Source organism: Geodermatophilus sp. SYSU D00879 (genome assembly GCF_054050375.1).
This window is the reverse complement of record NZ_JBJGZF010000001.1, coordinates 390,509-448,179: the sequence shown is the minus strand read 5'-3', so window position 1 is coordinate 448,179 and position 57,671 is coordinate 390,509. Positions and strand designations below refer to the sequence as shown.

Below are 57,671 nucleotides of genomic sequence, written 5' to 3'. Positions count from 1 at the left end.
TGTTCGAGACCGCGCCGCCCACCGACACGACCCCGCCGGCGGTGACCACCACCTCGCCCGGCGACGGCTGGTCCAGCGTCCCGGTGGACTCCCCGGTGCAGTTCACCTACGACGAGGGGATCCAAGCCGGCACGGCGGTCGTGCGGGTCACCACGGCCCAGGGCGCCGCGGTGCCGGGCACGGTCACCGGCTTCGGTGCGCGCACCGTCGTCTTCCGGCCCGACGCCCCATTCCCGCCGGGCGCGGTGGTCACCGCGACGATCGAGGGGACGCAGGACCTGGCCGGCAATCCGATGGCCGCGCCGGTGAGCGTCTCGTTCACCACCGCGGCCGGGCAGTCGGCCGGCTGCCCCTGCACGCTGTTCCCCGAGAGCACGGTGCCGGGCGTCGCGGCCGACGGCGACGCCGAGCCGATCGAGCTGGGCGTGCGGTTCACCACCGACACGCCGGGGTCGGTGACCGGGGTGCGGTTCTACAAGGGACCGGGCAACACCGGCACCCACACCGGCAGCCTGTGGGCGCCCGACGGGACCCGACTGGCCACGGCCACCTTCATGGGGGAGACCAGCGGCGGCTGGCAGCAGGTGCTGTTCGACGCGCCCGTGCCGGTGACCCCCGGGGTGACCTACACGGCGAGCTACCACACCGAGACCGGGCACTACAGCTACACGCGGGGGACCTTCGAGTTCACCGGCGTGGACCGCGGGCCGCTGCACGCCCCCCGGGCCACGGCGACCGAGCCCAACGGCGTCTACGTCTACGGCGCCTCGGCGATGCCCACCCGCGGGTCGAGCACCGACTACGGCGTCGACGTCGTGTTCGTGACCGACGGCAGCGGCACCCCGCCGCCACCGGCCGGCGCGGACACGACGCCGCCGCAGCCGGTGCGCACGGTGCCCGCCGACGGGACGCAGGACGTGAGCACGACGGCGCCGGTCGGCGCCACGTTCTCCGAGCCGCTGGCCGCCTCCTCGGTGCGCTTCACCCTCAGCGGGCCGGCCGGGACCGTGCCGGTCATCGCCGGGCTGGACGCCGCGGGGACGACGGTGAGCGCCACGCCCACGGCGGCACTGGCGGCCGGGACGACGTACACGGCGGCCCTCGTGGTCGCCGACGCGGCCGGGAACACGGTGCCCGCCCCGGTGACCTGGACGTTCACCACCGGCGCGGCCGGCTCGCCCACCGCGGGGAGCTGCCCGTGCACGCTGTTCCCCGACAGCGCGGTGCCCACGGCGGTCGCCGACGACGACTCCGCCGCGGTGGAGCTGGGCGTGCGGTTCACCACCGACACCGCCGGCGTGGTCACCGGGGTGCGGTTCTGGAAGAGCGCCGGCAACACCGGCACGCACACCGGCAGCCTGTGGGCGCCCGACGGGACCCGGCTGGCCACGGCCACCTTCGTCGAGGAGTCGGCGAGCGGCTGGCAGACGGTCCTCTTCGACACGCCCGTGGCCGTCTCGCCCGGGGTGACCTACACGGCGAGCTACCACACCGACACCGGTCGCTACGGCTACACGCGGGGTGCCTTCGAGTTCACCGGGGTGGACCGGGCGCCGCTGCACGCGCCGCAGGCCACGGCGACCGAGCCCAACGGCGTCTACGTCTACGGCGCCTCGGCGATGCCCACCCGCGGGTCGAGCACCGACTACGGCGTCGACGTGGTCTTCGTACCGCAGGAGGCGCCCACCGTGACGGCCACGGCGGCTCCGCGGAGCGCGCCGACCCCGGCGCCGACGACGGAGCCCGCGCCGACGACGGAACCCGCGCCGACGACGGAACCCGCGCCGACGACGGAGCCCGCGCCGACGACGGAGCCCGCGCCGACGACGCAGTCCGCGCCGACCACCACCTCGCCGGCGCCGTCCTCGACCGAGCCGGCACCGTCCTCGACCGAGCCCGCCCCGTCGACGGCGCCGGCGCCGACCCCGACTTCCTCGCTGTACGGGGCGGGGGACACGCCCCCGGCCGACGCGGTGACCGATCCGACGCCCGCCGAGCTCGGCGCCCGGTTCACCACTGCGGCCGACGTCTGGGTGACCGCGCTGCGCTTCGCCAAGGGCGCCGGGGCGACCGGGGCGCACGTGGGCAGCCTGTGGACCGCCGACGGGCAGCGGCTGGCCACGGTCCGCTTCGCGGACGAGACGGACACCGGCTGGCAGACCGCCGTCCTCCTCCAGCCGGTCGCCCTCCGGGCGGGCCAGGAGTACGTGGTCTCCTACAGCGCGCCGGAGGGCCGGTGGTCGCAGACCGATGGCGGGTCGGCCACCGACCGCACCAGCGGGCCGCTCACCGCACCGGCGGACCGCGCCGGCGCGCCCAACGGCGTCACCGGCCCGGCCGGGTCCTTCCCGACCGAGGCCGCCGACGGGGCGGCGTTCTGGGTCGACGTCGTGGTCGCCACCACCGCGCCGCCCGAGGCGGGCGAGGACACCGTGGCCCCGGCGGTCACCGCCACCGGGCCGGCGAGCCCGGCGACGACCGGGGCCACTCCGACCGCCGTGTTCAGCGAGGGGGTCCGGGACGTCCGGATGACCCTCGCCGGACCCGACGGCACGCCGGTCCCGGCGGTGCTCACCTGGGATCCCACCACCCTGGCCGCCCGGCTCGAGCCCGCGCAGCTGCTGGTGGCGGGGGCGACCTACACGGTGACCGTGGACGCCGCCCGGGACGCGGCCGGCAACGCCCTGGCGGGGCCGGTGACGTGGACGGTCGAGGTCCGGTGACCCGAACCGCAGGGATCCGGAACCGGCGCGACGCGAGGACCCCCACGACGGGCGAAGGCACTCCAGACTGGCGCGGCGCGCGACCGGTCGCGGACCACACGGGGAGAGAGCAGTGAGCACACCCATCGGTATCGCCGTGATCGGGGCCGGCTACTGGGGGCCGAACCTGGTGCGCAACGCCCAGGCCACCCCCGGGCTCCGCCTCGAGTACCTGTGCGACCTGGACGTGAACCGGGCGCGCGCGGTCCTCGGGGACTACAGCACCGTCCGGGTCACCGCCGACCTCGACGCGGTGCTGGCCGACCCGGCGGTCGGCGCGGTGGCGGTCGCCACCCCGGCGGCCACCCACGCCGGCATCGCGATGGCCGCGCTGGCGGCGGGCAAGCACGTGCTGGTCGAGAAGCCGCTGGCGGCCAGCCTGTCCGACGGCGCGAAGATCGTGCGGACCGCCGAGGAGGCCGGGCTGGTCCTCATGCTCGACCACACCTACTGCTACACGCCGGCCGTCTCCCACCTGCGCGAGCTGGTGCGCGGCGGGGAGCTCGGCACCCTGCAGTACCTGGACTCGGTGCGGATCAACCTGGGCCTGGTGCAGGCCGACGTCGACGTCGTCTGGGACCTCGCGCCGCACGACCTGTCGATCCTCGACTCGCTGCTGCCCGACGGCGTCACCCCGGTGAGCGTGGCCGCGCACGGCGCCGACCCGCTCGGCTGCGGGCAGGTCTGCGTCGCCCACCTGTCGATCGAGCTGAGCACCGGGGCGCTCGCGCACGTGCACGTCAACTGGCTGTCGCCGACGAAGGTCCGCACGACGATCGTCGGCGGCTCGCGGCGCACCGTCGTCTGGGACGACCTCAACCCGACCCAGCGGGTGGCGGTCTACGACCGCTCCATCGAGACCCGCGACCCCGCGGAGCTGGGCGTCGAGGCCCGCAACCAGACGCGGGTGTCCTACCGGATCGGGGACATGGTCGCCCCGGCCCTCCCCGAGAGAGAGGCACTGCGCACGATGATGAGCGAGTTCGCCGCGGCGATCACCGAGGGGCGGTCGCCGCTCACCGACGGCCGCTCCGGCCTGCGGGTCCTGGCGATGCTGGAGGCCGCGAGCGCGAGCCTCCGCAGCGGCGGCGTGGCGGTCCCGGTCGAGCAGGCGGCCGTGGAGGTGGCCGCGTGAGCGCCGCCGTGGAGCTCGCCGGCAGCCGGGTGCTGGTCACCGGCGGCGCGGGCACGATCGGGTCGCACGTGGTCGACCAGCTCGTCGACGCCGGTGCCGCGGAGGTCGTCGTCCTCGACAACCTGGTGCGGGGCCGGCTGGCCAACCTCGACCGGGCGCTGGAGCGCGGCGGCGACGTCGTCCGCGTGGTCGAAGGGGACATCCGCGACGTCGCGCTGGTGCACGAGCTGACCCGCGGGAAGGACCTGGTCTTCCACCTCGCCGCGCTGCGGATCACCCAGTGCGCCGAGCAGCCGCGGCTGGCGCTGGAGTCGCTGGTCGACGGCACGTTCACGGTGCTCGAGGCGGCCGCCGAGCACGGGGTCGCCAAGGTGGTCGCCTCCTCGTCGGCGTCGGTCTACGGCCTGGCGGAGGAGTTCCCGACCACCGAGCGGCACCACCCGTACAACAACGACACGTTCTACGGAGCGGCCAAGGCCTTCAACGAGGGCATGCTGCGCAGCTTCAAGGCCATGTGCGACCTGGACTCGGTCGCGCTGCGCTACTTCAACGTCTACGGCCCGCGGATGGACGTGTACGGCGTCTACACCGAGGTGCTGATCCGGTGGATGGAGCGCATCGCCGCCGGTGAGCCGCCGCTGATCCTCGGCGACGGCCTGCAGACCATGGACTTCGTCCACGTCGAGGACATCGCCCGCGCCAACCTGCTGGCCGCGCAGGCCGACGTCACCGACACCGTCTTCAACATCGCCTCGGGCGCCGAGACCAGCCTGCGCGAGCTCGCCGACCGGCTGCTGGCGGCGATGGGCTCGGACCTGACGCCGGTGCACGGGGAGGCGCGGAAGGTCAACGCGGTCACGCGGCGGCTGGCCGACGTCACCGCGGCCCGGGAGCAGCTCGGCTGGACCGCGCAGATCGGTCTCGACGAGGGCCTGCGCGGACTGGTCGAGTGGTGGCGGGCCGAGCGGGCGCCGGCGCAGGAGTCGCTGGCATGAGCGTCGTCGACACGTCGGTGCCGGCGCTGCCCACCATCCCGGTGATGAAGCCGTGGCTGGGCGAGGAGGAGGCCGCGGCCGCCGCCGAGGCGGTGGCGTCGGGGTGGGTGGCGCAGGGGCCGCGGGTCAAGGCGTTCGAGGAGGCGTTCGCCCGCCGGGTCGGGGTCCCCGAGGCGGTCGCCGTCTCCAACTGCACGACCGGGCTGCACCTGGCGCTGCACCTGCTCGGCGTGGGGCCCGGCGACGAGGTCGTCGTCCCGTCGTTCTCCTTCATCGCGACCGCCAACGCCGCCCGCTACGTGGGCGCCGAGCCGGTCTTCGCCGACGTCGACGTGGTCACCGGCAACCTGACCGCGGCCACGGTGGAGGCGGTGCTGACGCCGCGCACCCGCGCGGTCGTCGTCGTCCACCAGGCCGGGGTCCCCGCCGACGTCCCGGCGCTGCAGGCGCTGCTCGCGCCGCGCGGGATCGCGGTGGTGGAGGACGCCGCCTGCGCCATCGGCAGCACCCTGCAGGGCCGGCCGGTGGGCGCCGGCGCGCAGCTGGCCGCCTTCTCCTTCCACCCGCGCAAGCTGGTGACGACCGGCGAGGGCGGCATGCTGACCACCACCTCGCCCGAGGTCGCCGCCCGCGCCCGGCGGCTGCGCGAGCACGGGATGAGCGTCAGCGCGGCCGACCGGCACGCCACCGGCCGGGTCGCCCCCGAGGAGTACCTCGAGCCCGGCTTCAACTTCCGGATGACCGACGTGCAGGCCGCCATCGGGCAGGTGCAGCTGACCCGGCTGGACGCGATGGTCGCGCGGCGGCGCGAGCTGGCCGCCCGCTACCGCGAGCTGCTGGCAGGGCTGCCGGGCCTGCGCATGGTCGACGACCCGCCGTGGGGGACGACCAACTACCAGTCCTGCTGGGTGCTGCTGCCCGAGGACGCGCCCGTCGGCCGGGACGCCGTCCTCGAGCGGATGAGCGCGGCCGGGGTCTCCGGCCGCCGCGGCATCATGGCCGCCCACCTCGAGCCGGCCTACGCCGACCGGCCGCAGGTGACGCTGCCGGTCACCGAGCGACTCACGGCCGACACCCTCATCCTGCCGCTGTTCCACCAGATGACCGAGGCCGACCAGGACCGCGTGGTCGACGCCCTCACCGCGGCGCTGCGGTGAGCGCGACCGCGCGGCCCCTGCTGGTCCTCGGCTCGGGTGGTGCCGCCCGCGAGGCCGTCCAGCTGCTGCGCGCCTGCCCGGAGGCCGCCTCCGGCGGTCCCGTCGCGGTCGCCGGGTTCCTCGACGACGACCCGGCGCGCGCGGGCACCGCGGTCGACGGCGTCCCCGTGCTGGGGACCACCGCCGAGGCTCCCGACCGGGCCGCCCGCGGCGCGCTGCTGCTGGCCTGCGTCGGCAACCCGGTGGCGCCGGCCTCCCGGCAGCGGCTGGTCGACCGGCTCGGCCTGCCCGACGAGGTGTGGGGCACCGTGGTGCACCCGCTGGCCAGCGTCTCCCCGGACAGCACGGTGGGCGCGGGTTCCGTCCTGCACGCCGGCGTCGTCCTCACCGCCGCCGTCACCGTCGGCCGGCACGTCTACGTCATGCCGCACGTCGTCCTCACCCACGACGACGAGGTCGGCGATGCGGCCACCTTCGGTGCCGGCGTCCGCTTGGCCGGCGGCGTGTCGGTCGGTGCCGCCGCCTACCTCGGCTCGGGCGCCCTCGTCCGCGAGCACCGGCGGATCGGCGCCGGCGCCGTCGTCGGCATGGGCAGCGTCGTCGTCCGCGACGTCCCGCCCGGTCAGACCTGGGCCGGCAACCCGGCCCGCCCCCTCACCCCGTCCCCGGCGCAGCTCCTGGAGGCCTCCCTGTGACCACCGTCGACCGTCCCGTGACGACCGGCCCGGTGCCGCTGGTCGACCTCGGCCTCCAGCGCGACCGCATCGCGGACGAGGTCGCCGAGGGGTTCGCGCGCGTGCTGGCCACGACGGCGTTCATCGGCGGCCCCGACGTCGGCGCCTTCGAGGAGGAGTTCGCCGCGTTCACCGGCCGCGCGCACTGCGTCGGGGTCGGCAACGGCACCGATGCGCTGGAGTTCGCGCTGCGCGCCGCCGGCGTCGGCGCGGGCGACCCCGTGGCGCTGCCGGCCAACACCTTCGTGGCCAGCGCGGAGGCGGTGCTGCGTGCCGGCGGCCGCCCGGTACCGGTGGACGTCGACGACGAGCACCTGCTGCTCGACCCCGCCGCCCTCGAGGCGGTCGCGGGGGAGTGCCGCGCGGTGCTGCCGGTCCACCTGTTCGGCCAGATGGCGCCGATGGCGGACATCCGCGAGGTCGCCGACCGGCACGGGCTGGTCGTGGTCGAGGACGCCGCGCAGGCGCAGGGTGCCACGCACCGGGGGGTGCCGATGGGCGGCTGGGGCACCGCGACCGGGACGAGCTTCTACCCGGGCAAGAACCTCGGCGCCTACGGCGACGCGGGCGCGGTGACCACCGACGACCCCGGCGTCGCGCGCACCGTGCGGCTGCTGGCCAACCACGGCAGCGAGGTCAAGTACCAGCACCCGGTCCTGGGCTTCAACTCCCGGCTGGACACGCTGCAGGCGGTGGTGCTCCGGGCCAAGTTGCGCCGGCTGACCGAGTGGAACGCCGAGCGGGTGGCGGCCGCGGAGCGCTACGCGGACCTGCTCGCCGGCGTGCCGGGGGTGCGGCTGCCGGCGGTGGCTTCCGGCAACGAGCACGTGTGGCACCTGTACGTCGTGCGGGTGGCCGCCCGGGACGCCGTCCTGGCCGACCTCAACGCGGCCGGCGTCGGCGCCGGCATCCACTACCCGGTGCCGGTCCACCTCACCGGCGCACTCTCCCCGGTGGGGCACGGGCCCGGCGACTTCCCGGTCGCCGAGCGGGCGGCGGGCGAGATCCTGTCGCTCCCGCTGTTCCCCGGCATCACGCCCGCCCAGCAGGAGCGCGTCGCCGAGGTGCTGGCCGGGGCGGTGGCGCGGCATGGCTGAGCCGGCCGGCGTGCGGGTGCACCCGCTGGGGCTGTGCGAGAGCGACGACGTCGGCCCCGGCACGCGGATCTGGGCCTGGGCGCACGTGCTGCCCGGCGCCCGCGTCGGTGCCGACTGCAACGTGTGCGACCACTCCTTCGTCGAGGGCGGCGCGCGGCTCGGCGACCGGGTGACGGTGAAGAACGGCGTCCTGGTCTTCGACGGGGTCGACGTCGGCGACGACGTGTTCCTCGGTCCCGGCGTCGTGTTCACCAACGACCTGCGGCCTCGCGCGCACGTGAAGAAGGGTCCCGACGCGCTGCTGCCCACGGTGGTGGAGGACGGCGTGACCCTCGGCGCCGGCACCGTCGTCGTGTGCGGCACCCGGATCGGACGGCACGCCTTCGCCGCTGCCGGGGCCGTGGTCACCCGCGACGTCCCCGCGCACGCCTTCGTCGCCGGCAACCCCGCGCGGCAGCGCGGCTGGGTCTGCTCCTGCGGCGAGCGGCTCGACGAGGACCTCACCTGCGCCGCCTGCGGGCAGGCGTACGAGCGCTCCGGCACGGGCCTCGCGGCGATCCAGGTCCCGGCGGCGTCAGGCGCCTGACGATGGGGATGCGCGTCGGCGCGGACGGCTCGCTCTTCGGCCGGGCGGGCCGCGCCCTGGGCTGGAGCGTGGCCAGCACGGCGATCGGCAAGCTGAGCACGCTGGCCATCGGTGTCGCGCTCGCCCGCATCCTCGGCCCCGAGGAGTTCGGCACGTTCGCCGTCGCCCTGGTGGCGCTGCTGGCCGTGCTCAGCTTCAACGAACTGGGCGTCAGCCTGGCGATCGTCCGCTGGCCCGGCGAGCCGGAGGAGATCGCGCCCACCGTCGCGACGCTGTCGGTCGTCTCCAGCGCCGTAACCTACGCAGGCTGCTGGGTCGCGGCGCCGGCGTTCAGCGAGCTCATGGGCCAGCCCGGCGCCACCCCGACCGTCCGGCTGCTGTGCGTGTGCGTGCTGGTGAACGGGTTGGTGGCCGCGCCGGCCGCGGTGCTGCAGCGCCACTTCCGGCAGGACCGCAAGCTGGTCGCCGACCAGGTGACCACCTGGGTGGGCGCGCTCACCTCGATCGGCTGCGCGGTGGCCGGCGCCGGGGCGATCAGCCTGGCCATCGGGCAGCTGACCGGCGCTGTCGCCGGAGCCGTGCTGCTCGCCGCGTTCGCGCCCTCGGCGCTGCGGCTGGGGTTCGACGCCGGCCGGGCACGCGCGCTGCTGCGCTTCGGGCTGCCCCTTGCGGGCTCGAGCATCGTCGTGTTCGCCGTGGGCAACGCCGACCGGCTGATCGTGGGGGCGGTCCTCGGCCCGGTGCCCCTGGGGCTGTACGTCCTCGCGGTCAACCTGTCCAACTGGCCGGTCGCCGTCTTCTCCCAGCCCGTGCGGGCCGTCGCGCCGGCCACGCTGGCCCGCCTGCAGCACGACCCGCCCGCGATGCGCTCGACCTTCCTCACCACCGCCGGCCTGCTCGCCGCGGTGACCGCGCCGGTGTGCGCGCTGCTGGGCGGGGCCGCCGAGCCGCTGGTGCGGCTGGTCTACGGCGCGGTCTGGGCCCCGGCGGCCGACGTCCTGCCGTGGCTGGCCGCGCTGGCGGTGCTCCGGGTCCTGTTCGAGCTGCACTACGACCACCTGGTCGTGCTGGCCCGCACCCGGGTGGTCTTCCTCGCCCAGGCCCTGTGGCTGGCCGCACTGGTGCCGGCGACAGTCCTCGGGGCCCGGGTCGCCGGTGCCGCGGGCGCCGCGGCGGCCTCGCTGCTGGTCGCGGCGCTGGTGGTCGCGCCGGTGTACCTGGCCGCGGTGGGGCGTGAGGGGATCGCCCCCGCCGCGGTGGGCGCACGGGTGGCCCTGCCCGTCGGGGTGGCCGTCGCCGTGGGCGCCCTCGCGTGGCTCGCCGCGGGGACCGTCGGCCCGGATCTCGTCGCCCTCGCGACCGCCGCCGTGCCGGCCGTCGCGGCGATGGCCCTGCTGCTGTACCGGTCCCGGGACGACGTCCGGCGGCTGCGCGCCGCCCTCGGGCAGCCCGGGGCCGCCGCGCCGCAGGAGGAGGTCCCCGCGCCCGCGGAGACCGCAGGCACGACAGGGGGGATCGGCCGGTGAGGCCACTGCGCGTCGTCGTCTACCCGCACACGATGGAGATCGGGGGCAGCCAGCTCAACGCGCTGGAGATCGCCGCCGCCGTCCGCGACCGCGGTCACGAGGTGCTGCTCTACGCGCCCGACGGCGACCTGCTCGCGCACGCCGACCGGCTGGGCCTCGAGCACGTGCTCGCGGCCCGCGCGCCCTTCCACCCCTCGCCCACCGTCACCGCCGACCTGCTGCGCCTGGTGCGCGACCGCGGCGTCGACGTCCTGCACGGCTACGAGTGGCCGCCGGCGCTGGAGGCCGTCGCCGTCCGCGCGCTGCGCCCGCAGGTGGCGGCCGTCGCCACGGTCATGTCGATGGCGATCCCGCCGTTCCTGCCTTCCTCCATGCCGCTGGTCGTGGGCACCCAGCGTCTGGCCGACCAGGGCCGCCGCACCCGGCGCGGCCCGGTCCAGCTGATCGAGCCGCCGGTCGACACCGAGGCCAACCGGCCCGGGGTGGCGGCAGCCGCGTTCGCCGCTGCCCACCCGGCCGAGCCCGGCACCGCCCAGGTCGTCGTCGTCTCCCGGCTGGCGCACGAGCTCAAGCTGGAGGGCATCCTGACCGCCGTCCGCGCGGTCGCGGCGCTGGCCCGCAGCCGCCCGGTCCGGCTGGTCGTGGTGGGCGACGGGCCGGCGGCGCCGGAGGTCCGGGCGGCCGCCGTGCAGGCCAACCGGACGGCCGGCCGCGACGTCGTCCTGGTCACCGGCCAGCTCGACGATCCCCGCGGGGCCTACGACGCTGCCGACGTCTGCCTGGGCATGGGCGGGTCGGCGCTGCGCGCCCTCGCCTTCGCCAAGCCGCTGGTGGTGCAGGGGGAGCGGGGCTTCTTCGAGCTGCTCACCCCCGACAGCGTCGGTCCCTTCCTCGAGCGGGGCTGGTACGGCGTGGGGGACCGGACCCCCGAGCAGGCCGCCGCGCACCTGGCGGCGGTCCTCACCGCGCTGCTCGACGACCCCGGGCGCCAGGAGGAGCTCGGGCGCTACGGCCGCGAGCTGGTGAAGGGGCGCTTCGACCTCGGCCGGGCCGCCGAGGTGCAGATCGAGCTCTACCGCCGGGCCGTCGAGGCCCGCGCCGGTGTGGGGCGCACGCTGGCCGAGGGCGCGCGGAGCACCGCCGCGGTGCTCGGGCACAAGGCGCGGCGGCGGGTCCAGCGGCTGCGCGGGGACGTCGCCCGGGACGACTTCAATGCCAAGCCCGCCTGACCGGAGCGGGCTCGCCGGAGCCGTCGGCCGCGCCGAGCAGCGTGCCGGCGCGCGCGGCCCAGCTGTTCTCGCGGGCCCAGGCGAGGCTGCGCTCCGGCCACCCGGCGGGCGGACCGGAGATGGCCAGCGAGGCCGCCGCCCCGGCGAACTCCGCGGGCTCCCCGGCCGTGGCGACCAGCCCGGCGGGCAGCAGGTCCAGGGCCGGCAGCGGGGTGCTCACCACCGGCACGCCGGCGGCGAGGTACTCCAGCGTCTTGAGCGGGATGCTCGCCTGGTTGAACGCCGTCCGGCGGTAGGGGGTCAGCCCCACGTCCACGGCGGCCAGGAAGCCGGGCAGCTGCTCGACCGGCCGGCGGCCCACCCACTGCACCCGGTCCCGCGCCAGCAGGGCCACCACGCGCGCCGGCTCGAAGGCCGGGTCGATCGGCCCGACCAGCAGCAGCGACAGGCCCGCGTCGACGACCGCCTCCAGCAGGGCGAGGTCCAGCCGCGGCGACAGCTGGCCCACCACGCCGGCGACGGGCCCGGTCAGGTGGACCTCCGGGGACCGGGACGCCTCCGCCACGCGCCGGCGCAGGTCCGGGTCGCAGCCGTTGGCCAGCACCTGCCCGTCGTGGCCGGCCCCCGACCAGCGCCCGGCGAGCACCGGGGAGATGGCCAGCCGCACCCCAGCGTCGGCGAGCTGGCGGCGCTCCCACCGGTCGAGCACGTCCCGGTCGATGCCCATGAGCTCGGCGCCGGCGGCGAAGTCGTCGGTGGCGAAGTAGACACGCGTGCCGCCCAGACGGGGGCGGGGCTGCGGCGTGGCGACCACCTCGACGGCGGGCACAGTCCCCTCGCGCCGCACGGCGGCCCGCGCCGCGCGGCCGGCGCGCCAGGAGGACAGGCGCCAGGTCGCGCGCCGGTTGGGCCAGGGCGGGCCGGCGGTCCGGACGGTCACCAGCGACGGCGACCGGCGGGTGAGCCGGACGGGACGCAGCAGGCCGCGCAGGCCCTCGGCGCGCAGCCAGTGCTGCAGCGGCACGGGCGGGTCGACCCACACCACCGGACGGTGCAGGGAGACCTCCTGCGCCAGGAGGCGGTCGGTGCCGGTGACCTCGTCCCAGCCCACGCCCGGGAACCAGACGACGCTGCCCGACGAGGTCATGACCCGGCGGGGACGGCGACGAGCGACATGGCGCTGGACAGTAACCGCGCGCACCAGGGGGAGGGGACGTGAGCGCACCACGGACCGGACATCCAGGGACGGAGGTCGCCGAGCCGGCGCCGGCCGGGGACCCGCAGCCACCCGGAGGAGGGCGCCGCCGCCCGCGCCCGCGGACGGTGGCGGCGGGTACGGCCGCGCTGCTGGTCGTGGTCCTGGCCGTCGTCCTCATCGTCGTCCGCGACGGCAGCCCGCGGGCCGGTGCGGGCGGGGACGCGGCGGGCGACGCGACGGGCCCGGCCGGCGGCGTCATCCCGCCGCGCGGCGACGTCGCCGTCCTCGATCTGCCGCGGATCCCCTGGGAGGGCGGCCCGGAGTACTGGTCCCGGTTCCCCGCCGCGGTCGCCGCCGGCTGGACCGATCCGTCGTTCTTCCCCGTGGTCGCCTGGTACGACGGCATCTCCTCCGACGAGGAGGTGCAGTACGACAAGGGCGTCGGGATCAACACCTACATCGGGATGGACGCCGCGACGCCCTACAGCCTGTTCGCCGACAACGGCGTCTTCTGGATGGGCTCGCGGCTCAACGAGACGTTCCCCGAGGACGGCGCCAACTGGCCCGCGGCCTTCCTCGACGACGAGGTCGACGGCCGCTTTCCCCCGGAGGAGGGCCGGGCGCACCTCGCCCAGCTGCGTGAAGACCTGCCCGCCGGGCGGCCGGCGTACGCCAACTTCACCCAGAGCGTCGTCAGCTCCGACATGGACGACGCCGACGCCGAGGCCTACGTGAACGGCTACAGCGACATCGTCTCGGTGGACATGTACTGGTACTCGATCCCGTTCTGCGACCTGCAGCCCTTCCGCGGCTCGGTGTACCTGACGCCGGTCCGGCAGGAGACCTGCCGGACCGCGTCCAGCTACGGCGCGGTCGTCGACTCCCTGCGCCGGCGCGACGCTGCCGACGGCCGGCTGCAGGCGATCTGGCAGTTCGTGGAGCTGCTCAACGGCGGCCCGGGGGAGGGCCCGTTCACCGCGAACATCGAGCCGGGCCAGTTGCAGGGCGCGGTGATGAGCTCGCTGATCCACGAGGCCCGCGGCATCGTGTGGTTCAACCAGTCCCTGTCCGGCCCCTGCCAGGGGAGCAACCTCATCCGCCTGTCCCAGGTCCAGGACGGCTTCTGCGGCGCCGCGCAGGTCGCGGCCGCCACGCGCATCGACGGCGTCGTCCACCAGCTCGCCCCGGTCCTCAACACCCAGTCCTACGAGTGGGACGCGGGGCCGGCGACCGACACCATGCTCAAGGTCCACGACGGGTCGGCCTACCTGTTCGCGATGGTCGACGGCAGCCAGGGCCCGGGGGAGCGCACGCTGCGCCTCCCGCCCGGTGTCGACGGCACGCAGGCCGAGGTCCTGTTCGAGGACCGGTCCCTGCCAGTCACCGACGGCGTCCTCCAGGACACCTTCGACGAGGAGTACACGTGGCACGTCTACCGCATCCCGCTGGCGGAGGACCGGCCGTGACCCCACCCGGGACCCATGTACTGCTGACCCGCTTCAACCTCCCCTCGCGCGGTCACGAGAGTCTCGTCCGGGCACAGGACAACTGGCTGCGGGACCGGGTCGGGCTCTTCGAGCGGCACTGCCTGCCCTCGGTGCTCGCCCAGACCCGCCGCGACTTCTCCTGGCTGGTCTACTTCGACCCCGCGAGCCCCGACTGGCTGATCGAGTGGATCCGCGACCACGAGCGGCGTGGCTCCTTCACCCCGCTGTTCCGGGAGGAGGTGCCGCGCGCCGACCTGCTGGCCGACATCCGTGCGGTGGCCGGGGACCGGCCGGGGGACCTGCTCACGACCAACCTCGACAACGACGACGGCCTGGCCCGGGACTTCGTCGCCCGCCTGCAGGACGCCGCGGTGCCCGCGGAACGGGCGGCGCTGTACGTCGGCGACGGGCTGATCGTGCGCGGGGACCGCGTCTATCGGCGGCTGGACCGGTACAACGCCTTCTGCTCGGTGCGGGAGACGTGGGACGACCCGGTGACCTGCTGGTCGGACTGGCACATCGGGCTGGCCGACCACATGCCCGCCGTCATCCTCCGGGGCGACCCGGGCTGGCTGCAGGTGGTGCACGGCGGCAACGTCAGCAACCGGGTGCGAGGCCGGCGCACGCGGCCCTCCGCGCATGCCGGCGCCTTCCCCGGGCTGCCCGAGGGGCTGCCCGACCCCGGGCGGGCCGGGCTCCTGGCCGACGCGCTGGCCGGCGGGCCGGGCCGCGCGGTCCGGGAGGGCGGCCGGGCGGCGGTCAAGACGGTGGTGCGCGCCGTCCTCGGCCGGGAGGCACTCGACCGGGTCAAGTTCCTGGCCGCCTCGGCGCGGCACCGGGTCCACCGTTCGGGGACACCGCGCGCGAACCCGGTGACGAGCCCCTCTGACGGACGTATGTTGCCCGTCGACGGGGCCATCGGGCGCTCCGGCGCTGGTCACGGCGTCGTGGACCCGGTGTGAGCACGACGACAGGACGGCGGGGGCGCATGGGTCGGACCGCGCTGCCGACCACGGTGGCGCGTGGAGCGGGGGACGGCTCGACGGCCGAGCGCCCGCTCGACTGCGTCCTGGTCGTCGTCACCTACCGCAGCGCCCGGGACCTGCCGGGGCTGCTGGACTCGGTCCCGGCCGCGCTGAGCGGTCTGAGGGCGGAGGTCCTGGTCGTCGACAACGACTCCGACGACGACGTGGCCGGCGTCGTGGCCGGGAGGCCGGCGACCCGCCTGCTGCGCGCCGGCGGGAACCTCGGCTACGCCGGGGCCATCAACGTGGCGCTGGACCGGATGCCCCCCGCCCGCTGGGTGGCCGTCCTCAACCCCGACCTCAGCCTGGCGCCGGGTTCGCTCGCCGAGCTGGTCGCGTGCGGCGAACGCACCGGCGCAGCCGCGGTGGTGCCCCAGCTCCTCGACGACGACGGACGCCGGTCGCCGTCGCTGCGCCGGGAGCCGACGGTGCGGCGGGCGCTCGGCGAGGCCCTGCTCGGCGACCTCCTGCCCGGCCGGCCCGCCTGGTCCGCCGAGCTGGTCCGCGACCCGGACGCCTACGCGGCCGAGCACCCCGTCGAGTGGGCCACCGGCGCGGTCGTCCTGCTCCGCAGCACGGCGGTGACCCGGGTCGGGCACTGGGACCCCCGCTTCTTCCTCTACTCCGAGGAGACCGACTACCTGCGCCGGCTCCGGGAGGCGGGCTCGTCGGTCTGGTTCACGCCGGCGGCCGTCGCGCGGCACCGGGGTGGCGGCTCGGGGCAGTCGCCCGACCTCGCGGCGCTGCTCGTGGTCAACCGGGTCCGCTACGCCCGCAAGTGGCACGGCCGGCCGGGCGCGGCGGGCCTGTGGGCGGCGTCGCTGCTGCACTGCGTCCTGCGGGTGGGGGAGCCGGGGCACCGCCGGGCCCTCGCCGCCCTGCTGTCCCGGCGGGTCCGGGACCGGCTGCCCGGTGCCGGGAGCAGCGGGTGAGCAGCCCGGTGGCCCAGGCGCCGGCGGGCGCACCCTCGCGGCCGTCTCCCACGGGGGCACCTCCGCGTCCGGGCGTGCGGGCCGGGTTCCTGGGACGGCGTGCCCGCGCATCTGAGGCGCCGTGGTCGCCGGTCGAGGTGCGGGAGCGGCAGGCGACGCTGCTGATGGGTGCCTACGCCGTCACGCTCTTCGTCTTCCCGTCCGACCTCGTGCTGCGGATCGTGGGCGGCCAGGGCTACGTGGCGGGGCTGATCTCGCTCGTGCTCTTCCTGCTGTGGGTCGCCTCGACGCTGATGGGGGCGCACGACCCGCTGCGGGTCCGCCACCCGACGCGTGCGGCGGTCGCGTACTTCTCCTTCACCGGCCTGGTGTGCTGGGCCCTGACGCCCTTCCACGGCCTGAACGGCACGCAGCAGCTCGGCGCCGACCGCTGGATCATGATGATCGCCGGCACCGCGGGCGTCGTCCTCGTCGCCGCCGAGGGCCTCGGACGCCTGGCCAACCTGCTGACCGTGCTGCGGATGGCCGTCTACGGCGCCGCCTTCTGCGCCTTCGTCGCCGTCCTGCAGTGGGTGCTCACGTTCGACCTCAGCGGCCTGATCCGCAGCTCGCTGCCGGGCTTCACCGTCGACGGCACGCTGAGCGTCTGGCAGGCCCGCGGGTCCCTGCAGCGGGTCTTCGGCACCACGATGCACCCCATCGAGTTGGGCGTGGTCGCCGGCATGATGCTGCCGCTGGCCCTCGTGCTCGCCCTCCACGACCGGCGCCGCGGCGCGGTGGCGCGCTGGCTCCCCGTCCTGTTGATCGGCCTGGCGATCCCCGCCTCGGTGTCGCGGTCCGGGGTGCTGGCCGCCCTCCTGTCGTCGGTGGTGCTGGTGCTCGGCCTGCCGGCGCGGCAGCGCGTCACCGCGCTCGTCCTGCTCCCCGCCAGCGCCTTCGCGATCGGCATCGCCCGGCCGGGCTACCTGCGGACCCTCGCCGAGTTCGTCGGCGCCGGCAGCGCCGACACGTCGGTGTCCAGCCGCCTCGACGACTACCCGATGGTCGCGCGCCTGGTCGCCGAACACCCCTGGTTCGGCCTCGGGGGCGGCACCTACCTGCCGGCCGACCTCCTGGCGGTCCTGGACAACCAGTACCTCAAGAGCGCCATCGAGCTGGGCCTGGTCGGGATCACCGGGTTGTTCGTCTACCTCGTGGTCCCGGTGCTGACCGCCCTCGGCGCGCGGCTGCGCTCGCGGGACCCCCTGCTGCGCGCCATCGCCGGCGCGCTGGCCGGTGCCGCGCTGGCCGGGGCGGTCTGCGCGGCGACCTTCGATGCCTTCTCTTTCAACATGTTCGTCGGTGTGCAGGCGCTGGTGACCGGGTGCGCAGGTGCGTGCTGGGTGCTGTCCCGCCGGGAGCCGCACGGAGCCGCGTCCGCCGTCCACGAAGCGAACGGAGACTGACCCCTTGGACCTCTTCGCCATCCTGCGCTCCATCCGGAGCCACTGGCTCACCACCACCCTGGTGGTGGTGCTGACCGGTGTCGCCGGCGCGTGGGTGTTGCTGGTCATGCCGCGCGACTACGAGGCGAACGCCTCCTACGTGCTGGTCAACCCCGCGCCGCCGCCGACGGACGCCCAGATCGAGCGCGACCCGTCCCTGGCCGAGGTCAACCGCAACAACCCCTACCTGCGGTTCGCCAACGAGGGGACCGTCGGGCAGGTGCTGTCGGCCCGGATGAGCGGCGGCACGGTCCGCGACGCCCTGGTCGCCCAGGGCGCCGACGCCGACTACACCATCGGTCCCTCGCCGACGTCGGCGCAGATCGTCGACATCGTGGGCACCGGCACGAGCGCCGCCGAGGCGGAGCGGACGCTGGCCCTGGTCAGCGAGCGCATGGAGGCCGAGCTGGTCGCGCTGCAGCAGGTCTACGGCGCGGACGAGGCTGCCCTCATCACGCCGCTGCCGGTGGCGGAGCCGGGGCCCGGGCACGTCGTCGTGTCGGGGACCATCCGGTCGCTGGTGGGCGTCGTGGGCGCCGGCGTCATCGTCCTGTTCGCCGCCATCTCGATCGCGGAGGGCCGCGCGGCGCTGCGCCGCGAGGGGCCTCGCGAGAGCCGCCGCGGCAAGGCGGGGCGGCACCAGGCGCCGGAGGAGGACGGCGAGCCGGAGGCCGCCGCCGCGCCGCCCGCCGAGCTGCAGGAGCCCCTGTCGTCGCCGCTGCCGGCCGCCGTCCGGGAGGCCGGCAGCGCCAGTCACGGCGATCCCCGCACCCCGGACGACGACGTCGTCGTGCCCGGGCGTGCGCCCCTGCCGGCGGGGGCGCGCGCCGGCGACTGAGACGGCGCCGCCCGTGCCGGCCGGCCGAGGGGCCGGCACGGGCGGCAGGGCCCGCGGCCGTCAGGCCCGGAGAAGGACCTCGGCGCGCTCGATCAGCGTCGAGGCGCGGGAGTCCCAGGAGCAGTCGAGGACCGACTGCCGCAGGGCGTCCGGGGTGGACGGTCCGCCGTCGGCCAGCGTCCGGCGGACCGCCGCGACGAACTCGTCGGGCGTGCGGGCGACCCGCACCCGGTCCCGGTAATCGGCCAGCTCGGCGAAGTCCGTGCTCACCACGGGCAGGCCGAGCGCCAGGTACTCCTTGAGCTTGATCGGGTTGGCGTGCGCGATCCAGCTGTTGTCCTGCCACGGCATGACCGCGACGTCGAACGCCGAGCCGTAGGCGGGGATCGACTCGTAGGGCCGGTGGCCGAGCCAGTGCACGTTCGGGTACCGGTCGAAGCGGCCCATCGGGTGGTTGGCGTCACCGATGAGCACCAGCGAGACCTCGGGCAGCTCAGCGGCCAGCCGCTCCAGCAGGTCGAAGTCGACGACGAAGTCGTCCAGGGCGCCGTAGAAGCCGATGCGCGGCCCGGGGATGGCCGCGATGTCGGCCGGCCACTCCTCGGGCGGCCGGCGCCGAAAGTGCCCGACGTCGACGCCGTGGTCGAGGAAGTGGCCGCGCGGGCCGGTGTGCGGCGCCTCCTCCGCCATCAGTGCGCGGCTGACGTAGAGGACGTGGTCGGCGTTCTCCAGCAGATCGGTCTCCATGGCCTCGATCGACCGGGTGTCGGCCTCCGGGAACGCCGAGTGCCGGTCCGACCGGTTGAAGACCAGCGAGCGGCGGCGCAGGGGGCGGACGACGTCCCAGGCGGTCGGCACCGTCACCACGACCACGGGCTCGCGGATGCCGAGCCACCACATGGTCGCCCGCACCTGGGCCCGGACCACCCGGGCTCCCCACCGCCGGGCCCGGGCGGACCCGTAGAAGGGCAGCGGCAGGGGCGAGACGACGTGGAAGCCGGGCAGGTCGGGCAGCGGACGCCGCACCAGCCGGGCGACGCTGCGCAGCTTGCGGGCCAGCCGCCGGGTGACGTTCGTGCTCACCCCGCGCCGCGGCATCCGCATGCCGATGCTGTTGACGACGAGGACCCGCCGGTCGCGGGCCACCGAGCGCATGAGCTGGAAGTCCGAGTGCGCCTGGTTGTGGTACCACCAGTCCTGCGCCGCGAAGCAGACGTAGTCCGCACCGCCCGCGGCCGGCGACGTGCCCGTGGTCCGGGTCACGCCCACGCGCCACGGGGGTCGTCGGCGGCGCCCCTGCCGGGGGTCGGCCGGGTGGCGAAGCCGAGCGCCGCCGCGCGGCTGAGCAGGTCCAGCGCGAAGGGCAGGTCCTCGACGAGGTAGCGCCGGGCCAGCCGCCGGGGCTCGAGGGCCAGGCGGTGCACCCACTCGGCACCGATCCGCTGCAGGACGCCGGGAGCCCGCCGGTACTGGCCGGCGGCGAACGGGATGCCGGCGCCGCAGCCGAGCAGCCAGGCCGCCGGCAGCAGCGGCCGGAGCCGGGCGATCAGCCGCTCCTGCTTCGGGAAGCCGAGGCCCACGAGCACCAGGTCCGGCTGCGCCGCCACGACCCGGTCGACCACCGCGGCGACCTGCTCCTCGGACCGGTCGAAGCCATAGGGCGGGGAGTCGGTACCGACCACCTCCGTGCCGGGGTGGCGCTCGGCCAGCGCGGCCGCGGCGGCCTCGGGCACCCCCGGGTCACCGCCCAGGAGGTAGACCGAGCGGCCGGCCCGGGCCGCGGCCTCCGCGAGGGTGTCGACGAGCGAGGCACCGGTGACCCGTGCCGGCAGCGGGTCCCCGGCCAGCCGGGACGCCCAGACCAGCGGCATCCCGTCGGCGACCGCGAGCGTGGCACCGGACACCAGCCGGGCCATCTCGGCGTCCCGGGCGGCCAGGCGCAGGATGTCGACGTTGACCGTCACGATCCAGCCGCCCTCCCCGTCCGCCCAGCCGTCGAGCACCCGGCGCACCACGGCGTCCTCGGTCAGTGCGGCGATGTCGGTCCCCCCGACCGTGCACAGCCGCACGGAGAACGGGTCGGCCGGGGGAGACGTGACCGCCGGGGTGCCGGGGTCCTCCAGGACAGGCGGAGCGGTGACGCTCGTCATGGCGCCGGATCGTGTCGACCGGCGAACCGCCGTAGCCGGTCCGGACGCCTGGTCACGCGGCGGCTCCGCGTCGTCCGTGCGTGTCCTCACCGACCGTGACTGCGGAGTATCGAGACACAGGGGTCAGGCGGCTGATCAGTGCCGATGCTCTCCAGGCGGTGACGAACCGTGACCGGCTCCGCCGGCCCGGGGCCACCGGCGGGGGTCCCGTCCACGGGCTAGCCTGGGAGGGGGCCCGGCGCCGCACTCGGCGGCACCTCTGCGGGCCGACCGATCCCGGAGGAAGTCCCTCGTGAGTCTGCGCGGCGTGCTCGACGTCGTCCTCACCGATCCCGGCGTCGCGCGCGTGGTGGCCGCGGCCGGGTCCGCCGAGCTCGCCGTCACCGCGCCGCCGCCGGTGCAGCCGCTGGTGGCCGCCGCGCTGGCCGCGCGGGAGCCGGGCGCCGGCGTCCCGGTGCTGCTGGTCACCGCCGGCGAGCGGGACGCCGACGCGGCCGCGGACCTGCTGCGCTGCTTCCTGCCCGACCGCCGCGTCGAGACCTTCCCCTCCTGGGAGACGCTGCCGCACGAGCGGCTGTCCCCGCGCGCGGACACCGTCGGCCGCCGGCTGGCCGTGCTACGCGAGCTGACCCACCCCGGCGACACCGGCATCGACGTGCTGGTCGCCCCGGTCCGCAGCGTGCTGCAGCCGCTGGCCCCCGGCCTCGGCGACCTGGTGCCGGTCGAGCTCAAGGCGGGGGACACCGCCGAGCTCGACGACGTCGCCCGCGCGCTGTCCGACGCCGCCTACACCCGCGTGGAGCTGGTCGAGAAGCGCGGCGAGTTCGCCGTCCGCGGCGGCCTGCTCGACGTCTTCCCGCCCACCGAGCCGCACCCGGTCCGCGTGGAGTTCTGGGGCGACGAGGTCGACGAGCTGCGGTACTTCTCCGCCGCCGACCAGCGTTCCCTCGACGAGCGGCCCGAGCGGCTGTGGGCCCCGCCGTGCCGCGAGCTGCTGCTCACCGACGCCGTCCGCGCCCGCGCCGCCGAGCTCGCCGCGGAGCACCCGGGCCTGGCCGAGCTGCTCGGCAAGCTCGCCGAGGGCATCGCCGTGGAGGGCATGGAGTCGCTGACCCCCGCGCTGGTCGAGGGGCAGCTGCAGCTGCTCACCGACCTGCTGCCCGCCGGGACCCACGTGCTGGTCGCCGACCCGGAGCGGGTCCGCAGCCGGGCCGCCGACCTGGTGCGCACCGCCGAGGAGTTCCTCGCCGCGTCCTGGGCCACCGCCGCCGAGGCCGGCGAGGCGCCGCTGGACCTGGGCGCCTCGTCGTTCCGCGAGCTGGCCGACGTCGAGGCCGCCGCCCGCGGCCGCGGCCTGCCGTGGTGGACCACCGGCGCGTTCACGCTCGACGTCGACGACGAGTCCTCGGTGACCCTGCAGGCGGGCACCGTCGAGCGCTTCTCCGGCGACCTCGACCGCGCCGTCGAGACGCTGCGCGGCTGGACCCGTGACGGCTGGCGGGTCGTCGTCACCTTCGCCGGGCCCGGCCCGGCCCAGCGCGCGGCCGAGCAGCTGGGGGCCGCCGACCTCGGCGTCCGGCTGGTGCCCGGCATCGAGTCCGCGCCCGAGGCCAGCCTGACCTCGATCACCCAGGGCAACCTGGAGTCCGGCTTCGCGCTGCCCGGCGTGGGGCTGGCGCTGGTCACCGAGCACGACCTCACCGGCCAGCGCGGCACCACCATGCGCGACGCGGTGAAGATGCCCGCGCGCCGCCGCAACGCCGTCGACCTGGTGCAGCTGCAGCCCGGCGACCTCGTCGTCCACGAGCAGCACGGCATCGGCCGCTACGTCGAGATGGTCAGCCGTACCGTGCACGGCGGCCAGCGCGACTACCTGATCGTCGAGTACGCGCCGGGCAAGCGGAACCAGCCGCCGGACCGGCTGTTCGTGCCCACCGACTCCCTCGACCAGCTCACCCGCTACGTCGGCGGGGAGCAGCCGGCGCTGTCCAAGCTCGGCGGCGCCGACTGGCAGAAGACCAAGGGCCAGGCGCGGCGGGCGGTCAAGCAGATCGCCGCGGAGCTCATCCGCCTGTACTCGGCGCGCATGGCGACCACGGGGCACGCCTTCGGCCCGGACACCGTCTGGCAGCGCGAGCTCGAGGACGCCTTCCCGTTCCAGGAGACCCCCGACCAGCTCGCCGCGATCGACGAGGTCAAGGCGGACATGCAGAACCCGGTCCCGATGGACCGGATCATCTGCGGCGACGTCGGCTACGGGAAGACCGAGATCGCCGTGCGCGCCGCGTTCAAGGCGGTGCAGGACGGCAAGCAGGTCGCCGTCCTGGTGCCGACGACGCTGCTGGCCAACCAGCACTTCAAGACCTTCTCCGAGCGCATGGCCCAGTTCCCGGTGACGGTGAGGGTGCTGTCCCGGTTCCAGTCCGACGCCGAGAGCGCCGAGACGCTGCGCCGGCTCGCGGCCGGCGAGGTCGACGTGCTCGTCGGAACGCACCGGCTGCTGCAGCCGACCACCCGGTTCAAGGACCTCGGGCTGGTCATCGTCGACGAGGAGCAGCGCTTCGGCGTCGAGCACAAGGAGTACCTGAAGACCATACGGACGGCGGTCGACGTCCTGTCGATGTCGGCCACCCCGATCCCGCGCACGCTGGAGATGAGCCTGACCGGCATCCGCGAGATGTCGACGATCCTCACGCCGCCGGAGGAGCGGCACCCGGTGCTCACCTACGTGGGCGCCTGGGACGACAAGCAGATGGCGGCCGCGATCCGCCGCGAGCTGCTGCGCGACGGCCAGGTCTTCGTCATCCACAACCGGGTGCAGTCGATCGACAAGGCCGCGGCGAAGATCCGCCGGCTGGTGCCCGAGGCCCGCGTGGCCGTCGGCCACGGCCAGATGAAGGAGCACGAGCTCGAGCGGATCATGGTCGGCTTCTGGGAGAAGGAGTACGACGTCCTGATCGCGACGACGATCGTCGAGTCCGGCCTGGACATCCCCAACGCCAACACCCTGATCGTCGACCGCGCCGACACCTTCGGCCTGTCCCAGCTGCACCAGATCCGCGGCCGCGTCGGCCGGGGCCGCGAGCGCGCCTACGCCTACTTCACCTACGACCCCTCGCGGCCGCTGACCGAGACCTCGGTCGACCGGCTGACGACCATCGCGCACAACACCGACCTCGGCGCCGGCATGGCCGTGGCGATGAAGGACCTCGAGATCCGCGGCTCGGGCAACCTGCTCGGCGGCGAGCAGTCCGGGCACATCGCCGGGGTCGGCTTCGACCTCTACGTGCGGCTGGTCGGCGAGGCGGTGGCCGACTACCGGGCCCAGGTCACCGGGGAGGAGGCACCCGCGGAGCCGGTCGAGGTGCGGGTCGACCTGCCCGTGGACGCCCACCTGCCGCACGACTACGTGCCCGGCGAGCGGCTGCGCATGGAGGCCTACCGCAAGGTCGCCTCGGTGCAGGACGACGACCAGGCGCAGGCGGTGCTCGACGAGCTCACCGACCGGTACGGCACCCCGCCCGCGCCGGTGCTCAACCTGCTGGCCGTGGCCCGCTTCCGCGCGGCGATGCGGGCGCTGGGCGTCACCGAGGTGTCGCTGCAGGGCCGCGCGATCCGGGTCTCGCCGGTGCCGCTGCGCGAGTCGCAGCAGATGCGGCTGGCCCGGCTGGCCGACGGCGCCACGTACAAGTCCGCCGTCCAGACGGTGTCGCTCAAGGTCCCGGTCGGCCCCGACCGGCGCACCCCGCTGCGCGACGTCGCCCTGCTCGAGCACCTGCACGCGCTGCTGAAGGCGGTGCTCGAGCAGCCGGTCGCGGCCTGATCTCAGTCGAGGACGGCGGAGACCTCGGCGGCCAGGGTGCCGACGTGCCGGTCGCTGAGCATGCCGATGCGCTCGTCGTCGAGGTCCCCGTGGTAGCCCGGGACGTCGATGACGTGCAGGCCGCGGACGACCCGCCGCCAGGCGCCCAGGGTCCGTGATGCCGCGGCGCGGGACCCCTCGGCGAGGAAGTAGTGCACCGGCCCGTCGAACCGGCCGGGCCGGTGGGCCTCGGACACCTCCTGCGACCCGAGGAAGAAGCGCAGCTCGGCATCGGGGGCCGGGGCGGGTGCGGACGGCCGCCTCCGGCCGGTCAGCCGCCGCGGGAGGCCGCGCAGCGGGCGGCCGGCGCGCACCGTGGCCCAGCGGCCGGCCCAGCGGACCCGGGTGGTCTCCCACCGGCTGAGCGCTGCTCGCGGCGGGCGGACGTCGAGCAGCCCGAGGCAGCCGACGTCCGCTCCGGCGGCGCGCAACCGGGTCGCGACCTCGTGGGCGACCAGTCCGCCGAAGGAGTAGCCGAGCAGGGTGTACGGCCCCTCCGGCTGGACACCGCGGACCTGCACGAGGGCGTCGGCAGCGACCTCCTCGATGGTGCGGTGCCGTCCGTCGTCGTGCAGCAGCGGCAGCCGCAGGCCCAGCACCGGCCGAGGGGTCGTGAGCCGATCCACCAGGCCCCCGTACAGGTTCAGCTGGCCCCAGGCGTCCGGCACGAGGAACACCGGCCGTCCCTCGCCCGCCCGCAGGGTGGTCACGGCGGCCGGTGCGGCGGAGGTCTCCGCCTCCGCGGCCCGGGTCAGGCCGGCCGGCGTCGGGTCCTCGGCGAACCGCTGCACCGGGACGTCGGCGCCGAGCTCGAGCCGGACGCGTCGGAGCAGGCTGAGCACCTGGCGGGAGGTTCCGCCGAGGTCGGACCAGTCGTCGTGGGGGTCGGCGGAGCGCAGGCCGAGCACCTCGCACCAGATGCGGGAGACCCGGCCGAGCAGATCGTCGTCCTCCTCCACCGCAGCGGGGGCGGCGGAGGCCGCGGCGACCGCTGCACGGATCCCGTCCAGGCAGTCCGGGTTGCGGAGCGCGACGGCGTTGGCGACCGGGTCGCCGTTGACGGCGTCGCGGGCCGCGCGCTCGGAACGCTTGCCGTTGTGGGTCAGCGGCAGGTCGCCGACCGCGACGACCAGCGAGGGCACGTGCGCGGCAGACGCCTCCCGGCGCAGCGTGCGGCGGATCGTGCGGTCCAGGCCGCCATCGAGCCGGGCTCCCGGCCGCAGCACGACGAGCAGCACCATGCGCGAGCCCCCGGGCCGGCTCGCGTCGCGCTGCTCGACGGCCATCGCGTCGTCGATCTCGGGCAGCTGCCGGAGCACGGTGTAGATCTCGCTGGGCCCGATGCGCAGCCCGTCGACGTTGAGGACGCCGTCCGAGCGGCCGTGCAGCCGGGAGGAGCCGTCGGCGTCGAACTCGATCAGGTCGCCGTGGGTCCACACGCCGGGGTGGTCGGCGAAGTAGGCGTCGTGGAAGCGGCGACCGTCGGGGTCACGGAGGAACCCGACCGGCCGGCTCGGGAACGGGCGCCGGCAGACCAGCTCGCCGACCTCCCCGACGACCTCGCGGCCGTCCTGGTCGACCGCCGCGACGTCCAGGCCGAGGCTGCGCGTCTGGCTCCGGCCCCGTCGGACCGGGAGGTCGGGGGCGCCGAGCACGAAGCAACCGATGACGTCCGTACCGCCGGACATCGACTGCAGCGGCACCGGCCCGAGGGCCTCGGCCACCCAGTCGAACTGCCAGTCGTGCAGGACCGCGCCGGTCGAGAGCACCGCCCTCAGCCGCGACAGGTCGCCGGCCTCCGCGGGACGGTAGCCGGCGTCCTGACCGAGCTGCAGGTAGGCCGGGCTGGTGCCGAGGACGGTGACACCGTGCTCGGCCGCCAGCTCCCACAGCGTCTCCGGGCCCGCGACCGGGCCGTCGTAGACGACGACGTGCGTGCCGGTGGCCAGGGCCGACAACTGCCAGTTCCACATCATCCAGGCGGTGGTGGTGTGGAAGTAGAGCGTGTCGCCGGGGCCGAGGTCGACGTGCAGCCGGTGTTCCTTGACGTGCTCCAGCAGCGTGCCACCGGCACCGTGCACCATCGCCTTGGGCGGGCCGGTGGTGCCCGAGGAGAACATCACGAACAGCGGGCTGTCGAAGGCGTGCCGCGGCCAGTCGGTCGTGGGAACGGCGTCCGCGGTGGAGCCGGCGAGCCGGTCCACCGGCAGGCCGAGGTCCGCGCGCGCGCCGTCGTCGAGCAGCAGGACGCGGCGCAGTGTGGGCAGCCCGGCGACGACCTCGGCCACGACGTCGTCGGGGACCGCCCGGCGGTCGAGGACGAGCACGGACGGGTCGACCTGGCCGAAGCGGCCGAGCAGGGACGCCGCACCCATGTCGGGAGCGGCCGTGGAGACCGCGGCCCCGATCGCAGCCGCGGCGAGGGCGACGACGGCGGTCTCACCGGTGTTGGCGGCGATCAGCACCACCCGGTCCCCCGCGGCGACACCGAACCGCTGCAGCGCGGTCACCGTCCGCGCGACGGCGTCGCGCAGCTCACCGCGGGTCCAGCGGTCGGTCGGCCGGTCGGCGTGCACGGCGGTGAGCGCGGGCGCGTCGTCGCACGCGCCCTCGAGCGGGCGCAGCAGCGCCTCGGCGTAGTTCAGTCGCAGGCCGGGGAAGAAGCGCGCGGTCTCGACGTCGGTGCCGGTGAGGACGACGTCGGCGGAACCCGACCACGGCACCCCCGACCAGTCGAGCAGGGTGCGCCAGAACTCCTCGGGCCGCTCGACCGAGAAGGCGTGCAGGGCACCGGGCGCATCCAGGGCGGCGCCGGCCACCTCCTCGCAGCGGGCGCGGAAGGACGCGAGTTGGGGGAGGGCGGCGGCGAGCGTCATCGGGGGATCTCCTCGTCGAGGGCGACCGCGAGGCTGGCCACCCACCCGTCGGGCACGGGCACGTCGTGCAGGGTCCAGCCGGCCGCCGTCGCGCCGGTCGGCCCGACGGCGGTGACCACGGTGGCCGGGTCCTCCCGCAGGCCGGTCCCGTGGGCCTTGAGGACGGCTTCCTTGCGGGTCCAGGCGCGGGTGGCCGCGACCGGGCGTTCGCCGGGGGGGAGGAGGGCGATCGCGCGCAGCTCGGTGGGGTGCAGCCAGCCCTCGTCGGCGACGGCCGGCGTCCAGGGGGCCACCGGCTCCAGATCGACGCCGATCCGGCGGCCGCGGCCGATCGCGACCACGCCCAGCTCGCCGCCGGCCGAGCAGCCGGCGTCCAGGCCGGTGTCCGCCGGCAGCTGCGGGCGACCCGTGGCGCCCGTGGCGAGCGGCACGTGCCGGGGGTCGGTGCCCAGCTCGGCGGCGAGGGCGGTCCGCAGGGCGGCGCGCAGCAGGACCCGGCGCCGGTGGACGGCGGGCGTGCCCCGCCGGGCGCGGGCGAGCTCAGCCGGCATGAGCACCGCCTCGGCGCGGGCCAGCTCGTCGTCGCCGGCCACGAGGGGCACGACGGTGACGGTCACGCCGCTGATCACCCCGCGCGTGGGCGCGGGGACGGACGGCGGCATGCGCGCGATGCTGGCAGCGGCCGCGGCCCGGGCCATCCCTCCTCGTGGGGACACCACCCTCCCGGGTGGCCCGCCGCCTGCGTCGGGTACCACCCCGGGTGTGGCACGCTCCGCTGGTGCAGACCCGCCGGCTGAGCACCTCGATCGCCGTCGGCCTGGCCGCTGTGGCCGCCCTGGCCGGCTGCCGGACCTCGCCGACCGTCGCCGCCTACGTCGGGGACGAGCAGGTGACCGTGGCCGAGCTGCGGTCCGCCGTCGACGAGCGGCTGGCCGACCCCGCGATCGCCGAGGCCGTCGGGGGCGGCGGGACGGACTACACCCGGCAGGTGCTCACCCTGCTCGTGCGCCAGGAGCTCTACGCCGAGGCGGCCCGGCGCAGCGACGTGGAGGTCACCGACGCCGAGGTCGGCGAGTTCATCGAGACGGCGCTGGCCGGCCGCGACGAGGAGGAGCTGTACGCGCAGGCCGCCTCGCAGGGCTACTCGCGCGAGGACGTCCGGGAGAGCGCCCGCCAGCAGCTGCTGCGCCGGGAGCTCGGCGTCGCCGCCGGGGAGGACCCCGGGACCGACGAGGCCGCGCTGCGCGCCCGGTACGAGGAGGTCCGCGCCGGCCTGGAGCAGGTGGAGCTCGGCTACTTCGTCGTCCCCGACCAGGCCACCGCCGACGCCGTCGTCGCCGAGCTGGCCGCCGCGCCCGCCTCGTACCCGGCGGTCGCGGCGCGGTACCCGGGCGAGATCACCCTGCCCGCGCTGCAGCCGACCGGCACCGCCGACGTCCCCGCGCCGCTGGCCGAGGGCGTGGCCGCCGCCGCGCCGAACACCGGCTTCAGCGTCACCGTCGGCGACGTGCCGGGCGTGGTGGTCGCCTTCGTCGGGCAGCGGACGACGCCGTCGTTCGAGGAGGTCCGCCCGCAGCTGGAGGACGAGGCCGCGCAGGGCGCCGAGGAGGCGGGGGCGGCGGTGGTCGACGAGGTCCGCGACGACGTCGGCGTCACCGTCAACCCGCGCTACGGCGAGTTCGGCGACCAGGACGTGGTGCAGGAGGCCGAGGGCGGCGTCGTCGACCTGCTCGACGACGCCGGCGCCGCCGCCCCCACCACCGGCGAGGGCTGATCCGGTGCCCCCCGCCCTCGTCGTCACCGTCAGCCCGCGGCTGCCCGGCCTGCTCGGCCCGGCCGGCTGGGCCGCGCTGACCGGGCGCCGGATCGCCGCGCTGCCCGGCGCCGCGGCCACCGCGGACGCGCTGCGCGCCGCCGGCTGGCAGGTCGCCGACGCCACCGACGCGGCCGGCCTGGACGGGGACGTCGCCTGCCTCGCGGCCCCGGGGGAGGAGGTGGCCGGGCGGCCGGTCGTCGACGGCGCCCCCGAGCCGCCCGGCGCCCGGCTGCTCGACGTCGTCGCGGTGATGGACCGACTGCGCTCGCCCGGCGGCTGCCCCTGGGACGCCGAGCAGACGCACTCCTCGCTGCGCGGCTACCTGCTCGAGGAGGCGCACGAGGCCTACGACGCCATCGTCGACGACGACCCGGTCGCGATGCGCGAGGAGCTCGGCGACGTGCTGCTGCAGGTCGTCTTCCACGCCCGCGTCGCCGCCGAGGCCGGCCCGGACCGGCGCTTCGACGTCGACGACGTGGCCCGCGAGCTGGTCGAGAAGCTGGTCCGCCGGCACCCGCACGTGTTCGGCGACGCCGGCCCGCGCGACGTCGCCGGCGTCGAGGCGGGCTGGGAGGAGATCAAGAAGGCCGAGAAGCAGCGGCGCTCGCCCACCGAGGGCGTCTCGCGCTCGCAGCCGGCCACCGCGTGGGGGACGGCGCTGGTGCGGCGGGCCGCCCGGGCCGGGCTCCCGACGCCGGAGCCGGCCGAGCTGGGCTCGACGTCGCCGGAGGAGCTGGGGGAGCGGCTGCTGGCCGTCGTCGCCGCGGCCGCGCAGCGCGGCTGGGACGCCGAGGACGCACTGCGCGAGGCGGTCCGCCGCTACGCCGGCGAGCTCGACGCGGCCGCCGACGCGGCGTCGGCAGCGCCCTAGCCGACGAGGAGCTGCCCGGCCGGCGCGGTGGTGACCCGCGGCGCGGTGAGCATCGCCTTCAGCGCGCCGAGCACGCCGAGCCCGGCGACCGCGGCGGCGCACCAGACGCCCGGCCCGAGCCGGTACACGTCCCAGCCGGCGTCTCCCAGCCGGACGACGACCGCGGCGGCCACGGCCAGCGCGACCGCCAGCGCCAGCACCCCGGACACCCGGTGCCCGCGCGCGGGACGGAGTAGCAGCAGCCCGAGGACGACGAGCACGGCACCGCCGGCCGCCACCGCCGCCGGCTGCCACAGGCCGGTGCGCCCGAGCTCGGCGACCCCCTCCCGGGCCGCGCCGACGGAACGCACCACCAGGTCCAGCCCGGTGGTCTGCCCGTCCGGTTCCCACGGCAGCCACAGGCTCGCCGCGTCGGCCACGCCGGCCAGCAGCAGGAGCACCCCGCCGACGACATCGGGGCGCCGCACGTAGAACAGCCGTCCGCGGTCGGCCGCCACCCCGGCCACCGCCGTGCCGTCCGGGGCCGGCTCCACGTCCGCGGCGTCGTCGTCCTCGGCGGGATCCGGCGTGAACCCGAGGATGGACGGACCCGTCCCGTCGTCCGCGTCCACGGGAGGCGGCGGGGGCGCGGCTCCGGCGCCGTACCCGGGGGGTCGCTGCTGCTGGCGCTCGGTCATCGGGTCCTCCGACGGCGCAGACGTGGGAGACGCCCGCCCACGACGAGGTTATCGCCGGACCGGTTCCGCCGAGGCCGCACCGTGACCGCTCCGTTACAGGAGTCCCGGGGGCCACGCGTCCCGGGGAAGCCCCGCCCGCCTCGCTAGGCTGCTCCCCGTGCCGAGCATCGATGCCGTAGGCGCGCGGGAGATCCTGGACTCGCGCGGTAACCCCACCGTGGAGGTCGAGGTCGCCCTCGACGACGGGACGATCGCGCGCGCCGCGGTCCCGAGCGGCGCCTCCACCGGCGCCTTCGAGGCGGTGGAGCTGCGCGACGGCGGCGACCGCTACGGCGGCAAGGGCGTCACCCAGGCCGTCGACGGCGTCCTCGACGTCATCGGCCCCGAGCTGGTCGGCTACGAGGCCACCGAGCAGCGGCTGGTCGACCAGCGCCTGCTCGACCTCGACGGCACGCCGGACAAGTCGCGGCTGGGCGCCAACGCGATCCTCGGCGTCAGCCTCGCCGTCGCCCGCGCCGCCGCCGAGTCCACCGGCCTGCCGCTGTTCCGCTACGTGGGCGGCCCGTCGTCGCACCTGCTGCCGGTGCCGATGATGAACATCCTCAACGGCGGCGCCCACGCCGACAGCAACGTCGACGTGCAGGAGTTCATGATCGCCCCGATCGGCGCGGCGACCTTCGCCGAGGCCCTCGCCGTCGGCACGGAGACCTACCACGCGCTGAAGTCGGTGCTGAAGGGCCGCGGCCTGTCCACCGGCCTCGGCGACGAGGGCGGCTTCGCCCCCGACCTGCCGAACAACCGCGCCGCGCTCGACCTCATCGCCGAGGCGGTGGAGAAGGCCGGCTACGCGCTCGGCACCGACATCGGGCTCGCCCTCGACGTCGCCGCCACCGAGTTCCACAGCGACGGCGGCTACGAGTTCGAGGGCCAGACCCGCTCGGCGGAGTTCCTCACCGACTACTACCGGGAGCTGGTCGACGCCTACCCGATCGTCTCGATCGAGGACCCGCTGTCGGAGGAGGACTGGGACGGCTGGATCGCGCTGACCGCCGCGCTCGGCGAGCGCGTGCAGCTGGTCGGCGACGACCTGTTCGTCACCAACCCCGCCCGCCTCGCCGACGGGATCGAGCGGAAGGCCGCGAACGCGCTGCTGGTGAAGGTCAACCAGATCGGCACGCTCACCGAGACCCTGGACGCCGTGAACCTGGCGCACCGCAACGGCTACCGCTGCATGATGAGCCACCGCTCGGGCGAGACCGAGGACACCACGATCGCCGACCTCGCCGTCGCCACCGACTGCGGGCAGATCAAGACCGGCGCCCCGGCGCGCAGCGAGCGGGTGGCCAAGTACAACCAGCTGCTGCGCATCGAGGAGGAGCTCGACGACGCCGCGCGCTACGCCGGCGCGGCGGCCTTCCCGCGCCTGCGGACCTCCTGACCCGGTGAGCGCCGGTTCGGGGCGGCGGCGCTCGACCGGCCGCCCGCTGTCGCACGCTGCGTCCCGGCCGGTCCCGGCCGGGACGCGGTCGCGCGCCGGCAGCCGTCCCGAGGCCCGCCGCCCCGGCCGGCGCACGCCGCCGCGGACGCCCGCGCGTCCCGCGGCGGCGCGCCGGCCGCTGTTCACCGGCCGGACCGTCGTGTTCGTCGGGCTGCTCCTGCTGCTGTCGCTGACGCTGGCCGGGCCGGTGCGGCAGTGGCTGGACGGCCGCGCCGAGATCGCCCGGCTGACCGCGGAGAGCACCGCCTACGACGAGCGCATCGCCGACCTGCAGGCCGAGCTCAAGCGCCAGGCCGACCCGGCCTGGACCGCCCGCGAGGCCCGCGAGCGGCTGGCCTACGTGCTGCCCGGCGACCGGCTGGTCGTCGTGGTCGACGGCGAGGCGGCCGAGGGCGACGCCGGCACGCTGCCCGACGCCGTCGACGCCGCGCCGCGGCCCTGGTACGAGGAGCTGCTCGGCTCGGTGGCCGACGCCGACGGCTGAGGGGTGCCGTCGGGCCCGCCGACCGGCTGCCGCAGACTTCCCTGGTGACCACCCCGACCACCCCGGGACGCCGGGTGCACGAGCCGATCACGCCGGAGGAGCGCGAGGTCGTCGCCCGGCAGCTGGGCCGGCCGCCGCGCGCCGTGCGGGCGGTCGCGCACCGCTGCCCGTGCGGACAGCCCGACGTCGTCCAGACCTCGCCGCGGCTGGAGGACGGCACGCCGTTCCCCACGCTGTACTACCTGACCTGCCCGCGGGCGTCGGCGGCCGCCAGCCGGCTGGAGTCCACCGGGCGCATGCGCGAGTGGCAGGAGGACCTCGGCACCGACGCCGACCTCGCCGCGGCCTACCGGGCGGCGCACGAGGCCTACCTGGCCGAGCGCGACGCCCTGGGCGAGCTGCCCACCCGCAACACCGCCGGCGGCATGCCCGACCGGGTCAAGTGCCTGCACGCCCTGGCCGGCCACGCGCTGGCCGCGGGGCCGGGCGTGAACCCGATCGGCGACCGCGCGGTGGCCGGGATGGGGGAGTGGTGGGCCGCCGGTCCCTGCGCGCAGCCGGAGGAGCGGCCGTGACCCGGGTGGCGGCGATCGACTGCGGCACCAACTCCATCCGCCTGCTGGTCGCCGACGTGCCGCCCGAGGGCGCGCACACCGACCTGCTGCGCCGCATGGAGGTCGTGCGGCTGGGCCAGGGCGTGGACGCCACCGGCCGGCTCGCCCCCGAGGCGATCGAGCGCACCCGCGTGGTGCTCGCCGAGTACGCCGCCCAGGCCCGCGACCTCGGCGCCACCGCGGTGCGGATGGTGGCCACCAGCGCCACCCGCGACGCCGCCAACCGCGAGGACTTCGAGGCGATGGTGCTGGCCACCCTCGGCCGGGCGCCGGACGTCGTCCCGGGCGATGAGGAGGCGCGGCTGTCCTTCCTCGGCGCCACCGCCTCCCTCGCCGCCGCGGCCGCCGCGCACGGCGGCCCGCCGCCGCGCCCGCCGTACCTGGTGGTCGACATCGGCGGCGGGTCGACGGAGTTCGTCCTCGGCGACGCCGCCGGGGTGCGCGCCGCCCGCTCCGTCGACGTCGGCTGCGTCCGGCTGACCGAGCGGCACCTGCACGGCGACCCGCCGACGGCGAACGAGATCGGCGCCGGCGAGGCCGACATCCGGGCGGCGCTGGCCGAGGTGGCCGCGGCGGTGCCGGTGGAGGAGGCGGTCACGCTGGTCGGCCTGGCCGGCTCGGTGACCACCGTGGCCGCGCTCGCGCTGCGGCTGCCCGCCTACGACGCCGAGGCCATCCACGGCTCGCGGATCCCGGTCTCGGCGGTCCGCTCGGTCACCGCCGGGCTGCTCACCGCCACCCGCGAGCGCCGGGCCGCGTACCCGGTCATGCACCCGGGGCGGGTCGACGTCATCGGCGCCGGCGCGCTGGTGCTGCGGGTGGTCATGGACGCGTTCGCGCTCGACGAGGTCGTCGTCAGCGAGCACGACATCCTCGACGGCATCGCGCTGCGGCTGGCGCGCGGCTAGCCCGGGGTCAGGGCCCCTCGTTGAGGCCGGGGGGCAGCTTGCCGGTCAGTTGCCGGTAGGCCGTGGCCGCGCCGCGGGCGGCCAGCAGCCGGCCGGCCGCGACCGCCAGCCCGGAGAACGCGGCCCAGGCCAGCGCGTCCGGCCAGGAGACGCCCGGCGCGGCCGGGTTCTTCGGCGGGGTCGTGCCGCGGGCCGCGTACCAGGCGGCGTCGGTGAGCTTGCGGACGGCGATCCCCGACACGGTGGCCGTCCCCGTGCCGAGGAGCTTCCAGGTCAGCGGCGCCTTCTGCTTGCGGGCCATGGGGTGATCATGCCTGCCGCCCCCGCGGCCCGCGCGTCCCCGGGCGGGTGGTCCACTGGGCGCGTGGCGGTCGACGCGCAGGGGTTCCCGGTCACGCGGACGCCGGCGGGGGTGGCCCGGTCGGCCCGCGCGGCCCGCGACCTCGCCGTCCTGGACACCCGCGTCTCCGGCTGCCGCGCCTGCCCGCGGCTGGTGACCTGGCGCGAGGAGGTCGCCCGGGTCAAGCGCGCCTCCTTCCGCGACCAGGACTACTGGGGCCGCCCGGTGCCCGGCCTGGGCCCGGCGGACGCGCGGATCGCCGTCGTCGGGCTGGCGCCGGCCGCGCACGGCGGCAACCGCACCGGGCGGGTCTTCACCGGCGACCGCAGCGGCGACTGGATCTTCGCCGCGCTGTGGCGGGCGGGCCTGGCCAGCCAGCCGACGTCGACGCACGTCGGGGACGGCCTGGAGCTGACCGGCGTGCGCGTGGCCGCCGTGGTCCGCTGCGCGCCCCCGGAGAACGCGCCGACGCCGGCCGAGCGCGACACCTGCTCGCCGTGGCTGGCCCGCGAGCTGGCGCTGCTGCCCGACCTGCGGGTGGTCGTCGTCCTCGGCGGGTTCGGCTGGACGGCGCTGTGGCCGGTGCTCGCGGAGGCGGGGTACGCCCTGCCCCGCCCGCGGCCGGCGTTCGGGCACGGCGTGGAGGTGACCCTGGAGGGGCCCCGCGGGCCGCTGACCCTGCTCGGCAGCTACCACGTCAGCCAGCAGAACACCTTCACCGGCCGGCTGACCGAGCCGATGCTGGACGCCGTCCTGTCCCGGGCCACGGAGCTCGCCGGGACCGGCTGAGCCGGAGGGCCGCCCTAGGCTGGCGGCGCGGGGCGGCCGTCCGCCGCGCGCCCGCCCCCGTGGCCCAATCGGCAGAGGCAGGCCCCTTAAAAGGGTCGCAGTGTGGGTTCGAGTCCCACCGGGGGCACCGGTCCGGACCTGTAGCTCTTCCGGCCCCTTACCGCAGAGTCGAGAAGAAATCCAGGGCTTGACGTCCCCCGTGACGGTGTTGGCAGGGTGACAACCCGTGAGCAACGGAGCTCACACCCGACGTCGAGGGGAAGTCGTCCATGACCCTGTCCCACCCGTCCCGCCGGTCACGGCTCGCCGTGATCGGCAGTGCCGGCGCCATCGCGCTGGCCGGGAGCGTGGTCGCTGCGCTGCCCGCCGGTGCTGCCGGCGGCTGCGAGACCCGCACCAACAACACCGTCGCGAAGCTGACCGAGTGCGTCACGCTCGAGGGCGTCACGGAGCACCTCCAGGCGTTCCAGGACATCGCCCGCGCCAACGACGGCAACCGCGCCTCGGGCACCTCGGGTTACGACGACTCCGTCGCCTACGTGAAGGAGCGGCTCGAGGCAGTCGGCTACGACGTCGACGTCCAGCCGTTCGACTTCCCGTTCTTCCAGCTGCGGAGCAGCTCGTTCAGCCGGGTCACACCCACGGCGACCACGTACACGGTGGGCACCGACTACGCGCCGATGACCTACACCGGCGCCGGGACGGTCGACGACGGCGTCGTCACCCCGGTCGACCTCGCGGGCAGCGGCCTCGGCAGCGGCTGCGAGGCCGCCGACTTCGCCGGTTTCGCGGCTGACACGGTGGCCCTCCTCCAGCGGGGCGGCTGCGCCTTCGCCGTCAAGGCCCAGAACGCCCAAGCCGCCGGCGCCGACGCGGTCATCGTCTTCAACAACACGGCGGGGCCGCTCAACGGCACCCTGGGCGCTCCCGGGATCACCATCCCGGTCGTCGGTGTCCCCACGGCCCTGGGTCAGGAGCTCGCCGCTCCGGGCACGACCGTCGACATCGCCGTCGACTCGGAGAGCGAGATCCGCGAGACCTACAACGTGACCGCCGAACTGCCCGGCCGGAACCCGAACAACGTGGTCATGGCCGGTGCCCACCTCGACTCCGTGCTCGCGGGCCCGGGCATCAACGACAACGGCTCCGGCAGCGCGGCGATCCTCGAGGTCGCCGAGAACATCACCAAGGTCAAGCCGGAGAACACCATCCGGTTCGCCTGGTGGGGCGCCGAGGAGCTCGGCCTGCTCGGCTCCGAGCACTACGTCGCCTCGCTCGGCGACCCGGAGGATCCGAACAGCGAGCTGAACCGGATCGGCCTGTACCTCAACTTCGACATGGTCGGCTCGCCGAACTTCGCGCGGTTCATCTACGACGGCGACCAGTCGGACTTCACGGCGCCGGTGGAGGTCCCCGACGGCTCGGCCCAGATCGAGTACGTCCTCGAGGACTACTTCGAGGCGCAGGGCCTGTGGTACGAGGGCAGCGAGTTCAGCGGCCGCAGCGACTACCAGGCGTTCATCGAGGCGGACATCCCCTCCGGTGGCCTGTTCACCGGCGCCGAGGTCCTCAAGAAGGCCTACCAGGTGCCGCTGTACGGCGGGAACGCCGGCGTCGCCTACGACCCGAACTACCACCAGGTCGGGGACACGATCGACAACGTCGACCCGAAGGCGCTGGAGACGAACTCCGACGCCATCGCCTACTCCGTGCTGACGCTGTCCTACGACACCTCGCGGGTCAACACCGTCCAGGGCCGGCCGGTGCCGGGCGGCACCTTCCAGGAGGACCCGACCGACCGCCAGTTCCGGGTGACCCCGGAGCAGAAGGCCGGCGGCGGCGGCCTCTCGCCGGACCACGACCACGACCACGGTCACGGCGGGGACGAGATCTGACCGGCTGAACCCGACACCGACCCGGGGGCGCGGCACCGCACGGTGCCGCGCCCCCGGCGCGTCTTCCCACCCGGTCGGGGGTACTGGCAGGGTCAGGAACGCGCAGGCCACTCGCGGCGTTGTAGGAACCGAGTGGGGTGCGAGGTAGCAGCCCACCGACCGACCAGTCACCTCGAGGAGATGACGATGCCCAGCTCCAACCCGGTCTTCGGCCGGGGCTTCGCCAACGCCGCGTCCGGCGGTGGCCAGCCGTACGGCCAGGGCTACGGCGCTCCCGGCTCCGGCCAGCAGTACGGCCAGCAGGGCTACGCCGCTCCCGGTCAGCAGCAGTACGGCCAGCAGTACGGCGCCCCCCAGGGCTACGGCGCGCCGCAGGGCTATGGCGCGCCGCAGGGCTATGGCGCGCCGCAGGGCTACGGCGCGCCGGCCCCCGCCGGCCCGTACGGCCCGCCGGCCACCCGCTACATGACGATGGACGACGTCGTCCAGAAGACGGGCCTGTCGTTCCTCGTCACCGTCCTGGCCGCGGCCGCCGTCTGGGCGCTGCCCGGCCAGGCCGCGTGGGGCGTGGCGCTGCCCGCGGTGCTCGTGGCCTTCGTCCTGGGCCTGGTGATCAGCTTCAAGCAGATCGCCAACCCGGCGGCGACGCTGGCCTACGGCGCGCTCTACGGTGTCGCGCTCGGCGCCATCAGCGAGGCCTTCAACTCGGTCTACCCCGGGATCGTGATCCAGGCGGTGATCGGCACCTTCGGTGTCTTCGCCGGCATGCTCGTCGTCTACAAGACCGGCGCCATCCGGGTCACCCCCAAGCTGACCCGCTGGATCGTCGGCGCCCTGTTCGGCGTCCTGGCCCTGGTCCTGGTCAACCTGATCGCGTCGTTCTTCGTCCCGGGCGGCCTGGGCCTGCGTGACGGCGGCCCGCTGGCCATCGTCTTCAGCCTCGTCGTGATCGGTGTGGCGGCCTTCTCGCTGCTGCTCGACTTCGACATGGCCGACCAGGCGATCCGCCGCGGCGCCCCGGCCAAGTTCGCCTGGTACATCGCCTTCGGCCTGCTGGTCACGATCGTCTGGCTGTACCTGGAGATCCTGCGGCTGCTGTCCTACTTCCAGGACAACTGACCCGCGGTCCGTCCCGGTGGCCCGGTCCCCCTCGGGGGGCCGGGCCACCGGCGTCTCCGGGGGCCGGGGAACGCCGGATCGTCCGCCACGGACGATGCGGGTAAGGGCCGGGCGGCGCTGGGGTCGGGGAGGGCCCACGAGCGGGTCCACCCCCAGCCCGCGCCAGGAGGCCCGGATGTCCGCTCCCACCGACCCGACGACCGTCTCCGTCCCCGGGGCGGTGCCCCAGCCGCGGACCGCCGCCGGGGCCGATCCCACCGCGATCCGCCCGTTCCGGATCGCCGTCCCCGAGGCGGAGCTGCTCGACCTGCGCCGGCGCGTCGCCGCCACCCGCTGGCCCTCCGCGGAGCTGGTCGGGGACCGGTCGCAGGGCGTGCAGCTGGCGACGGTGCAGGCCCTCGTGCGCCACTGGCTCACCGACTACGACTGGCGCGCGTGCGAGGCGCGGATCAACGCGCTCCCGCAGTTCACCACCGAGATCGACGGGGTGGAGGTCCACTTCCTGCACGTGCGCTCGCCGCACGAGGACGCGCTGCCGCTGGTCATAACGCACGGCTGGCCGGGCTCGGTCGTCGAACTGCTCGAGACCGTCGGCCCGCTCACCGACCCGACGGCGCACGGTGGCCGCGCCGAGGACGCCTTCCACCTCGTGCTGCCGTCCCTGCCCGGCTACGGCTTCTCCGGGGAACCGCGGGAGCTCGGCTGGGACGTCGCCCGCGTCGGACGTGCCTGGGCGGAGCTGATGCGCCGCCTCGGGTACGCCCGCTACGTGGCCCAGGGCGGCGACGTGGGTGCCGGCGTCACCGACGCGATGGGCCGGCAGGCGCCCGAGGGGCTGCTCGGCATCCACCTCAACCTGCTCGTGACCGCACTGGGCGGTCCGCTGCCGGGCGACACCGAGCAGGAGAGGGCGGCTCTCGCCGCGATCGCCACCTTCCGGTCCAGCGGCTTCGCCTACTTCCTCGAGCAGGCCACCCGGCCGCAGACCATCGGCTACGGGCTGCTCGACTCACCCGTCGCCCTGGCGGCCTGGATGCTCGACCACGACACGGACTCCTACTACAAGATGGCCCGCGCCTTCACCGACGGGCGGCCCACCGGCAACCTCACCCGCGACCACGTGCTGGACAACGTCACGCTGTACTGGCTGACCGGTACCGGCGCCTCGGCGGCCCGGTCGTACTGGGAGAGCTACGGCCCCGACGCCCCGGCCGCGGCCGCGGCCGGCCAGGCGCCCCCGGAGGTCTCGGTCCCGACGGCGTTCACCACGTTCCCCGGCGAGATCTGGCGGACACCGCGCAGCTGGGCGGAGCAGAGCTACCCCACCCTCGCGTACTTCAACGAGGTCGACCGCGGCGGGCACTTCGCCGCCTGGGAGGAGCCCGAGCTGTTCGCGACCGAGGTCCGCGCGGCGTTCCGGCCGCTGCGCGGCTGAGCCGCCGCGAGACGACGGCGGCCCGGCCCCCGTCAGGGGACCGGGCCGCCGTGGCGTGCCGGGAGCTCAGCTCAGGAGAGGCGCTCCAGCACCATCGCCATGCCCATGCCGCCACCGACGCACATGGTCTCCAGGCCGAAGGTCTTGTCCTCGGTCTGCAGGCCGTTGATGAGCGTGCCGGTGATCCGGGCGCCGGTCATGCCGAAGGGGTGGCCGACGGCGATCGCACCGCCGTGCACGTTGAGCTTGTCGATGTCGATGCCCAGGTCCCGGTAGCTCGGGATGACCTGCGCGGCGAACGCCTCGTTGATCTCGACCAGGTCGATGTCGTCGATGGTCATGCCCGCCCGCTGCAGGGCCAGCTTCGAGGCGTCGACCGGGCCGTAGCCCATGATCTCCGGCGACAGGCCGGTGACCGCGGTGGAGACGATGCGGGCCAGCGGGGTGAGGCCGAGGTCGCGGGCCTTGGTGTCGCTCATGACGACCACCGCGGCGGCGCCGTCGTTGAGCGGGCAGGCGTTGCCGGCGGTGACCCGGCCGTCGGGGCGGAAGACCGGCTTGAGGCCGGAGATGCCCTCGAGGGTCGTGCCGGGACGCGGGCCGTCGTCCTTGCTGACGACGGTGCCGTCGGGGGTGGTGACCGGGGTGATCTCCCGCTCCCAGAAGCCCTCGGCGATCGCCTTCTCGGCCAGGTTCTGGCTGCGGACGGCGAACTCGTCCATCTCCTGGCGGGAGACGTCCTTGAGCAGCGCCAGGTTCTCGGCGGTCTGCCCCATGGCGACGTAGATGTCGGGGATCTCGCCGTTCTCCCGCGGGTCGGTCCACGAGTCGGCGCCGCTCTCGGCGGTCTTGGCCACGCGCGCCTCGGCGTCGGCGAAGACCGGGTTGTGGGTGTCGGGCAGCGAGTCGCTGTTGCCCTTCACGAAGCGGGAGACCATCTCCACGCCGGCGGAGATGAAGACGTCGCCCTCGCCGGCCTTGATCGCGTGCATGGCCATGCGGGTGGTCTGCAGCGACGACGAGCAGTAGCGGGTGATCGTGGTCCCCGGCAGGTGGTCCATGCCGAGGAGCACGCTGACGACGCGGCCCATGTTGTGGCCCTGCTCGCCACCGGGCAGACCGCAGCCGAGGATCAGGTCGTCGATGTCGGTCGGGTCCAGGGCGGGGACCTTGTCCAGCGCCGCGCGGACGATGGTGGCGGTCAGGTCGTCGGGCCGCAGGTCCTTGAGCGACCCCTTGAACGCACGCCCGATGGGGGAGCGCGCGGTCGCGACGATGACGGCTTCGGGCATGGGGTCCTCCACGGTGAGGGGCTCCCGGCCGGGGGGTGCCGGGTGTCGGGTCACCCCGGAAACTACCCCCGGGTACGCGATGGGTCGCGGGTGCGCCGGGAACAGAGCGCCGTTGTGTTGCGGGTCACTCGGCGCTCAGCCGACCGACGCCGCCCTGGCCTCGCCGGCCTCCTCGGGCGTGGGCAGCTCGGTGGGCCGGCGGCGCAGCAGCCGGGCCCACGGGCCCAGCGGGCCGGTGCCCGAGCCGCGGACCTCGGTGGCCCGCACCTCGGTGCCCGGGCGTCCGGCGGCCCGCGCCGCGGCCTGGGCCACCGGGCGCACCGACGTGCGGCGCAGCCGCCCGCGCTCGGCGCGGGCCGGCCAGACGCCGATGGCGTCGGCGAGCGCGGGGAGGATGACCGCGGCGGCCTGCGAATAGCCGGCCGCGCTGGGGTGGAACTCGTCGACGCTGAACAGCGAGCGGTCCTGGGCGAAGCTCGGCCCGAGCACCGAGCCGAGCGACACCGTCCGCCCGCCGGCCTCGACGACGGCGATCGTCTGCGCCGCGGCCAGCTGCCGGCTCCACCGCCGGGCCAGCAGCCGCAGCGGCTGCCCGATCGGCCGGATCGTCCCGAGGTCGGGGCAGGTGCCGACGACGACCTGCGCGCCTGCCTCGCGCAGCCGCCGCACCGCGTCGGCCAGGTGGCGCACCGACACCGCCGGCCGGGTGCGGGTGGTGACGTCGTTGGCGCCGATCATGATCAGCGCGACGTCGGGCTTCTGCTCGAGCGCGGCCTCGACCTGGGGGTCCAGCTCACAGGACTCGGCGCCGGAGACGGCCAGCCGGACCAGCCGCACGGGGCGCTCGGCGAGCTCGGTCAGCGCGGCGGCGAGCAGCACGCCGGGGGTCTCGGTGGCGCGCGTGACGCCCAGGCCGACGGCGCTGGAGTCGCCGAGCACGGTGAACACGATCGGCCTGCCGCGGCGCCGGCCGTAGACGCCGTCGCCGGACGGCGGGTCCTGCTTCGACGTCCGCGCCTCGACCCGGCGGCGGGCGGCGAGGGCCTGGAGGCGCAGCAGGGCGAGCAGCCCGGCCCCGACCAGGCCCAGCCCGCCGCCGCCGTAGGCGGCGCCGGCCGCCAGCCGTCGCGCCCTGCTCGCCCTCGTCACCGCCACCCCGTCCGTCGCGCCGCGCAACCGTCTGTCCTGCAGGCTAGTCGGCCTCTACGGTGCCCCCCGTGCCCGAATCCCCCCACCGGGTGGCCCCCGGGGGAACCCCCGGTGACCGCTCGCAGCTGATCGTCGACGTCCTGGTCGAGGCCTTCTCGGAGCTGATGGCCGCCGACGCCGACGCCTTCCGGACCAAGTTCCGCAAGATGGCCGCCGACCCCTTCGCGTTCTACCGGGGCAGCGCCTGCCTCTTCTACGCCGACATGGACCGCCTCGCGGACCCCTGGTGCGACGAGCGGACCAGCCGGGTGTGGATCCAGGGCGACCTGCACGCGGAGAACTTCGGCACGTACATGGACGGCGCCGGGCGGATCGTGTTCGACGTCAACGACTTCGACGAGGCCTACGTCGGCTCGGTCACCTGGGACCTGCGCCGGTTCGTGGCCAGCTTCGCGCTGCTGGCGTGGAGCAAGGCACTCGGCGACGACGTCATCGGCGACCTGGTCGGCACCTACCTCGGCGCCTACCTGGACCAGGTGGAGGCCTTCCGCCGCTCCGACGACGACCGCTCGTTCGCGCTGACCGTCGCGAACACCGAGGGCGCCGTCCGCGAGGCCATCCTGGAGACGACGACCCGCACCCGGGCCTCGCTGCTGGACCGGATGACCGTCGTCGAGGACTACCGGCGGCGGTTCGCCGACGGCGGCCGCACCCGCCGGCTCGACGACGCCGAGCGGGACCGGGTGCTGGCCGCGCTGGACCGCTGGCGGGAGACCGTCGTCCCGCCGGTGCGCCGCCGCGACGTCGCCTACGACGTCAAGGACGTCATCGGCACCGGGGGGTTCGGCATCGGCAGCGCCGGCCTGCCCGCCTACAACGTGCTGCTCGAGGGCTACGACCAGGCGCTGGAGAACGACGTCGTCCTGTCGCTCAAGCAGGGCAACGTGGCCGCGCCCAGCCGGATCGTCCGCGACGAGCGGATCCGCTCCTACTTCGAGCACCACGGGCACCGCACCGCGGTCAGCCAGCGGGCGCTGCAGGCCAACGCCTCGCAGTTCCTCGGGCACACCGAGATCGACGGCGTCGGGTTCGTCGTCCAGGAGCTCTCGCCCTACGAGGTGGACCTGGACTGGGAGGACCTCACCGAGCCCGACGAGATCGCCCCGGTCGTGGCCCAGCTGGGCCGGGCGACGGCGAAGATGCACTGCGTCGGCGACGCCGACAGCGACCACACGCTGGTCGACTTCCAGACCGAGGAGGCGGTGTCGGCGATGGTCGGCGGCCGGCGCGAGGAGTTCGTCGCCGACCTGGTCGACTTCGCGCACGCCTACGCGCGGCAGACGCAGGAGGACCACCGGCTGTTCGTCGACGCCTTCCGCGCCGGGCGCATCCCCGGGATCAGCTCGAGCGGCGCCCAGCCGCTCCGAGCGCGGTGAGCATGCCGACGTGCGGGCCGATGCCCGCGACGTCGAACGGCGCGGTCACCACGCGGAAGCCCATCCGCTCGTAGAAGCCGGCCGCGGGCACGCGGGCGTTGCACCACAGCAGGTCCGCGTCCCGCGCGGCGAGCAGCTCCCGGCCGGCCGCGACCAGCGCGCGGCCGGCCCCGGCGCCCCGCACGGCGGGGTCGGTGGCCATGCCGCGCAGCTGCCACGGCGCCCGGGCCGGCCGCCACGGGCAGGGCGCGGGGGACAGCCGGACGACGCCGACCACCCGCCCGTCGGCGGTCCGGGCGGCGAGGTGCACGGTCGCGGGGTCGTCGTCGCCGGGCATCGCGGCCGGCCCGCCGCCGCGCAGGACGGCGCTGCGCAGCGGCAGGACGACGTCGAGGCCGACCTCCTCGACCGTGACGGTCACGTCGTGGGCGCGGCCCCGGAGCCGCAGTTCTCCTCGTAGTAGGCACCGATGCGCGACAGCGCCGGCCCGGCCGCCGACCCCTGGACCTCGGTGACGGCGGCGTCCACCTGCGCGTCGGCGTCGGGGCCGGCCGGGTCGATCGCGCCGACCCGGTCGCGCAGCTGCGCCAGCCCGTCGCGGACCGCCTGCCAGTCGGCGGCGACCTCCCCGGGGGCGGTCACCCCGTCGAACGCGGTGACGGCCTGGTCGAGCAGGGGCGGCAGGGCGGCGACGCCCTGGGTCTCGGCGGCCTGGAGCGCCGCGCCCAGCTGGGCGACCACCGGCGTGGCGTCGGCGCAGAACGCCGCCGCCCCGGGGTCGGCGGACGACGGCGCGGCGGACGACGACGGGGTCGCGGCCGCGCTCGAGGAGGACGACGGCGACGCCGATGCACCGCCGTCGTCCCCACCTCCGCAGCTCACCAGCAGGGCGCCGGCCGCGGTGAGCAGGCCGGCCCGGAGGAGTCGGGGCACGACCCCACGCTAACCGGGGACGGCCTGCCCTCCCCGGCTCGGCTCAGCGCGCCCGGCGGCCCCGGCGGGTGCGCAGGTAGTCCGCGACGACGTACTCGCCGAGCCGCTCGCTGTCGGGCGTGAAGACCCGGCCGCCGGCGCGCGCGGTGATGTCGTGGACGAAGTGCACCAGCCCCGGCTCGGGGTCGAGCGCGAACACGTTGAGCGTGGCACCGGACCGGGCCACCCGCTCCACCTCGGCGACGGTCCGGGCGATGGTCTCCGGCATGGGCGGCCAGCAGAAGTACGGCGTGCCGTCCTCCTCCAGGTGCGCCGTCGGCTCGCCGTCGGTGACCACGAGGACCACCGGCTCGGCGTCGCGGTGCCGGGCCAGGAACCGGCGGGCGAGGATCAACCCGTGCTGCAGGTTGGTGCCCTGCAGCGTGTCCACCGACAGCTCGGCCAGCGTCTCGGGCTTGAGCACCTGCGCGGTCGACGAGAACCCGATGATCTGGATCGCGTCCTGTGGGAAGCGGGTGGTCACCAGCGAGTGCAGCGCCATCGCGGTCGACTTGGCCGCGCCCCACGTGCCGCGCAGCGCCATCGAGTAGGACAGGTCGACCAGCAGCGCGACCGCGGCGCCGGTGCGCCGCTCGGTCTCCACGACCTCGAAGTCCTCGACGGCGATGCGGACCCGGCGCTCGCCGTGCCCGTGCGGGTCGCCGGCGGTGCGCAGCACCGCGTTGCGGACCGTGCGGACGACGTCGAGCGGCTGCTCGTCGCCGAACCGCCACTCCCGCGAGCTGCCGGTGAGCTCCCCGGCCGCGCCGGCGTCGGCGACGTCGTGCTCGCCGCGGCCGGTGGCGTCGAGCTTGGCGAACACCCGCCGCAGCGCGGTGGCGCCCAGCCGGCGCACCGCCTTCGGCGAGAGCTCCAGCTTGCCGTCGGAGCGGTTGAGGTAGCCCTGCCGCTCCAGCTCGCGCTCCATCTGCCGCAGCGCCGCGAGGTCGTCGACGGCCTCCCGGCCCAGCGCCTGCTCGAGCAGCTCCTCGTCGACGTCGGCCAGCGAGGCGCCGGCGTAGCCCTGGGAGAGCTGGTTGGACAGCGCCTCGAGGTCGGCCAGCTCCGCCACGGCGCTGGTGGCGTCGCCGAGGCCCAGGCCCTGCTCGCCGTCGGGCACCTGGCCGCGCTGGCCCCACGGCAGGTCGGGGCGGGCCTGGCGCAGCGCGTCCTGCAGGTGGGCCATCTCGCTGGCCAGCCCCAGGTCGGACATGGTCTGCGCCATCAGGTCGGCCAGCTCGGCCCGCTGCTCGGGCGAGAGGCCGGCCATCATGCGCTCCTGCGCGGCGGCCCGGCGGGCGAGGGAGTCGATCAGCTCGTCCACCGACTGCGGGTCGTCCGGGAAGAACTGGCCGTGCTTGTCCATGAACTCGCGGAAGCGCTCCTCGGTGTCCTCACCGCGGTTGTGCGCGTCCACCAGCTGCGACAGGTCGGCGACCATGTCCTTGACCGCCTGCACGTCCTGCTCGGTGGCGTTCTGCAGCGCCTGCTTCATGTTGGCGAAGGAGCTGTCGAGCACCTCCCGCCGCAGCAGGTCCTGGATCTGGTCGTAGGTCTGCCGGGCCTCGGGGGAGGCCCAGTCGTACTCCTTGAGCGCCCGGACGGCGCCCGCGGTGTCCTGCGGCAGCGCGTCGAGCTCGGCCTCCTTGAGCCGGGCCAGGTCGTCGGGGTCGGGGAACAGCTCCCGGCGCTCGGCCGCGAGCGCCCGGTCGAGCAGCTCGCGGACCTCCTGCAGCGTGCCGTCCATCCGGCCCGCGGTGCGGGCCTGCCGCAGCCGCTCCCGCACGGAGCGGCGCAGCTCGTCGAGGCCGCGGCGACCGTCCATGCCGCGGCGCAGCAGCTCCCGCAGCGCCTCGCGGACGCCGCTGCCGCCGAGCACCGAGTCGCCGATCTCGTCGACGGCGCTGCCCAGGTCGTAGGGCGGGGCCAGCGGGTCGGGCCCGCCCCGCCAGCGGCCGTACCGGTACCCCTTGCCGGGGCGTGGGCGCGCCACCGTCAGGCCCCGTACACCGTGCGGGTGCCGTCGGTGTCCTTGGCCAGCCGGCGGGTGAGGTAGAGCCCCTCGAGGGCGAACTCGACCGCGGCGGCCGCCTGCTCGGCGGACTCCTCGCCCTCCGGCACGCCGAGGCGGCCCAGCAGCTCGGCCAGCCGGGGGATGGTGCCCAGCTGGCCCAGCAGCGCCGCGCCCGGCACCAGCTCGCCGGACTCGACGGTCTCGCCGCCGGTGAAGTGCTCCTGCAGGCCGGTCAGGTCCAGCCCGCCGCAGCGGGCCCGGAAGGTCTGCGCGGTCGCCTGCCGCAGCAGGTGCTCCAGCACCTCCAGCTCCCGGTCGTCGTCGGGGTCGCTGCCGGCGTCGGCGAACTCGACCTTGCCGCGGCTGGCCGGGACGACGCCCGGCAGGTCGACCACCCGGGCCACCGGGCGGGTCTCCCCGGCGATCGCGGCCCGGCGGACGGCGGAGGCGGCGACGGTCTCCAGCCCGGCGATCGCGAACCGGGCGCTGACGCCGGAGCGCTGGTCGACGTGGCTGGACTCGCGGACCAGCCGGGTGAACCGGGCGATGATCTCGGCCAGGTGCGCCGGGACGACGGGGGCGTCGAACGCGTCGTGCCCGCTGGGGGCGCCCAGCCCGCTGGTGCGGGCCTCCTGCTCGAGCAGGCGGATCTCGTCGGCGAGCTCGAGCGGGTAGTGGGTGCGCACCTCGGCGCCGAAGCGGTCCTTGAGCGGGGTGATGATCCGCCCGCGGTTGGTGTAGTCCTCCGGGTTGGCGCTGGCCACGAGCAGCAGGTCCAGCGGCAGCCGCACGCGGTAGCCGCGGATCTGGATGTCGCGCTCCTCGAGCACGTTGAGCAGCGCGACCTGGATCCGCTCGGCGAGGTCGGGCAGCTCGTTGACGCTGAAGATGCCGCGGTTGGTGCGCGGGACCAGGCCGTAGTGGACCGTCTCCGGGTCGCCCAGGGTGCGCCCCTCGGCCACCTTGATCGGGTCGACGTCGCCGATGAGGTCGCCCACGCTGGTGTCGGGGGTGGCCAGCTTCTCCCCGAAGCGCTCGCTGCGGTGCAGCCAGGCGACCGGGGTGTCGTCGCCGTGCTCGGCGATCTGGCGGTGCGCCCACACGCTGATCGGGTGCAGCGGGTGCTCGTTGAGCTCGCTGCCGGCGAGCACCGGCGTCCACTCGTCGAGCAGGCCGACGAGGGTGCGGATGAGGCGGGTCTTGCCCTGGCCGCGCTCGCCCAGCAGGACGAGGTCGTGGCCGGCGATGAGGGCCCGCTCGACCTCGGGGACGACGGTGTCCTCGAAGCCGACGATGCCCGGGAGGGAGGGCTCGCCGGCGCCCAGGCGGGCGAGCAGGTTGGCGCGGATCTCGGCCTTGACGGGCCGGGCGACGGCTCCGCTGGCACGGAGCTCGCCGAGGGTCGTGGGTGCGGGTGGGGTCTGCGCTGGGGCGACGTCCGTCACCTCAGCCACGGTACGACGACCAGGGAGGATGCGGGAGCGGCTGCGTCGGCCCGGACGGGATCGTCCGCCCTGCGAGGATCGGGGCATGGGAGCGGAGCTGGTCACCGGAGCCGACGTCGTCGCCGCCGCCGAGCTGCTCGACGGGGTCGCCCGGCGCACGCCGCTGGAGCACTCGCGGGCGCTGGCCGAGTGGGTCGGCGGCCCGGTGCACCTCAAGTGCGAGAACCTGCAGCACACCGGCTCGTTCAAGTTCCGCGGCGCCTACGTGCGGCTGTCCCGGCTGACCGCCGACGAGCGGGCCCGCGGGGTGGTCGCGGCCAGCGCCGGCAACCACGCGCAGGGCGTGGCGCTGGCCGCCCGGATGCTCGGCGTCCGGGCCACGGTGTTCATGCCCGAGTCCGCGCCGCTGCCGAAGGTCTCCGCCACCCGCGGTTACGGCGCCGACGCGCGCCTGGTCGGGGCCGACCTGACCGCGGCGCTGGCGGCCGCCGTCGAGCACGCCGAGGCGACCGGGGCGGTGTTCATCCACCCCTTCGACCACCCCGACGTCATCGCCGGGCAGGGGACGGTCGGGCTGGAGCTGCTCGAGCAGTGCCCCGAGGTCGCCACCGTCGTCGTCTGCACCGGCGGCGGCGGGCTGGTGTCCGGGGTGGCCGCCGCGGTCCGGGAGCGACGGCCGGAGGCCCGGGTCGTGGCCGTGCAGGCGGCCGGGGCCGCCGCCTTCCCCGGGTCGCTGGCCGCCGGGCGGCCGGTGGCGCTGACCGGGGTCTCCACGATGGCCGACGGGATCGCCGTCGGCGCGCCCAGCGACCTCACCCTCGCGCACGTCCGCGACCTGGTCGACGACGTGCGCACGGTCGGGGAGGAGGATCTCTCCCGCGCGCTGCTGTTCTGCCTGGAGCGGGCCAAGCTGGTCGTCGAGCCGGCGGGGGTGGCCGCGGTCGCCGCCGTGATGGCCGAGCCCGAGGCGTTCCGGCCGCCGGTGGTCGCGGTCGTGTCCGGCGGCAACGTCGATCCGGTGCTGCTGATGAAGGTCGTCCAGCACGGCATGGCCGCCGCCGGCCGGTACCTGCGGCTGCGGCTGGCGGTGCCCGACCGGCCGGGGTCGCTGGCCGCGGTGCTCGCCGTCCTCGCCGAGGCGGGCGCCAACGTGCTGGAGGTCGAGCACGAGCGGACCGCGACCCGCCTGGACCTCGGGCAGGTCGAGGTGTTCGTCGTCCTCGAGACCCGCGGCCCGGACCACGCGCGGACCGTCGTCGGGGCGCTCGAGCAGGCCGGCTTCGCCGTCGCGGAGGCCTAGCGCTCACTTCTCCCGCGTCCGGCGGTCTGCCCTCCGAGACCGCCGGACGAGGAGAGGTGTCGTGGGAGTGAACAACAGGCGTCGGACCGTTCGCCGGACGCGAAAAGCGTTCGGGAAGTGTCGGTGCTCACACCTAGTTTCCCTGTCATGAACGACGCGATCCTGGTCGAGGGACTGCAGAAGCGCTTCGGGTCGAACACGGCGCTGGCGGGGGTGGACCTCGCCGTTCCCGAAGGCACCGTGCTCGGGCTGCTCGGGCCCAACGGCGCGGGGAAGACGACCGTCGTCCGCATCCTGACCACGCTGCTGCTGCCCGACGGCGGGCGCGCGGAGGTGGCCGGCGTCGACGTCGTCCGCGAGCCGGACCGGGTGCGCTCGGTCATCGGGCTGACCGGGCAGTACGCCGCCGTCGACGAGTACCTGACCGGGTTCGAGAACCTGGAGATGGTCGGCCGGCTGTACCGGCTGGGGAAGCGGGAGTCGCGGGCCCGGGCGGGGGAGCTGCTCGAGCGGTTCGACCTCACCGACGCCGCGAACCGGCCCGCGAAGACCTACTCCGGCGGCATGCGCCGGCGGCTGGACATCGCCGCCTCGCTCATCGCCCGGCCGCGGGTGCTCTTCCTCGACGAGCCCACCACTGGCCTCGACCCGCGCAGCCGGCTGGCGATGTGGGAGTTCATCGCCGACCTCGCCGGCGGCGGGACGACGATCCTGCTCACCACCCAGTACCTGGAGGAGGCCGACCGGCTGGCCGACTCGATGGTGGTCATCGACCGCGGCCGGGCGATCGCGCGCGGCACGGCCGACGAGCTCAAGGCGCAGGTCGGCGGGCAGCGGCTGGAGTTCGCGGTCACCGACGCGGGTGCGCTGCCGGAGATGGTGGCGCGGCTGCGGCCGCTGGCGGTGGACGAGCCGCACGTCGACGAGCAGGCTCGCCGGCTGAGCATCCCGGTCACCGGCGGCGCGGAGGTCCTGGCCGACGCGCTGCGCCGGCTCGACGGCCACACCGCCGACATCTTCGACGTCGGGCTGCGCCGCCCCGACCTCGACGACGTGTTCCTGGCGCTGACCGGCCATGCCGCCGAGGACAGGGCCGCCGGGAGCGCGGACGCCGGCGCCACCGACCAGACCCCGGCCGAGCCGGTCCCCGCGGGAGGCGTGCGATGACCTCGCTGGCCGCGACGCTGTCCGACAGCGTCGTCATCACCAAGCGCAACCTGATCAAGGTCAAGCGGGTGCCCGACCTGATCGTGTTCGCGACGCTGTCGCCGATCATGTTCGTGGTGCTGTTCCGCTACGTGTTCGGCGGCGCCATCGGTGGGCTGCCGCCGGGCATCAGCTACGCGGAGTTCCTGCTGCCGGGGATCTTCGCGCAGACCGTCGTGTTCGGGTCGACCGTCACCGGCGCGAGCATCGCCGAGGACCTGCAGAAGGGGCTGATCGACCGGTTCCGGTCGCTGCCGATGTCCCGGTCCGCGGTGCTGGTCGGGCGCACGATCGCCGACTCCGGGCTCAACGTCATCTCGATCACGGTGATGGCGCTGACCGGTCTGGTGGTCGGGTGGCGGATCAACTCCTCCATCGGCGAGGCGGTGGGCGGGTTCCTCGTGCTGCTGGTGTTCGCCTACGCGATCTCGTGGCTGATGGCGGTGGTCGGGCTGCTGGTCCGCACGCCGGAGGTGGTGAACAACGCCAGCTTCATCGTGATCTTCCCGCTGACGTTCATCGCCAACACGTTCGTGCCGCTGGAGACCTTCCCGGCGGTGCTGCGCACCTTCGCCGAGTGGAACCCCGTGTCGTCGGTGACGCTGGCCGCCCGCGAGCTGTTCGGCAACGTGCCCGCCGGCTACCCGGTGCCCGACGCGTGGCCGCTGCAGAACCCGGTGCTCTACACGCTGATCTGGACGGCGGTCATCCTCGCGGTGTTCGTGCCGCTGTCGGTCCGCCTCTACCAGCGCACCGCCAGCCGCTGAGGCTCCGTACCCGGGTGGCCCGGAACCGCATCGGTTCCGGGCCACCTGCGTACGCGGGTCTGCGCGGCGGCGCAGGATGGACGGCGATGAGCGCCGAGACCGCACCCGCCGTGTCCAACCCGCTGTTCGCCGAGTCGCCGCTGCCGTACGGGCTGCCGCCGTTCGCCGACATCACGCTCGAGCACTGCCGCGAGGCGGTGCTGGCCGGGATGGCCGAGCAGCGCGCCGAGATCACTGCGATCACCGGGTCGGCCGAACCGCCGACCTTCGCGAACACGATCGAGGCCCTCGAGCGCTCCGGCGCGCTGCTGCGCCGGGCCGAGGCGGTGTTCGGCAACCTGTCCTCCTCGCTGTCCACACCGCGGGTGCGGGAGATCGAGCGGGAGCTCGCGCCGCTGGAGGCCGCGCACGCCGACGCACTGCGGCTGGACCCGGCACTGTTCGCCCGCGTCGACGCCGTCCACGCCGCCCGGCACTCCGCGGGGCTGGACCCCGAGGCGGTCCGGCTGGTGGAGCGGCACCACCTCGACCGGGTGCTCGCCGGCGCCCGGCTCGACGAGGCCGGCCGCGCCCGGCTGTCGGAGCTGAACCGGGAGCTGTCGGAGCTGTCCACGCAGTTCGGGCAGAACCTGCAGTTGGCCACCGAGGCCGCCGCCGTCCGGGTGGCCGACGCCGCCGAGCTCGACGGGCTGGGCGAGGAGGAGGTCGCCGCCGCGGCGCGCGCCGCCGCCGACCGCGGCCTCGACGGGTACGTGCTGCCGCTGCTGCTGCCCACCGGCCAGCCGGTGCTGGCCAAGCTGCGGGACCGGGAGCTGCGTCGCCGGGTGTTCGAGGCGTCGGTGACCCGCGCGTCGTCGGGGGAGCACGACAACGGGCCGGTCGCCGCGCGGATCGCCCGGCTGCGCGCGGAGCGGGCGCGGCTGCTCGGCTTCGCCACCCACGCCGACCTGGTGCTGGCCGACCAGACCGCCGGCAGCACCGCCGCCGTCGACGCGATGCTCACCCCGATGGTCGGGCCCTCGACGGCGAACGCGCGGGCCGAGGCCGAGGTGCTGGCCGAGGCCGCCGCCCGCGACGGGGTCGACGAGCTCGCGCCCTGGGACTGGGCGTTCTACAGCGAGCGCGTCCGCGCCGAGCGGTACTCGGTGGACACCGCGGCACTGCGGTCCTGGTTCGAGCTGGACCGGGTGCTCGTCGACGGCGTCTTCCGGGCCGCGGAGCTGCTCTACGGCTTCCGGTTCAGCCCGCGCCCGGACCTCGCCGGCTACCACCCCGACGTCCGGGTGTGGGAGGTCAGCGGTCCCGACGGCGAGGCGGTCGGCCTCTACCTCGGCGACTTCTCCGCCCGCGAGGGCAAGCGCGGCGGCGCGTGGATGAGCTCGTTCGTCACCCAGTCGCGGCTGCTGGGCACCCGGCCGGTGGTCGTCAACAACCTCAACGTGGCCCGCGCGCCCGAGGGCCGGCCGACGCTGCTCACCCTCGCCGAGGTCGACACGCTCTTCCACGAGTTCGGCCACGCGATGCACGGGCTGAGCTCCGCGGTGACCTACCCGCGCTTCGCCGGGACCGCGGTGCCGCGGGACTTCGTCGAGTTCCCGAGCCAGGTCAACGAGATGTGGGCGCTGTGGCCGGAGGTGCTCGGGCACTACGCGCGGCACGTGGAGACGGGGGAGCCGCTGCCGTCGTCCGCCGTCGAGGCGCTCGACGCCGCCCGGCTGTGGGGCGAGGGCTTCGCGACGCTGGAGTACCTCGCCGCGACGCTGCTGGACCAGGCCTGGCACCGGATCACCCCGGAGACCGAGATCGGCGACCCGGCGGAGTTCGAGCGGCGGGCGCTCGAGGCAGCCGGCGTCGCCTCCGACCTGGTGCCGCCGCGCTACCGGACGACGTACTTCCAGCACGTCTTCGCCGGCGGCTACGCGGCGGGCTACTACTCCTACATCTGGTCGGAGGTCCTCGACGCCGACACCGTCGAGTGGTTCCGCGAGAACGGCGGCCTGCGGCGGGAGAACGGCGACGTCTTCCGCGAGCGGCTGCTGTCCCGCGGCGGGGCGGTGGACCCGCTGGAGGCCTTCCGCGCCGTCCGCGGCCGCGACGCCGACCCCACGCCCCTGCTCCGCCGCCGCGGGCTGGCCCCGGCCTGACCCGTGATCATCGGCGGGTGGCTGTCCGACACGCCGGCGACCGCAGCCACCCGCCGATGATCACGGGTGGGAGCGGTTCACAACCAGGGGAGCGAGAGCACCAGGTCGAGGTCGTCGGGGGCGTCGCCGTCGCGGACGAGCCGGTTGGGCTGGCGGTGGCCGCACGCCGTGCAGCGGTGCACCACCTGCCAGCCCTTGCCGGACTTCTCGACCAGGCCGATCGGCTCCATCGGCTGCCGGCACTCGCTGGCGCGGTCGCCGGGCAGGTCGTCGACGTGCAGCGACCACAGGCACACCGGGCAGTGGTTGCGGTAGTGCCCGTCGGTGTTCGCGGGGACGTCGGCGGCGCAGTGCACGCAGACGAAGCCGGTGTTCTCCGCCCGCCGCGAGCGGGCCACGCGCACAGGGAGGGCCCGGGTCAGGGGACGAACGGCTCGACGGCGACGACCTCGACGGTGATGTCGCGGCCGTTGGGCGCCTGGTAGGTGACCGAGGTGCCCGGCTTCGCGCCGAGGATCGCCGAACCCATCGCCGACTCGGGCGAGTAGACGGCGAGGTCGGTGGTGCCCGCGATCTCGCGGGAGCCGAGCAGGAACTTCTCGGTCTCGTCGTCGCCCTGGAAGCGGATGGTGATGACCGTGCCGAGCTCGGCGGTGGTGGCCGTCGTCGGCGGTTCGCCCACGCGCGCCTTGCGGAGCAGGTCGGTCAGCTGCCGGATCCGGCCCTCCTGCTTGCCCTGCTCCTCCTTGGCGGCGTGGTAGCCGCCGTTCTCCTTGAGGTCGCCCTCCTCGCGGCGGGCGTTGATCTCGGCGGCCATGGCGGGCCGGCCGGCCACCAACTGGTCGAGCTCGGCCTTCAGCCGGTCGTGGGCCTCCTGGGTCAGCCAGATGCCCTGCTCGTTCTCAGTGGGGGTGGTCACGCGGGGTACTCCTGCACAGCTCGGGGGCCGCCTCCCGGCCGGGAGGCGGCGACGTCGATCCGGCCAAGCTAACACCGGCCGAGGGGCCCGTGCAGGGACCGTCCGCTCCCTGTCGGAGGAGCGGACGGTACCGGAACGGACCGTGACAGGCACCACATCCAGCCCTCCGGGGGACCTGTCGGCGGCCTTCCGTCGGCGCGTCGGGGGACACTGGGGAGGTGACCGACGCCGACCCGATGCGCCTGCTCGCCGTGCACGCCCACCCCGACGACGAGTCGAGCAAGGGCGCCGCGACGATGGCCAAGTACGTCGCCGAGGGCGTCGAGGTGATGGTGGCGACCTGCACCGGCGGCGAGCGCGGCTCGGTGCTGAACCCGTCGCTGGACCGCCCGGAGATCTGGGAGCGGCTGCCGCAGCTGCGCGTCGAGGAGATGGCCCGGGCCCGGGAGATCCTGGGCGTGCAGCAGGAGTTCCTCGGGTTCGTCGACTCCGGCCTGCCCGAGGGCGACCCGCTGCCGCCGCTGCCCGAGGGCTGCTTCGCGCTGGTGCCCACCGAGGAGGCGGCCGCGCCCCTGGTGGCGCTGATCCGCCGGTTCCGGCCGCAGGTCGTGCTCACCTACGACGAGCGCGGCGGCTACCCGCACCCCGACCACATCAAGACGCACGAGGTCTCGGTGCACGCCTTCGAGGCCGCCGGCGACCCGGAGCGCTACCCCGAGCTGGGCGAGCCCTGGCAGCCCAGCAAGCTCTACTACCACATGGGCTTCACGCTGACCCGGACGCGGGCGCTGCACGAGGCGATGCTCGAGACCGGCGCCGAGTCGCCCTACGCCGAGTGGCTGGCGAACTGGGACCCGGAGCGGGACATGAGCCACCGCGTCACCACCCGCGTCCCGTGCGCCGAGTACTTCCCGGTGCGCGACGCCGCCCTGATCGCGCACGCCACCCAGATCGACCCGAACGGCCGCTGGTTCGCTTGCCCGATGGACCTGCAGCAGCGGGTGTGGCCGACCGAGGACTACGAGCTGGCCCGCTCGCTGGTGGACTCGACGCTCCCGGAGGACGACCTGTTCGCCGGCATCCGCAGCGAGGTGCCGGTCCCGTGAGCGCCGGGCTGGTGAGCGGCGCGCTGGCCGGGGCGGTCCTGGCCGCCGAGGAGCAGCTGCCCGAGGACGTCGGCAAGTCCGGCCCGCTGGGGCTGTTCCTCACCCTCGTCCTGCTGCTCGCCGTCTTCCTGCTGGTCCGCTCGATGAACCGGCACCTCAAGCGGATCCCGCGCAGCTTCGAGCCGGAGGACGACCAGCCGCAGGTCGTCGTCCCCGACACCCCGGCGGAGCTGGTCGACCCGCCGCGCCGGCCCGGTCAGGACCTGCTCGACGACCTGCGCCGTGCTCCCCGCGCCATCGAGGGCCCCAAGCCGGGCGGCCCCGAGCGCGACGACCGGACGGACCCGCCGGCGCGCTGACGCCGGCGGGCCTCCTGCCGGCCGGGCCGGGGGAGCCCCGGCCCGGCCGCGCTGCTCACCAGGTGTGCGCGACGTCGACGACGAGGCGCGAGCCGTCGCCGGGGCCGTCGAGGACCAGCACGCGGAACGGCAGGCGGGCGCGCACGCCCAGCCCGACGGTGCTGCTGCCCTCGAACGAGCCGGCGTAGGCGACCTGCCGGAAGGTGCGGTAGCCGCCGACGGCGACGGCCTCGGCGTCGGTGCGCGGGTCGTAGGTCGCGGCCCCGGCGTCGGTGTACCCGGGGGTGTGCACGACGACCTGCAGGTCGGCGGCCCCGCGCAGGGGCACCGGCCGGCCGGAGCCGTCCTGCACGACCTGCGGCACGTACCGGACGTCGTAGCCGACGTCGGCGGCGTCGATCCCGTCGAGGTCCAGGACCAGCCGGTCGTAGCAGTCGTGCCGGCCGGCGCGGACGTCGTCGAGGGTGCCGCGGCCGCCGTCGGTGACGGTCTCCGGCAGGGAGCCCCACGCCGTGCTGCAGGAGGCGGCGGAGGCGGAGGGCAGGGCGACGCCGAGGGCAGCCGTGGCGGCGGCCAGGACGACGGCGGCGCGGGTACGGGTGGTGCTCATGGCGGGCTCCCGGGTCAGGGGGATGCGGACGAGGTGAGGATGCGCCGACGACCGCGCGGAGGCCATGGCCCGGATCGCCCACGGGCGTCGATCTGGAGCGCCTTTCCCTGTGCACAAGTGACAGGAAACGGCCCCCTGGACGCGACACGAGGTGGCACATCGTCTTCCCGTGGTCCGGGCATGACGCTCCGTGCGGGGAACGCGTGAGGACCGGATCCCCGGGGCCGGCGCACGACGTCCGCCTCGGCCCGCTTGTGTCCGGTGACCCGTTCCGCTACGCGTTGGGGTGTGGTGTCCCGGTCCGGTGCGTCCTCCCGCGGTCGGGGGCGGCCCCGGGACGACAGCCTCGACTCGCGCATCCTGGAGCAGACGATCCGGCTGCTCGTGGCCCACGGCTACGCCGGGTTCACCCTGGACCGGCTGGCTGCCTGCAGCGGCGTCGCCAAGACCACGATCCTGCGCCGGTGGCCGTCGAAGGCGGCGGTGGCCGCCGCCGCGCTGGAGCGGCTGGCCCTGCACAGCGTGTCCGTGCCGGACACCGGGACCCTGCGCGGGGACCTGGAGGAGATGCTGCACGGGGCCGTCGACACGTTCGTCCGCGGCCGTGGACGGTTCGTGCCCCGGCTGATCCGCGAGTCGGGGCACCGACCGGAGATCGCCGACCTGCTGGCCACCGTCATCCGGACCCGCCGCCAGGCCTACCGGCGGATCCTGACGCGGGCGCTGGCCCGCGGCGAGCTGTCGACGGCCGTCGACCACGAGCTCTTCATCGACGTGCTCATCGGCCCGGTCTGGACGCGGCTGCTCATCACCCGCGACCCGGTCACCCGCGACTACGTCGACCGCGTCGTGGACGCCGCCCTGACCGCCTTCACGCAGCCGGCACCCACACAGTGATCACGCGGGCCGGCGCCGGCCCCGAGGACGGGCAGCCGGGCGGGGGCTGACCGGGAGGCGACCCGACCGGGCGGTCGGCCCGGGAGATCATCCCGCCGTCCATTCCGGCGTACTGCATCTGACGGATGTGGAGATCGATCCGTCGTACGCTGATCCGCCCGCGCGGGAAATCTAACGTCCCTGGTGTGTCCATTCCACCGAACGGCCATTCCGCGGGCCTCCTGCGGATCGTCGTCGCGGACGACCATCCGCTCTCACTCGCTGCGCTGATCGATCTCATCACGGAGGAGCCGTCCGTGCGGCTCGTCGGCGCTGCACTGCGGGTGGACGACGCGATAACGCTGACCCTGGCCCACTGCCCGGACGTCGTCCTGGTGGACGTGCACATGCCCGACGGCGGTGGTGAACGAGTCGCCTCCACCATTCGGGAAGTGCTTCCCGGCGTGCGGATCGTCGCATTGTCCGCACATCTGGAAGAGGAACGGATCCGCGGGATGCTCTCGGCCGGTGCGGACCGGTTCGAGCCCAAGGAAGCA

General features: G+C 75.5%; 50 protein-coding genes and 1 tRNA gene (2 of these 51 running past the window's edge). 35 read left to right on the top strand and 16 right to left on the bottom strand.

Features of this window, described 5'->3' with window-relative positions:
• The 9 genes from ACI79B_RS02285 to ACI79B_RS02245 form a co-directional block, all read left to right on the top strand.
• A protein-coding gene (locus ACI79B_RS02285; RefSeq protein ID WP_456928189.1) for a DUF4082 domain-containing protein crosses the window boundary here: on the top strand, positions 1 to 2,723 show its 3' end. The gene continues 4,024 nt to the left of window position 1, outside the view; the window shows 2,723 of its 6,747 coding nt (coding positions 4,025-6,747); its start codon lies off the left edge, out of view; the stop codon is at positions 2,721 to 2,723.
• A gap of 112 nt (positions 2,724 to 2,835) precedes the next feature.
• Complete coding sequence (locus tag ACI79B_RS02280) at positions 2,836 to 3,897, top strand: Gfo/Idh/MocA family protein (RefSeq protein WP_456928190.1); 1,062 nt, start codon at positions 2,836 to 2,838, stop codon at positions 3,895 to 3,897.
• Positions 3,894 to 4,892, top strand: a complete 999-nt coding sequence (locus ACI79B_RS02275) for an NAD-dependent epimerase/dehydratase family protein (RefSeq protein ID WP_456928191.1) — start codon at positions 3,894 to 3,896, stop codon at positions 4,890 to 4,892. The genes ACI79B_RS02280 and ACI79B_RS02275 overlap by 4 nt, the downstream gene beginning before the upstream one ends.
• Positions 4,889 to 6,049, top strand: coding sequence for a DegT/DnrJ/EryC1/StrS family aminotransferase (locus ACI79B_RS02270; RefSeq protein ID WP_456928192.1), 1,161 nt, complete (start codon positions 4,889 to 4,891; stop codon positions 6,047 to 6,049). The genes ACI79B_RS02275 and ACI79B_RS02270 overlap by 4 nt, the downstream gene beginning before the upstream one ends.
• The gene (locus ACI79B_RS02265; protein WP_456928193.1) at positions 6,046 to 6,744 is read left to right on the top strand and encodes an acetyltransferase; all 699 of its coding nucleotides are present in this window, start codon (positions 6,046 to 6,048) and stop codon (positions 6,742 to 6,744) included. The genes ACI79B_RS02270 and ACI79B_RS02265 overlap by 4 nt, the downstream gene beginning before the upstream one ends.
• Positions 6,741 to 7,880, top strand: coding sequence for a DegT/DnrJ/EryC1/StrS family aminotransferase (locus ACI79B_RS02260; RefSeq protein ID WP_456928194.1), 1,140 nt, complete (start codon positions 6,741 to 6,743; stop codon positions 7,878 to 7,880). Before ACI79B_RS02265 ends, ACI79B_RS02260 begins: the two co-directional genes overlap by 4 nt.
• Positions 7,873 to 8,466 carry an acyltransferase gene (locus ACI79B_RS02255; RefSeq protein WP_456928195.1) on the top strand — a complete coding sequence of 198 codons (594 nt, stop codon included), beginning with the start codon at positions 7,873 to 7,875 and terminating at the stop codon, positions 8,464 to 8,466. The genes ACI79B_RS02260 and ACI79B_RS02255 overlap by 8 nt, the downstream gene beginning before the upstream one ends.
• Before the next feature lie 8 nt (positions 8,467 to 8,474).
• Positions 8,475 to 9,992 carry an oligosaccharide flippase family protein gene (locus tag ACI79B_RS02250; protein WP_456928196.1) on the top strand — a complete coding sequence of 506 codons (1,518 nt, stop codon included), beginning with the start codon at positions 8,475 to 8,477 and terminating at the stop codon, positions 9,990 to 9,992.
• Positions 9,989 to 11,221, top strand: coding sequence for a glycosyltransferase (locus ACI79B_RS02245; RefSeq protein ID WP_456928197.1), 1,233 nt, complete (start codon positions 9,989 to 9,991; stop codon positions 11,219 to 11,221). Before ACI79B_RS02250 ends, ACI79B_RS02245 begins: the two co-directional genes overlap by 4 nt.
• On the opposite strand, the gene ACI79B_RS02240 is transcribed toward ACI79B_RS02245, so the two are convergent.
• Positions 11,202 to 12,368, bottom strand: a complete 1,167-nt coding sequence (locus ACI79B_RS02240) for a glycosyltransferase (RefSeq protein ID WP_456928198.1) — start codon at positions 12,366 to 12,368, stop codon at positions 11,202 to 11,204. The two genes, ACI79B_RS02245 and ACI79B_RS02240, sit on opposite strands and share 20 nt — an antisense overlap.
• Positions 12,369 to 12,544: 176 nt before the next feature.
• Between ACI79B_RS02240 and ACI79B_RS02235 the strand changes: the two genes are divergently transcribed.
• The 5 genes from ACI79B_RS02235 (at position 12,545) to ACI79B_RS02215 (ending at position 18,185) form a co-directional block, all read left to right on the top strand.
• On the top strand, positions 12,545 to 13,885 hold the full coding sequence (locus ACI79B_RS02235; RefSeq protein WP_456928199.1) for a hypothetical protein: 1,341 nt from the start codon (positions 12,545 to 12,547) through the stop codon (positions 13,883 to 13,885).
• The gene (locus tag ACI79B_RS02230) at positions 13,882 to 14,868 is read left to right on the top strand and encodes a glycosyltransferase (RefSeq protein WP_456928200.1); all 987 of its coding nucleotides are present in this window, start codon (positions 13,882 to 13,884) and stop codon (positions 14,866 to 14,868) included. The genes ACI79B_RS02235 and ACI79B_RS02230 overlap by 4 nt, the downstream gene beginning before the upstream one ends.
• A gap of 26 nt (positions 14,869 to 14,894) precedes the next feature.
• Entirely contained in the window at positions 14,895 to 15,863 is a 969-nt protein-coding gene (locus tag ACI79B_RS02225; RefSeq protein ID WP_456928201.1) for a glycosyltransferase, read from the top strand.
• Between the two features lie 74 nt (positions 15,864 to 15,937).
• A complete protein-coding gene (locus ACI79B_RS02220; RefSeq protein ID WP_456928202.1) occupies positions 15,938 to 17,308 on the top strand; it encodes an O-antigen ligase family protein in 1,371 nt (456 codons plus the stop codon).
• Positions 17,309 to 17,312: 4 nt separating this feature from the next.
• Positions 17,313 to 18,185 (top strand): hypothetical protein, encoded by an 873-nt coding sequence (locus ACI79B_RS02215; RefSeq protein ID WP_456928203.1) that lies wholly within the window; start codon positions 17,313 to 17,315, stop codon positions 18,183 to 18,185.
• Between the two features lie 60 nt (positions 18,186 to 18,245).
• Here ACI79B_RS02215 and ACI79B_RS02210 read toward each other — a convergent pair whose 3' ends face one another.
• A complete protein-coding gene (locus ACI79B_RS02210) occupies positions 18,246 to 19,448 on the bottom strand; it encodes a glycosyltransferase (RefSeq protein ID WP_456928204.1) in 1,203 nt (400 codons plus the stop codon).
• Positions 19,445 to 20,335, bottom strand: a complete 891-nt coding sequence (locus ACI79B_RS02205; RefSeq protein WP_456928205.1) for a WecB/TagA/CpsF family glycosyltransferase — start codon at positions 20,333 to 20,335, stop codon at positions 19,445 to 19,447. The genes ACI79B_RS02210 and ACI79B_RS02205 overlap by 4 nt, the downstream gene beginning before the upstream one ends.
• Before the next feature lie 292 nt (positions 20,336 to 20,627).
• Between ACI79B_RS02205 and mfd the strand changes: the two genes are divergently transcribed.
• The gene (gene mfd, locus ACI79B_RS02200; protein WP_456928206.1) at positions 20,628 to 24,158 is read left to right on the top strand and encodes a transcription-repair coupling factor; all 3,531 of its coding nucleotides are present in this window, start codon (positions 20,628 to 20,630) and stop codon (positions 24,156 to 24,158) included.
• 2 nt (positions 24,159 to 24,160) lie between these two features.
• On the opposite strand, the gene ACI79B_RS02195 is transcribed toward mfd, so the two are convergent.
• Positions 24,161 to 27,073: an acetoacetate--CoA ligase gene (locus ACI79B_RS02195; RefSeq protein WP_456928207.1), complete on the bottom strand. Its 2,913-nt coding sequence runs from the start codon at positions 27,071 to 27,073 to the stop codon at positions 24,161 to 24,163.
• Positions 27,070 to 27,735 carry a 4'-phosphopantetheinyl transferase family protein gene (locus ACI79B_RS02190; protein WP_456928208.1) on the bottom strand — a complete coding sequence of 222 codons (666 nt, stop codon included), beginning with the start codon at positions 27,733 to 27,735 and terminating at the stop codon, positions 27,070 to 27,072. The genes ACI79B_RS02195 and ACI79B_RS02190 overlap by 4 nt, the downstream gene beginning before the upstream one ends.
• Before the next feature lie 116 nt (positions 27,736 to 27,851).
• Between ACI79B_RS02190 and ACI79B_RS02185 the strand changes: the two genes are divergently transcribed.
• Together ACI79B_RS02185 and ACI79B_RS02180 are read left to right on the top strand one after the other, a co-directional pair.
• The gene (locus ACI79B_RS02185) at positions 27,852 to 28,847 is read left to right on the top strand and encodes a peptidylprolyl isomerase (protein ID WP_456928209.1); all 996 of its coding nucleotides are present in this window, start codon (positions 27,852 to 27,854) and stop codon (positions 28,845 to 28,847) included.
• Between the two features lie 4 nt (positions 28,848 to 28,851).
• Positions 28,852 to 29,760, top strand: a complete 909-nt coding sequence (locus ACI79B_RS02180; protein ID WP_456928210.1) for a MazG family protein — start codon at positions 28,852 to 28,854, stop codon at positions 29,758 to 29,760.
• Here ACI79B_RS02180 and ACI79B_RS02175 read toward each other — a convergent pair.
• Positions 29,757 to 30,437 (bottom strand): hypothetical protein, encoded by a 681-nt coding sequence (locus tag ACI79B_RS02175; protein ID WP_456928211.1) that lies wholly within the window; start codon positions 30,435 to 30,437, stop codon positions 29,757 to 29,759. The two genes, ACI79B_RS02180 and ACI79B_RS02175, sit on opposite strands and share 4 nt — an antisense overlap.
• 157 nt (positions 30,438 to 30,594) lie before the next feature.
• Between ACI79B_RS02175 and eno the strand changes: the two genes are divergently transcribed.
• The 4 genes from eno to ACI79B_RS02155 are packed head-to-tail and all read left to right on the top strand — an operon-like array spanning position 30,595 to position 33,941.
• Complete coding sequence (gene eno, locus ACI79B_RS02170; protein WP_456928212.1) at positions 30,595 to 31,875, top strand: phosphopyruvate hydratase; 1,281 nt, start codon at positions 30,595 to 30,597, stop codon at positions 31,873 to 31,875.
• A gap of 4 nt (positions 31,876 to 31,879) precedes the next feature.
• Entirely contained in the window at positions 31,880 to 32,419 is a 540-nt protein-coding gene (locus ACI79B_RS02165) for an FtsB family cell division protein (protein ID WP_456928213.1), read from the top strand.
• Positions 32,420 to 32,463: 44 nt separating this feature from the next.
• Positions 32,464 to 32,994 (top strand): DUF501 domain-containing protein, encoded by a 531-nt coding sequence (locus tag ACI79B_RS02160; RefSeq protein WP_456928214.1) that lies wholly within the window; start codon positions 32,464 to 32,466, stop codon positions 32,992 to 32,994.
• The gene (locus ACI79B_RS02155; protein WP_456928215.1) at positions 32,991 to 33,941 is read left to right on the top strand and encodes a Ppx/GppA phosphatase family protein; all 951 of its coding nucleotides are present in this window, start codon (positions 32,991 to 32,993) and stop codon (positions 33,939 to 33,941) included. Before ACI79B_RS02160 ends, ACI79B_RS02155 begins: the two co-directional genes overlap by 4 nt.
• Before the next feature lie 7 nt (positions 33,942 to 33,948).
• Here the strand turns inward: ACI79B_RS02155 and ACI79B_RS02150 are convergent, their stop codons facing one another.
• A complete protein-coding gene (locus ACI79B_RS02150) occupies positions 33,949 to 34,242 on the bottom strand; it encodes a DUF4235 domain-containing protein (RefSeq protein ID WP_456928216.1) in 294 nt (97 codons plus the stop codon).
• A gap of 63 nt (positions 34,243 to 34,305) precedes the next feature.
• On the opposite strand from ACI79B_RS02150, the gene ACI79B_RS02145 reads away from it, so the two are divergent.
• From ACI79B_RS02145 to ACI79B_RS02125, 5 genes are all read left to right on the top strand, one after another.
• Positions 34,306 to 35,070, top strand: a complete 765-nt coding sequence (locus tag ACI79B_RS02145) for a uracil-DNA glycosylase (protein ID WP_456928217.1) — start codon at positions 34,306 to 34,308, stop codon at positions 35,068 to 35,070.
• A gap of 53 nt (positions 35,071 to 35,123) precedes the next feature.
• Positions 35,124 to 35,197, top strand: a tRNA-Leu gene (locus ACI79B_RS02140).
• 142 nt (positions 35,198 to 35,339) lie between these two features.
• Complete coding sequence (locus tag ACI79B_RS02135) at positions 35,340 to 36,965, top strand: M28 family metallopeptidase (protein ID WP_456928218.1); 1,626 nt, start codon at positions 35,340 to 35,342, stop codon at positions 36,963 to 36,965.
• 186 nt (positions 36,966 to 37,151) lie between these two features.
• Positions 37,152 to 38,084 (top strand): Bax inhibitor-1/YccA family protein, encoded by a 933-nt coding sequence (locus ACI79B_RS02130; protein ID WP_456926479.1) that lies wholly within the window; start codon positions 37,152 to 37,154, stop codon positions 38,082 to 38,084.
• Between the two features lie 175 nt (positions 38,085 to 38,259).
• The gene (locus ACI79B_RS02125; RefSeq protein WP_456926478.1) at positions 38,260 to 39,519 is read left to right on the top strand and encodes an epoxide hydrolase family protein; all 1,260 of its coding nucleotides are present in this window, start codon (positions 38,260 to 38,262) and stop codon (positions 39,517 to 39,519) included.
• Between the two features lie 71 nt (positions 39,520 to 39,590).
• On the opposite strand, the gene ACI79B_RS02120 is transcribed toward ACI79B_RS02125, so the two are convergent.
• Both ACI79B_RS02120 and ACI79B_RS02115 read right to left on the bottom strand, forming a co-directional pair.
• A complete protein-coding gene (locus ACI79B_RS02120; RefSeq protein WP_456926477.1) occupies positions 39,591 to 40,811 on the bottom strand; it encodes an acetyl-CoA C-acetyltransferase in 1,221 nt (406 codons plus the stop codon).
• 135 nt (positions 40,812 to 40,946) lie between these two features.
• A complete protein-coding gene (locus ACI79B_RS02115) occupies positions 40,947 to 41,987 on the bottom strand; it encodes an SGNH/GDSL hydrolase family protein (protein WP_456926476.1) in 1,041 nt (346 codons plus the stop codon).
• Between the two features lie 41 nt (positions 41,988 to 42,028).
• Between ACI79B_RS02115 and ACI79B_RS02110 the strand changes: the two genes are divergently transcribed.
• On the top strand, positions 42,029 to 43,396 hold the full coding sequence (locus tag ACI79B_RS02110) for a DUF2252 domain-containing protein (protein ID WP_456926475.1): 1,368 nt from the start codon (positions 42,029 to 42,031) through the stop codon (positions 43,394 to 43,396).
• Here the strand turns inward: ACI79B_RS02110 and ACI79B_RS02105 are convergent.
• The 4 genes from ACI79B_RS02105 to ACI79B_RS02090 are packed head-to-tail and all read right to left on the bottom strand — an operon-like array spanning position 43,359 to position 47,827.
• A complete protein-coding gene (locus ACI79B_RS02105; protein ID WP_456926474.1) occupies positions 43,359 to 43,817 on the bottom strand; it encodes a GNAT family N-acetyltransferase in 459 nt (152 codons plus the stop codon). The two genes, ACI79B_RS02110 and ACI79B_RS02105, sit on opposite strands and share 38 nt — an antisense overlap.
• A complete protein-coding gene (locus tag ACI79B_RS02100) occupies positions 43,814 to 44,329 on the bottom strand; it encodes a hypothetical protein (RefSeq protein ID WP_456926473.1) in 516 nt (171 codons plus the stop codon). The genes ACI79B_RS02105 and ACI79B_RS02100 overlap by 4 nt, the downstream gene beginning before the upstream one ends.
• A gap of 43 nt (positions 44,330 to 44,372) precedes the next feature.
• Complete coding sequence (locus ACI79B_RS02095) at positions 44,373 to 46,361, bottom strand: VWA domain-containing protein (RefSeq protein ID WP_456926472.1); 1,989 nt, start codon at positions 46,359 to 46,361, stop codon at positions 44,373 to 44,375.
• A 2-nt stretch (positions 46,362 to 46,363) separates the two neighbouring features.
• Positions 46,364 to 47,827: a sigma 54-interacting transcriptional regulator gene (locus ACI79B_RS02090; protein WP_456926471.1), complete on the bottom strand. Its 1,464-nt coding sequence runs from the start codon at positions 47,825 to 47,827 to the stop codon at positions 46,364 to 46,366.
• A gap of 85 nt (positions 47,828 to 47,912) precedes the next feature.
• Here ACI79B_RS02090 and ilvA point away from each other — a divergent pair, with 85 nt between their 5' ends.
• The 4 genes from ilvA to ACI79B_RS02070 all read left to right on the top strand — a co-directional run bounded on the left by ilvA (position 47,913) and on the right by ACI79B_RS02070 (position 53,244).
• Positions 47,913 to 49,127 carry a threonine ammonia-lyase gene (gene ilvA / locus ACI79B_RS02085; RefSeq protein ID WP_456926470.1) on the top strand — a complete coding sequence of 405 codons (1,215 nt, stop codon included), beginning with the start codon at positions 47,913 to 47,915 and terminating at the stop codon, positions 49,125 to 49,127.
• Between the two features lie 147 nt (positions 49,128 to 49,274).
• Complete coding sequence (locus ACI79B_RS02080) at positions 49,275 to 50,294, top strand: ATP-binding cassette domain-containing protein (protein WP_456926469.1); 1,020 nt, start codon at positions 49,275 to 49,277, stop codon at positions 50,292 to 50,294.
• Positions 50,291 to 51,100, top strand: a complete 810-nt coding sequence (locus ACI79B_RS02075; RefSeq protein ID WP_387987883.1) for an ABC transporter permease — start codon at positions 50,291 to 50,293, stop codon at positions 51,098 to 51,100. Before ACI79B_RS02080 ends, ACI79B_RS02075 begins: the two co-directional genes overlap by 4 nt.
• Before the next feature lie 86 nt (positions 51,101 to 51,186).
• Entirely contained in the window at positions 51,187 to 53,244 is a 2,058-nt protein-coding gene (locus ACI79B_RS02070) for a M3 family metallopeptidase (protein WP_456926468.1), read from the top strand.
• Positions 53,245 to 53,321: 77 nt separating this feature from the next.
• On the opposite strand, the gene ACI79B_RS02065 is transcribed toward ACI79B_RS02070, so the two are convergent.
• Together ACI79B_RS02065 and greA are read right to left on the bottom strand one after the other, a co-directional pair.
• A complete protein-coding gene (locus tag ACI79B_RS02065) occupies positions 53,322 to 53,642 on the bottom strand; it encodes an RNHCP domain-containing protein (protein ID WP_336032853.1) in 321 nt (106 codons plus the stop codon).
• Positions 53,643 to 53,662: 20 nt separating this feature from the next.
• On the bottom strand, positions 53,663 to 54,163 hold the full coding sequence (greA, locus tag ACI79B_RS02060; protein ID WP_110907602.1) for a transcription elongation factor GreA: 501 nt from the start codon (positions 54,161 to 54,163) through the stop codon (positions 53,663 to 53,665).
• A 218-nt stretch (positions 54,164 to 54,381) separates the two neighbouring features.
• Between greA and mca the strand changes: the two genes are divergently transcribed.
• Complete coding sequence (gene mca, locus ACI79B_RS02055) at positions 54,382 to 55,269, top strand: mycothiol conjugate amidase Mca (RefSeq protein ID WP_456926467.1); 888 nt, start codon at positions 54,382 to 54,384, stop codon at positions 55,267 to 55,269.
• Positions 55,266 to 55,628 carry a hypothetical protein gene (locus ACI79B_RS02050; RefSeq protein WP_456926466.1) on the top strand — a complete coding sequence of 121 codons (363 nt, stop codon included), beginning with the start codon at positions 55,266 to 55,268 and terminating at the stop codon, positions 55,626 to 55,628. Before mca ends, ACI79B_RS02050 begins: the two co-directional genes overlap by 4 nt.
• 55 nt (positions 55,629 to 55,683) lie before the next feature.
• Here the strand turns inward: ACI79B_RS02050 and ACI79B_RS02045 are convergent, their stop codons facing one another.
• A complete protein-coding gene (locus tag ACI79B_RS02045; protein WP_456926465.1) occupies positions 55,684 to 56,238 on the bottom strand; it encodes an AMIN-like domain-containing (lipo)protein in 555 nt (184 codons plus the stop codon).
• 288 nt (positions 56,239 to 56,526) lie between these two features.
• Here ACI79B_RS02045 and ACI79B_RS02040 point away from each other — a divergent pair, with 288 nt between their 5' ends.
• A complete protein-coding gene (locus ACI79B_RS02040; RefSeq protein ID WP_456926464.1) occupies positions 56,527 to 57,135 on the top strand; it encodes a TetR/AcrR family transcriptional regulator in 609 nt (202 codons plus the stop codon).
• A 185-nt stretch (positions 57,136 to 57,320) separates the two neighbouring features.
• A protein-coding gene (locus ACI79B_RS02035; protein ID WP_456926463.1) for a response regulator crosses the window boundary here: on the top strand, positions 57,321 to 57,671 show its 5' portion. Its footprint extends 60 nt past the window's final position; only the first 351 of its 411 coding nucleotides appear in the window; its start codon is at positions 57,321 to 57,323; the stop codon falls past the right edge of the window.

Bases quoted from the DNA above. Each gene is read 5' to 3' on its own strand.
- ACI79B_RS02270 (WP_456928192.1), top strand. From the start codon at position 4,889: ATGAGCGTCGTCGACACGTCGGTGCCGGCGCTGCCCACCATCCCGGTG.
- ACI79B_RS02255 (WP_456928195.1), top strand. From the start codon at position 7,873: ATGGCTGAGCCGGCCGGCGTGCGGGTGCACCCGCTGGGGCTGTGCGAG.
- ACI79B_RS02250 (WP_456928196.1), top strand. From the start codon at position 8,475: ATGCGCGTCGGCGCGGACGGCTCGCTCTTCGGCCGGGCGGGCCGCGCC.
- ACI79B_RS02240 (WP_456928198.1), bottom strand. From the start codon at position 12,368: ATGACCTCGTCGGGCAGCGTCGTCTGGTTCCCGGGCGTGGGCTGGGAC.
- ACI79B_RS02225 (WP_456928201.1), top strand. From the start codon at position 14,895: ATGGGTCGGACCGCGCTGCCGACCACGGTGGCGCGTGGAGCGGGGGAC.
- ACI79B_RS02205 (WP_456928205.1), bottom strand. From the start codon at position 20,335: ATGACGAGCGTCACCGCTCCGCCTGTCCTGGAGGACCCCGGCACCCCG.
- ACI79B_RS02195 (WP_456928207.1), bottom strand. From the start codon at position 27,073: ATGACGCTCGCCGCCGCCCTCCCCCAACTCGCGTCCTTCCGCGCCCGC.
- ACI79B_RS02190 (WP_456928208.1), bottom strand. From the start codon at position 27,735: ATGCCGCCGTCCGTCCCCGCGCCCACGCGCGGGGTGATCAGCGGCGTG.
- ACI79B_RS02175 (WP_456928211.1), bottom strand. From the start codon at position 30,437: ATGACCGAGCGCCAGCAGCAGCGACCCCCCGGGTACGGCGCCGGAGCC.
- ACI79B_RS02150 (WP_456928216.1), bottom strand. From the start codon at position 34,242: ATGGCCCGCAAGCAGAAGGCGCCGCTGACCTGGAAGCTCCTCGGCACG.
- ACI79B_RS02135 (WP_456928218.1), top strand. From the start codon at position 35,340: ATGACCCTGTCCCACCCGTCCCGCCGGTCACGGCTCGCCGTGATCGGC.
- ACI79B_RS02130 (WP_456926479.1), top strand. From the start codon at position 37,152: ATGCCCAGCTCCAACCCGGTCTTCGGCCGGGGCTTCGCCAACGCCGCG.
- ACI79B_RS02125 (WP_456926478.1), top strand. From the start codon at position 38,260: ATGTCCGCTCCCACCGACCCGACGACCGTCTCCGTCCCCGGGGCGGTG.
- ACI79B_RS02120 (WP_456926477.1), bottom strand. From the start codon at position 40,811: ATGCCCGAAGCCGTCATCGTCGCGACCGCGCGCTCCCCCATCGGGCGT.
- ilvA (WP_456926470.1), top strand. From the start codon at position 47,913: ATGGGAGCGGAGCTGGTCACCGGAGCCGACGTCGTCGCCGCCGCCGAG.
- ACI79B_RS02080 (WP_456926469.1), top strand. From the start codon at position 49,275: ATGAACGACGCGATCCTGGTCGAGGGACTGCAGAAGCGCTTCGGGTCG.
- ACI79B_RS02075 (WP_387987883.1), top strand. From the start codon at position 50,291: ATGACCTCGCTGGCCGCGACGCTGTCCGACAGCGTCGTCATCACCAAG.
- ACI79B_RS02070 (WP_456926468.1), top strand. From the start codon at position 51,187: ATGAGCGCCGAGACCGCACCCGCCGTGTCCAACCCGCTGTTCGCCGAG.
- ACI79B_RS02045 (WP_456926465.1), bottom strand. From the start codon at position 56,238: ATGAGCACCACCCGTACCCGCGCCGCCGTCGTCCTGGCCGCCGCCACG.